The sequence below is a fragment of the Citrobacter freundii ATCC 8090 = MTCC 1658 = NBRC 12681 genome (genome assembly GCF_011064845.1).
GTDB classification, from domain to species: Bacteria; Pseudomonadota; Gammaproteobacteria; order Enterobacterales; family Enterobacteriaceae; genus Citrobacter; species Citrobacter freundii.
Map to the genome: position 1 here is coordinate 1,205,154 of NZ_CP049015.1, position 57,468 is coordinate 1,262,621.

A 57,468-nucleotide genomic window follows, 5' to 3' on the forward strand; every position below is an offset into this window, starting at 1 on the left:
TGACTGGAAAGGATATGACCATTTTGCCGCGCCTTAAAAAAGATGTCGCCAAAAGCCGCCTGAGTATGCGCAATCCGTGGCACCTGCTAGCCACCGGTTTTGGCAGCGGGTTGAGCCCAATTGTTCCTGGCACGATGGGATCGCTGGCGGCGATCCCTTTTTGGTATTTAATGACCTTTCTACCGTGGCAGCTGTATTCACTGGTGGTGATGTTATCTATCTGTATCGGCGTTTATCTGTGCCATCAAACGGCGAAAGATATGGGTGTGCACGATCACGGTAGCATTGTCTGGGACGAGTTTGTCGGGATGTGGATTACCCTGATGGCGCTGCCGACCAATGACTGGCAGTGGGTTGCCGCCGGATTTGTGATTTTCCGTATTCTGGATATGTGGAAGCCGTGGCCGATTCGTTGGTTCGATCGCAACGTGCATGGCGGGACGGGGATCATGATCGATGATATTGTGGCCGGAATACTCTCTGCCGGAATTTTGTATTTTATCGGTCATCACTGGCCGGTAGGTATCATTTAACCCTTTTGGGGGGCTGTTGTAGGCCCGATAAGCGTCGCGCCATCGGGCAATCAGTGCCGGATGCGCTATGCTTATCCGGCCTACAATTAGCCATCGCCAATACTTATTTAAATCCCACCACCGGATGCTGTTTGTACGGCGTTTCCAGCTCGGCAATCTGCTCCGGCTTCAGCGTTAAATCCACCGCATTGAGCAACTCATCCAGCTGTTCCTCGCGCGATGTGCCGATAATCGGCGCTGCCACCCCCGGTTTGCTCAGCAGCCAGGCCAGCGCAACCTGCGCCCGCGTAACACCCAACTCCTCACTGACACCGGTCAGTCGTGCGGCAATTTGCGCGTCGTTTTCATCGCTCTCGTTGTACAAATTTTTACCGACTTCATCGGAAACCAGACGTGCTGTCGTTTCTCCCCATGGGCGCGTCAGGCGTCCACGTGCCAGTGGACTCCAGGGGATCACTGCCACGCCTTCCTCGTAGCACAGTGGCAGCATTTCGCGTTCTTCTTCGCGGTAGATCAGATTGTAGTGATCCTGCATGCTAACGAACTGCGCCCAGCCGTGTTGCTTCTGTAAGGCCAGCGCCTGAGCAAATTGCGAAGCGTGCATGGAGGAGGCGCCGATATAGCGCGCTTTACCGGCTTTCACGACGTCGTTCAGCGCTTCCAGGGTTTCTTCAATAGGTGTGTTGTAATCCCAGCGGTGAATTTGCAGGATGTCGACATAGTCCATACCCAGACGTCGGAGGCTGTCGTCGATTGAGCGCAGGATTTGTGCGCGGGATAATCCTTCTGCTAAATCATCAACCTGGTGAAAAACCTTGGTAGCGACCACGACATCTTCGCGGCGGGCGAAATCACGCAGCGCGCGACCGACAATCTCTTCGCTACTGCCAGCGGAGTAGCTGTTGGCGGTATCGAAAAAGTTAATGCCGCCCTCAAGGGCGTGTTTGATTATCGGGCGGCTGCTTTCTTCAGGTAGCGTCCAGGCGTGATTGCCGCGATTAGGCTCGCCAAACGTCATGCAGCCCAGGCAAAGGCGGGAGACCCGTAGGTCGGTTTTTCCTAAGATGTTGTATTTCATCAATCCACTCCTGCTTAGCTCGTGATGAATTAAGCATAGCAGGAGCGGGGAGGGGTTTATGCCAGCCAGGCCTTGATTTTGGCCTCAATTCCGACGGCATTCAGACCCAGATCGGCGCGAGCTTCATCCTGAGTTCCCTGCGGGATGAAGAAGTCTGGTAGGCCAATGTTCAGCACCGGGACGGGCTTACGATGGGCCATCAGCACTTCGTTTACACCGCTGCCAGCACCACCCATAATGGCGTTCTCTTCAATGGTAACCAGCACCTCGTGTTGGGCAGCCATTTCAAGGATCAACGTTTCATCCAGGGGTTTCACAAAACGCATATCGACCAGCGTGGCGTTCATCGACTCTGCGACCTGAGCGGCTTCCGGCATCAGGGTACCGAAGTTGAGAATTGCCACTTTCTCCCCGTGACGTTTCACTATACCTTTCCCGATAGGCAGTTGTTCCAGCGGGGTCAACTCTACGCCCACCGCGTTACCGCGCGGGTAGCGCACGACCGTTGGACCGTCGTTGTAGTGATAGCCGGTGAACAGCATCTGGCGGCATTCGTTTTCATCACTCGGGGTCATAATGACCATTTCCGGGATGCAGCGCAGGAAGGAAAGATCGAACGCCCCTTGATGGGTTTGGCCATCTGCGCCAACAATTCCTGCCCGGTCAACGGCGAACAGAACTGGCAGTTTCTGGATGGCGACATCATGCAGCACCTGATCGTAGGCGCGCTGCAGGAAGGTCGAGTAAATAGCCACGACCGGCTTATGGCCGCCAATCGCCAGACCGGCAGCAAACGTCACCGCGTGCTGTTCGGCGATCGCCACATCGAAGTAGCGGTCCGGAAACTTACGTGAAAATTCCACCATACCGGAGCCTTCGCGCATCGCCGGGGTGATTGCCATCAGCTTATTGTCTTTCGCCGCGGTTTCGCACAGCCAGTCACCGAAGATTTTTGAATAGCTCGGCAGGCCGCCGCTGCTTTTCGGCAGGCATCCGCTGGATGGATCGAATTTTGGTACCGCGTGGAAGGTGATTGGATCTTTTTCTGCCGGCTCGTAACCACGACCTTTTTTGGTCATGATGTGCAGGAACTGCGGGCCTTTCAGATCGCGCATGTTCTTCAGTGTGGTGATAAGCCCCAGCACGTCGTGACCGTCCACCGGACCGATATAGTTAAATCCCAGTTCTTCAAACAGCGTACCCGGCACAACCATGCCTTTGATGTGTTCTTCGGTACGTTTGAGCAGCTCTTTAATCGGCGGTACGCCGGAGAAGACTTTTTTCCCTCCTTCGCGTAGCGAGGAGTAGAGTTTGCCAGAGAGTAGTTGCGCCAGATGATTGTTCAGCGCGCCAACGTTCTCTGAAATCGACATTTCATTGTCGTTGAGGATAACCAGCATGTCGGGCTTAATATCGCCTGCGTGGTTCATCGCTTCAAACGCCATCCCGGCGGTGATAGCGCCGTCGCCAATCACACATACGGTACGACGTTCTTTGCCTTCTTTCTCAGCGGCAACCGCAATACCGATACCTGCGCTGATGGAGGTTGAAGAGTGCCCAACGCTCAGTACGTCATACTCGCTCTCACCGCGCCACGGGAACGGATGCAAACCGCCTTTCTGACGAATGGTGCCGATTTTATCACGGCGGCCGGTCAGTATTTTGTGCGGGTAAGCCTGATGTCCTACATCCCAGATTAACTGGTCAAACGGGGTATTGTAGACATAGTGCAGCGCGACGGTGAGTTCCACCGTGCCCAGACCAGAGGCGAAGTGCCCGCTGGAACGGCTTACGCTGTCGAGCAAATAGCGGCGCAGTTCGTCGCAAAGCTTTGGCAGGCTCTCTTTTGGCAGCAGACGTAACTCCTGGGTGGAGTCGACCAGCGCCAGGGTCGGGTATTTGGCTATATCAAAACTCATCGCAAGCTCATGGGATATGTTGGTTTATTTATCACGCTGGATTATGTAGTCCGCTAGCGCTTCCAGTGCCGAGGTATCGAGTGACTGTGCGGCCAGCAAACTTAGCGACTGGCGGGCATCCTCGATTAAATCCCGGGCTTTATTCTGGGCTTGCTCAAGACCCAGAAGTGCAGGATAGGTACTTTTGCCAAGCTGCTGGTCAGCACCCTGACGTTTACCCAATGTTGCAGTATCGCCTACCACATCCAGGATGTCATCCTGAACCTGGAAGGCCAGACCGATGCTTTCTGCGTATTTGTCGAGTATTGCCAGGCATTCTCGCCCTTTATCGCCTGCGCTTAATGCTCCCAGACGTACGGCGGCGCGAATCAATGCCCCGGTTTTATGGCGGTGAATACGCTCCAGCGCATCCAGCTCAACCTGATGACCTTCAGCTTCCAGATCCAGCGCCTGACCGCCGCACATACCGGCGATACCGCTGGCCTGAGCCAGTTCAGAGATCATCGCGATGCGGTCACGGTCAGATACTTCCGGCATTGGAGCGTCGCTGATAATGGAGAATGCCAGCGTTTGCAGCGCATCTCCGGCCAGGATCGCGTTTGCCTCACCAAATTTTACGTGGCAAGTCGGCAGACCGCGGCGCAGGTCGTCGTCGTCCATCGCGGGTAAATCATCGTGCATCAGCGAATAGGCGTGAATGCATTCGACGGCGGCAGCGGGAGCATCAAGCGTACTCAGGCTGACACCAAACATCTGACCGGTCGCATACACCAGAAACGGGCGCAGGCGTTTACCGCCTAATAATGCGCCATATTGCATGGTTTCGACCACGGGAGTGTTCTGAAAGGGCAGTGGCGCGATAAAACGGCTCAGTGCCTGGTTGGCCTGCTCAACGCAAGCCTGTAACTGCTGCGTAAAATCCATTTACTCATTATCCGGTGTAAAAGGCGTAAGGGCCGCGTCTTCAGTATCTGACAGCAGGATTTGTACGCGCTGTTCAGCCTGTTGCAATTTGACCTGTCCCTGACGCGCCAACTGTACGCCACGTTCGAATTCGTTCAACGCTTCTTCTAACGGCAGGTCGCCGCCTTCCAGACGGGTAACAATTTGTTCCAGCTCGCTCAGCGCGGTTTCAAAACTGGCGGGCGCTTCATTTTTCTTCGGCATAATGAATGTCTGACTCTCTGTATTGGCAGCACAAGACTATGGTAACGGACTCGCACTGATAAGCAAATAACGCGCAATGTGCACAGTAGCCGCGTGATGGTGATATACTTGCGCGCCTGGATGCAGTCGCGGGTATGGGCTGCTGTATTTTTTTCCATTACAAGTCATTCAGACTTGCCTAAGAACCATTGCCGCCATGAAGTTTATCATTAAATTGTTCCCAGAAATCACCATCAAAAGCCAATCTGTGCGTTTGCGCTTTATAAAAATTCTGACAGGGAACATTCGTAACGTTTTAAAGCACTATGATGAAGACCTTGCCGTTGTCCGTCACTGGGATCACGTTGAGGTTCGCGCTAAAGATGAAAGCCAGCGCCTGGACATTCGCGACGCGCTGACCCGTATTCCGGGGATCCACCACATTCTTGAAGTAGAAGACGTGCCGTTTACCGATATGCACGATATTTTCGAGAAAGCACTGGTGCAGTATCGCGATCAACTGGAAGGTAAAACCTTCTGCGTACGCGTTAAGCGTCGTGGTAAGCATGAGTTTAGCTCCATTGAGGTGGAACGTTATGTTGGCGGTGGACTGAACCAGCATATTGAATCCGCGCGCGTGAAGCTGACGAAGCCGGACGTGACGGTTAATCTTGAAATCGAAAACGACCGTCTGTTGCTGGTTAAAGGCCGCTATGAAGGTATTGGCGGTTTCCCAATTGGTACGCAGGAAGACGTACTGTCGCTGATCTCCGGTGGTTTCGACTCCGGCGTGTCCAGCTACATGCTGATGCGTCGCGGCTGCCGCGTGCACTACTGCTTCTTCAACCTTGGCGGGGCAGCGCATGAAATCGGTGTTCGCCAGGTGGCGCATTACCTGTGGAATCGCTTCGGTAGTTCGCATCGCGTGCGTTTTGTTGCTATCAACTTTGAACCGGTGGTTGGTGAGATCCTGGAGAAAGTTGATGACGGCCAGATGGGCGTGGTTCTCAAGCGTATGATGGTTCGCGCGGCGTCGAAAGTCGCTGAGCGCTACGGCGTACAGGCGCTGGTAACCGGTGAAGCACTGGGCCAGGTGTCCAGTCAGACGCTGACCAACCTGCGTTTGATCGATAACGTATCAGACACCCTGATCCTGCGCCCACTTATCTCCCATGATAAAGAGCACATCATCAATCTGGCGCGTGAAATTGGCACCGAGGATTTTGCTCGTACCATGCCGGAATACTGCGGTGTAATTTCAAAAAGCCCGACGGTGAAAGCGATCAAATCGAAGATTGAGGCCGAAGAAGAAAACTTCGATTTCTCTATCCTCGATAAAGTGGTTGAAGAAGCGAATAATATTGATATTCGCGATATCGCCCAGCAGACGCAGCAAACCGTGGTAGAAGTGGAAACCGTGAGCGGTTTCGGCCCGAACGATGTGATCCTGGATATCCGTTCTGTGGATGAACAGGATGATAAACCGCTGAAGGTTGACGGCGTGGACGTCGTTTCTCTGCCGTTCTACAAGCTGAGCACCAAATTCGGCGATCTGGACCAGAGCAAAACCTGGTTGCTGTGGTGTGAACGCGGGGTGATGAGCCGCCTGCAGGCGCTTTATCTGCGCGAGCAGGGCTTTGAGAACGTGAAGGTGTATCGCCCGTAATTGAGTAAACACCGTGTTGTAGGCCGGATAAGGCGGTTACGCCGCCATCCGGCAATGCAACGATATTATTCAAAACGCACAGGAAGCGTCTTCCCGTTCGACTCCCAGACGCCTTGATAGACACCGTCTTTTAACTCCAGCGTTATCTTCTCTTGCGCTTGTTCAGCAGCAGATGTCTTCAGTTCATAATGTTGATTGTCGGCTGTATCGCATTTGCCGGTTAATTCAATCGGTGCGCCAAATTTCTGGTAAAAGTAAGCCCCTTCAAAAAAATCACCGTATTTGCAGTCCACCTTCAACACAATACGCATGCTTTTTCCCAGCGTGCCGTACATGACTTTGCCGTCAATGCCGGGCGCTGGCGAAACCTGTGTTGTACTCTTTGCTCCAGTCAGATACTGGCCGTACGGCGTGAGCCGATTTTGCAGTTCCGCGGTTGGGATTTTCGTGGTGAAATCACCCAACTCGTCGAGTGCGCGGCTGGCGTGGTTGCTACAGCGTCCGTTCAGGAAGGCCAGATGGTCTTTTTGCAGGGAGAATTTGTCGATGTAGTACAAACCGTCGGTGTAGGTTGCGCACGATGCGTAGAATTCGGCGTAGTTAAAAACTTCACCTTTCTCTTCTTTTATTTGTTCTGGTGTTTGCGATTTATGCGCATCAACAAATGTGTCGATTTGGCCACGGATATCTTTTCTGATGCGAGTATTTAATTCGGCCATCGTAGAACGGGAAAAGAGGTCGTTGAGGGTAATTGCCGCGCCGTTGGCTAAATCGAAGCTGAGCGGTACATTGTACGATTCGCAATACGCTCCGCAGCCTTCGACAAACATATTCATGGTCAGGATTTTTTCGTCGCGAAATTCAACCGTGTAGTTAAGGTTTGCGGTGGGATTCATGGCTGATTTCGCAAACTGGTTTACTGTGGCCTGCGGAGTATTACCCGGTAGCTGATTGATAAAGGTTGCGAAAATATAATCGTTAATACGTTTCGCAACCTTGGGGTTATCCGTCGAGGAAAACCATGGCACGCGATATTGCATTTCAGTGCTTCCGGGATAGCGATACTCAATACTCTTTATGTCGAGTTGCGTCGCTGTGGCATAACCGGAAAGGAGCAATAAAGCCACTCCACTCAGATATCCTTTCATTATGATTCCTTATAAGGGAGTGGCCTGAAGATTTACTCGTAGTAGTTATAGATTCCCGCTGCCATCACCAGTTGTGATGCAACTTCGTAAGCCTTTTCACGACTGACCAGAAGATCAATGATTTTCAAACCGAAATCGATTGAGGTTCCCGGTCCCTGGCTGGTTAACAGGTTGACGCGCGGATCCCATACGACGCGCTTGTCCTGCCATTGATCAGCGGGGATTTGGTCTTTCAGCGCCGGGTAGCCGGTCATGTTGCCGATGGGAAAAATGTCGTGTGGGACGAGGACGGTGGCAGCCGCGGCACAGATTGCCGCGACAATGCGTCCGGAGCGATGAAACTGCTTCACGGTTTCGACCAGCAGAGGGCTGTCGCGAAAACACTCGGCGCCTTTAATACCGCCCGGCAGTACGATAATGTCGAAATCGCCGTCAGCAACTTCGACTAATGGCGCATCCGCCAGCAGTTTCACACCGCGCGAGCACACGATCGTCAGGTTGCCATCGCTGGCGACGCTGGCGGTTGTGACCTTAATTCCGCCGCGAACCAGTAGATCGATAGTAGTAACCGCTTCGGTTTCTTCACTACCAGGGGCGAGACATACCAGTGCTTGAGCGCTCATACTCACTTTCCTTTCTTTTAACCATTTCAAACAGGCGGGCATTTTCCGGAACGGCGATGCCGTGCGCGCGTGCACGTTTTAACAAATAACCGGTAATGTAGTCGATCTCGGTATGACGCATGGCGCGAATGTCCTGCAGCATAGATGAGATATTTTCCGCCGTACTGTCAATCACTTGCTCGACATAATAGCGTAAATCATCCGCTGATGTGTGGTGGCCTTCGCGTTCGATCACCGCTGCTACTTCCTCACAGATGAGCGCTATTTTTTCAGGATGATGGCGTAGCTCACCGTTTGGGCAATCCCATAATGCGGTCAGCGGGTTAATGACGCAGTTGACGGCCAGCTTGCGCCACAGCTCGGCGCGAATGGTGTTGTGCCAGGCGACGTCCGGCAGCACCTCTTGCAGGGTTTCAGCCAGATAGCTGAAATCGCCGTCTTGCTCACGCGCCGGCCCAATACGCGTTGTTCCCTGAGCGACATGAATGATGACGTTCCCGTCACGGCGTGCTGCGTGGGTGGTGGTACCCATCAGCAAGGGTTGCTTAATGTTATGTAACTCTTCAATCGTCCCCATGCCGTTGTGAATAAGCAGAATGGGCGTGGTTTCAGGCAGAATTGCAGACAGGCCTTTTACCGCATCAGAAACCTGCCAGGCCTTCAGGGTGACCAGCAGCAGGTCACTTTTTGCCAAAAAGTCGGGGTCATTTGCCGTCAGGGATTCATTAAAAACTGAGCCATCCGTGTCGATCAGGTTTACGCTGCAGTAGGGTTGCGGTACGCGCAGCCACCCTTGCACCTCATGTCCATGTTTGCACAGCGCTGTAAGCCATAGCTGTCCTAACGCTCCACATCCCAGTACGGTAATTTTCATTCTTCCTCCTCACCTGCAACAGCACCAGGTGTTAATCCATATCGACCGCACCCTATTATTGTTCGCAGATGTCGCTACCACGTACAATGAAAGGATACAGCCTAGTATAGCGCTGTCTGTTGAGTAACTTTGCAGGTATTATGCTTCGCATCAAAAATGAAGGGAGAGGAAAAGATGCCATCTTTCGATATTGTCTCTGAAGTTGATCTTCAGGAAGCCCGTAACGCGGTGGATAACGCCAGCCGTGAAGTCGAGTCACGCTTTGATTTTCGTGGCGTTGAAGCCACTTTTGAGCTGAATGAGTCAAATAAGACGATTAAGGTGCTGAGCGAGTCTGATTTTCAGGTTAATCAGCTGCTGGATATTTTGCGTGCCAAGCTGATGAAACGCGGTATTGAAGGCACCTCGCTGGACGTACCAGAAACTTTCGTGCACAGCGGTAAAACCTGGTTTGTTGAAGCTAAGCTGAAGCAGGGCATTGAAAGCGCGGTGCAAAAGAAAATCGTTAAGCTGATCAAAGACAGCAAGCTGAAGGTGCAGGCGCAGATTCAGGGTGAAGAAATTCGTGTGACCGGTAAGGCGCGTGACGATCTGCAATCCGTCATGGCGCTGGTTCGCGGTGGCGATCTCGGCCAGCCGTTCCAGTTTAAAAACTTCCGTGATTAAGTCGTAATGCCTGATCCGGCCTACAGGTCGCACACGCTATTTGTAGGCCGGACGAGACGTTAGTTACCATCCGGTAATCATCACGTCTGGCTGATGGCCTGCTCAACCTCAAATCGATTGGTGACTTTGCTGTCGATTTTCACGTAGGCCGAATGCTCTTTCGCCACAATTAACACTTCGCTTATTCCTTCTTTTGCCAGCAGGCGCTGCTTTAACGTGTCATCTGCGGCAATTTCTGGTGGAATTTCCACACGCAGGCTGCTGACATACGGCGGCTCTTTCATTGTGCTTGCCACAATCAACCAAACTGCCGCCAGCAGCGCACTGGCCAGAAATACGGCCTGACCATCAAACATTTCAACCACCCAACCGCCGAGCGAACCGCCAATCGCCACGCCAAGAAACTGGCTGGTGGAGTAAACACCCATTGCCGTGCCTTTGTAACCCGCAGGCGATTCTTTGCTGATAAGCGAGGGGAGGAGAGCTTCCATCAGGTTGAAGGCGAGGAAGAAAATCTGCACCCCCGCAATCAGGCCCCAGAAACGCACGTTAGCGCTCCACAATACAATCTCTGCAATAAGGATCAGTAACACGCAGGCGAGGAACACGCGTTTCATCTTGCGCTTCACTTCGGCGTAAATGATGAACGGCACCACGGAAACAAAGGATAGCAGCATCGTCACCAGATAAATTTTCCAGTGTTCTGCGGCGGGGAAACCGGCTTTCGCCAGTTGTCCTGGTAACGCGACGAAAGTGGACATCAGCAAAATGTGCAGGCACATAATGCCGAAATTGAGCTTCAGCAGTTTGGGCTCCGCCAGCACTTTGCTGAAGCTATCTTTTACCATGCCCGATTCACGGTTTAGTACGTGGCTGGTGCTATTGGGAACGACCCAAATGGTCAGCACGATACCCGTGGTAGCAAGGGCGGCAATCATCCAGAACAGCGCGTGGAGCCCCAGCGCATGGGTAACGATTGGCCCCAGCACCATCGCAATGGCAAAGGTGATACCAAAGCTGACGCCGATAAACGCCATCGCTTTGGTGCGGTTTTGCTCGCGGGTTAAGTCGGAAAGCAGCGCCATCACGGCCGCGGCAATTGCTCCGGAACCTTGCAATGCGCGACCAAGAATAATGCCCCAGATTGAATCGGAGAGCGCGGCAATCACGCTGCCGAGAACGAATACCGCCAGTCCGCCGACAATAAGCGGCTTACGACCAATGCGGTCAGAGAGCAGACCAAAGGGGATCTGGAAGACGGCTTGCGCCAGGCCGTAAATGCCGATGGCAAGGCCAATCAACGCTTCGCTGGCGCCCTGTAGCGCCATACCGTACGTGGTCAGAACCGGTAGAACCATAAACATGCCAAGCATGCGCAACGAGAATACGGTCCCTAAACCCCAGGTGGCGCGCAACTCACCGGGCGTCATTTTGTAATCGTTCATTCCCACCTCTGTATTAATTTCGCGCCTAGTGTAAAGCGCTAAGCAGGCTGGGTAAATATGCGCTTTATTAACAAATGTTGGGGTTGTGAGGGGAGTCGGCTGGAAACGAAAATGCCGGATGACGATACTCACGTATCTTATCCGGCCTACAAGCAATGTGCTTTTTTGTAGGCCGGATAAGGCGTCAGCCGCCATCCGGCATAGAAGATGTGACGATTAACTTACCAGACGTAAGTCAGCAGGTTCTGCGAGTTTGGCACCATAAAGTCGACAGACATCATCACAGAAAGCGCGGTAATGGCGATGATGGAGAAACCGAACAGCTTGCGCGCCCAGACTTTGTCATCTTCCACTTTATAACCGCGCAGCGCCATGCCCAACCACCAGACGCTCACCGCCGCAGCAACAATCAGGTATTTATAACCTGCATAGCCGCCCAGGGTTAGCATCAGCGTGGCGATAGCAAATGCGATGATATACAGCGTGATATGGTTTTTCGCGACTGAAATGCCTTTCACCACCGGCAGTACTGGGATGTTGGCAGCCTGATAATCCTTAAAGCGGAAAATCGCAATCGCGTAAGAGTGCGGCATCTGCCACAGGCTGAAAATAGCCAGCAGAATCAGCGCACCGCTATCGAACTCACCGGTTACGGCGCAGTAGCCAATCACCGGCGGCGCAGCGCCGGAGAGTGAGCCAATCAGCGTGCCATAAACGGAATGGCGCTTCATGTACAGGCTATAGACGCCCACATAGACCACGAAGCCCATTACCCCCAGCCAGCAGGCCAGAGGGTTCGCGCCAAACCACAGCAGCATAAAGCCAGCAATACCCAGCAGGGTGGCGTATACCAGTGAGACCGCAGGGGAAATCAGACCTTTAACCAGCACGCGGTTTTTGGTCCTCTCCATCTTCCTGTCGATATCCCTGTCGATGTAGTTGTTAAATACACAACCCGACGCCACAACCAGTGACACCCCAACCAGCGTGTAGATAAACAGGGGATAATCAATGCTGCCTTTCGAGGCCAGCAGGAACCCCCCAATCACCGAGATCAGGTTGCCAAAGATGATGCCTGGTTTCGTTACTTGCAGGTATTGCTTAAACATCATAATCGCCGCTCTTAGTGCATCATCATGTTGTAGTTAAGGTTCCACATAATCCAGATGGAGCCCACAACCAGGATGGCGATGATTAGCACAGTAAAGACAAAGGCCGTCATGTTCCAACCTTCATCAGATTTGCTATTCATGTGCAGGAAGCACACCAGGTGCACCAGAATCTGTACCACTGCCATTGCCAGAATAGTTCCCAGAATGACGGCCGGAGAGGCAGAACCTGTCATCACCATCCAGAACGGAATGACCGTCAGGATGATCGACAGGATAAAACCTGTCATGTAGGTTTTTACGCTGCCATGGGATGCGCCGCCGCTCTCGTTAGCATGACTCATTACATCGCCCCCATCAGATAAACAACAGTGAACACACAGATCCATACCACATCCAGGAAGTGCCAGAACAGGCTCAGGCACATGATGCGGGTACGGTTAGTACTGGTCAGGCCGCGACGAGCGACTTGCACCATCAGAACCGCCATCCAGATAAGACCGGAGGTGACGTGCAGACCGTGCGTGCCGACCAGCGCGAAGAACGCAGACAGGAAACCGCTACGATCCGGGCCCATGCCGTTAACAATCAGGTGATGGAATTCATAGAGTTCCATCCCGATGAATCCGGCACCGAACAAGAAGGTCAACGCCAGCCAGGAGATAACCTGGCTCTTGTTGTTCTTGTACATGGCAATCGCTGCCATGCCGTAAGTAATGGAGCTGAATAACAGCAGGAATGTTTCAACCAGAACGAACGGCAGTTCAAAAATGTCTTTACCTGTTGGGCCACCTGCGGTGCCGTTCACCAGAACGGCATAGGTTGCAAACAGAATAGAGAACAGAATGCAGTCGCTCATCAGGTAGACCCAGAATCCGAAGATCTTGGTCTGGCCTGCATCGTGGTGCCCGTGTTCGTGCGCGTGGGCAGTCGCGTGCGTTAAAGTATCAGTTGCCATTTTTCAGCCCTGCCTTAGTAATCTCATCGAAATGCTGGTTTTCCAGTTTTTCGACTTCCGGGACCGGCACGTAGTAATCCACGTCTTCATCAAAGCTTTTCACAATCCAGCTGATGATCATGCCTGCGAAGCTTGCAATCGCCAGCCACCAGATATGCCAGATCATGGCGAAACCAAACAGTGTTGCGAAGGCGGTAATGACGATACCGGCACCGCTGTTCTTCGGCATATGAATTTCTTCATAGTGCGCAGGCTGCTTGTACGCTTCACCTTTTTCTTTCATTTCCCAGAAGGCATCACGCTCGTGAACGTGCGGCACAACGGCAAAGTTATAGAACGGAGGCGGGGAAGAGGTTGCCCATTCCAGCGTACGACCACCCCATGGGTCACCGGTCAGGTCACGGTTCTGCTCGCGGTCGCGAATAGAAACGTAGATCTGAATCAGCTGGCACAGGATACCCAATGCAATCAGCGCGGCACCGCAGGCGGCAACGACCAGCATCGGATGGAACTGTGGGTCAATCTGCTGGCTGAGACGACGGGTCATACCCATGAAGCCCAGCACGTACAGCGGCATAAATGCCACGAAGAAGCCGATGATCCAGAACCAGAATGCGCGTTTACCCCAGGTTTCGTTCAGCGTGAAGCCAAACGCTTTTGGCCACCAGTAGGTCATACCTGCGAAGCAGCCAAATACGACGCCGCCGATAATAACGTTATGGAAGTGCGCAATCAGGAACAGACTGTTGTGCAGTACGAAGTCTGCGCCCGGAACCGCCAACAGTACGCCGGTCATGCCGCCGACTGAGAAGGTCACGATAAAGCCAATCGTCCACAGCATCGCTGAGTGGAATACGATACGGCCCTGATACATGGTGAACAGCCAGTTGAAGATCTTCACCCCGGTCGGGATGGCGATAATCATGGTGGTAATACCGAAGAAGGCGTTTACGTTAGCGCCTGCACCCATGGTGAAGAAGTGGTGCAGCCAAACAACGAACGACAGAACGGTGATACACACGGTTGCCCACACCAGCGAGGTGTAACCAAACAGACGTTTACGTGAGAAGGTTGCTGCGATTTCGGAGAACACCCCGAAGACCGGCAGAACCAGGATATACACTTCCGGATGGCCCCAGGCCCAAATCAGGTTGATGTACATCATCATGTTGCCGCCCATATCGTTGGTAAAGAAATGGGTACCCAGATAGCGATCCAGGGTCAGCAACGCGACGGTAACCGTCAGGATTGGGAAAGAGGCGATAATCAGGATGTTCGCGCACAGAGACGCCCAGCTGAATACCGGCATCTTGAACATGGTCATTCCTGGTGCACGCATCTTAATGATGGTCACAAAGAAGTTGATACCGGTCAGGGTTGTACCAATACCGGACAACTGGACTGCCCATATCCAATAATCGACCCCGACGCTTGGACTGTACTCTATTCCCGAGAGCGGCGGATACGCCAGCCAACCGGTCTGCGCGAATTCACCCACGCCCAGAGACAGGTTAACCAGGATTACGCCGACAACGGTGAACCAGAAGCTCAGGTTGTTCAGGAACGGGAATGCAACGTCACGTGCACCGATCTGCAGTGGAACCACCAGGTTCATCAGACCGATAACAAATGGCATTGCCACGAAGAAGATCATAATCACGCCGTGAGCCGTGAAGATCTGATCGTAGTGGTGAGGAGGCAGGAAGCCCGCTTCACCCGCAGAAGCCAGCGCTTGCTGACTACGCATCATGATGGCGTCGGCAAAGCCACGAATCAACATGACGATTGCAACAATGACATACATGATGCCAAGGCGTTTGTGGTCAACCGAAGTCAGCCACTCTTTCCACAGGTAGGTCCACTTACCGAAGTAAGTGATTAGGCCCAGTAAGGCCGCACCACCGATGATAATGGCAGCGATCGTAACCATGACAATGGGTTCATGGAACGGCACTGCATCCAGCGTCAATTTTCCGAACATCGTATTCTTCCTCGGCCCCTTAGTGAGCGGATTCCGCGTGGCTCATGTCCATGCCTTCCATGCCTTCGTGTGCGTTGTGCTCACCTTCGGGTTGGGTCATGTCCATGCTCTTACCGTGAGCCATAAATTTGTTAATAACATCTTTAAACAAATCGGGTTTCACGTTGGAGAAGTATTCCACCTGGTTGTATTCGCTTGGCACAGCCACTTTCTCGAACGCAGCCATGTCGCTCATGGTGTTCGTGGACTGTTTAGCTTTAGCAACCCATTGGTCGAATTCGGCGCGGTCCTTTGTTGCGATAGCCTTGAACTTCATACCGGAGAAGCCTGGTCCGCTATAGCTTGCGGAGATACCATCATAAGTACCGACTTCGTTGGCGATCAGATGCAGTCGAGTCTGCATACCGGCCATGGCATAAATCTGGCTACCCAGACGCGGGATAAAGAAGGAGTTCATCACGGAGTTGGATGTCACTTTGAACTCAACCGGAGTATTCGCCGGGAAGGCGATTTCATTCACGGTAGCGATACCCTGTTCCGGATAGATGAAGAACCATTTCCAGTCCATGGAAACCACTTCGATGGTAATGGGCTTCTCGTCATGCGCCAGCGGTTTGCTTGGCTCAAGAGCGTGAGTGGTTTTCCAGGTCAGAACGGCAAGGAAAATGATGATTAAGATCGGCACCGTCCAGACCACAGCTTCCACTTTATTGGAGTGTGACCAGTTCGGGCTGTACTTCGCATCTTTATTGCTTGCACGATACTTCCAGGCAAAACCAACAGCCATCAAGATGGCAGGAATAACGACAATCAACATCAGGCCAAATGCCGTCAGTATCAGTGAACGTTGTTCCAGTCCAATCTGTCCTTTAGGGTCAAGCAGCGCAGAATTACAGCCACTGAGTAACGCAGTGCCTGCAATTAATGACAACCATCCCAAACTTTTATTGTATTTCCTGAGTCTCATTTAACGACCTCAATTCCACGGGACCGGGTGGCGTTTAAAGTGTGAGGGCATTTTACGGGAAGGTTACATTACTGTAAACATCCTTGGATCTGTGTTACTGGGTTCTGCCGTGCATGTCACATATGTTGCAATATATGTCGCTTTGACTTTAAGAACCTGTTGCAACATCACGTTATAACGAAAGCAGGCAGGTGGGGGGCAGGCTGAGGGCAATTGGTATAACCAATACGAAAATAAAACAATTGTTTAACAATTGATTATCAATAAAAAGACAAATTGGGAACAAAAAATAAATCTGTAGTGGCTGAATCGAGTAAGGAAAATAAAATATATAAAAGGCGTCAATAATTTCCAAATTCTTTGGCGCACAAAATAACAAATATTATTTTTATCAATTGTTGTTTATTTAGCCGTTATAATTACGCAAGGTGATTACAACGGCTTATTAATACGGTTTTTTACGCCAGACGGTTTTTGCGCAGAGCCAGATAATCCAGCAATCCACCAAAAATCACCCCGCAGACCGCGACCGCCACCGAGACTTCAAGCAGTTCCGGCAGGAAGGAGAAGTTGGTGTAATCCAGCGCGTTCATGGTTAACAGTAGCAGCCAAACCAGCAGCAGGCAGCAGCCCACTACCAATGTCATTAATGCCAGACTGTACGCTCCACGAAATTCCGTACGCGGAATAAAGCTTTCATTTTGCCAGCTATGTTCCAGGGTCTGGCGACATACCAGCAGCAGTATGAGGCCGGGGATCGCGGCAAACACGGAGAACAGATAAAACGTCGGCCAGCCGTGTGCTTCGACAAACCAACCCGCTACCGGGCCAACGTAAACGCGACCAACGGCTGAAAGCGCGGAGAGCAGGGCGAACTGGGTCGCTGAGAAGGACTTATTGCACAGCGTCATTAATAAAGCGACAAACGCCGCAGTGCCCATTCCGCCACACAGGTTTTCAAAGAAGACGGCGGCCGCCATACTGAACATGTGTTTGTCAGTGATGGACAATAGCCAGTAGCCTGCATTTGACGCCCCTTGCAGAATGCCAAATATCAGCAATGCGCGGAACAGCGAAAGGCGCTGCATCAGGATCCCGCCGTACAATGCACCAACGATGGTTGCCAGAAGCCCGAGCGTTTTATTCACCACACCAACCTCACCCGCATCAAATCCAACGCCGCGGATCAAAAAGGTGGTGGTCAGGCTCATGGCGAAGGCATCCCCGAGCTTATACAGCACAATAAGCAGCAGGATAAGCCAGGCGTTGTTACGACCAAAGAAGTCGCGCAGCGGAGCCGCAACCGCCTGTTCCAGCGTTTTAGGTACCGGAATGGTATCAGTCGGTTCAGGTGCTAACAGGGTGGCGATGATACAAGGAATCAACAGCGCTGCCATCAGCCAGTACATCCCTTGCCAGCCCAGCCAGCGATCGGCCATCCACAGGGCCAGTCCGCCTGAAACCAGCATCCCTAATCGATAGCCCAGCACGCTGATAGCCGCGCCGGTGCCGCGCTCTTCTGCGGGCAACACGTCGGTTTTCCAGGCATCAAAGACGATATCCTGCGAGGCCGAGCAAAAAGCGATCACTACTGCGAGTGCGGCCATCCAGCGTAACTGTGTGCCAGGCTCCAGAAAGCCCATCGCGGCGATAGAAATTAACAACAGCACCTGGGTCGCCAGCAGCCAGCCGCGACGTCGACCTAAAAACGGTGGCGTGTAACGGTCCATCAACGGGGACCAGAGAAACTTAAATACGTAGGCCTGACCTACCAGGGAAAAGAAACCGATGGTTTTAAGATCGATATTCTCGACCGTCATCCACGCCTGAAGCGTACCGGAGGTGAGTGCGAGCGGTAAACCGGAGGCGAACCCCAGAATAAGCAGGATAGCTGAGCGTGGTTGCTGAAAAATACGTAAGTAATGACTGGACATGGGCTTCTATAGGCCCGACGAACGCCGGGCCATATGGGCAGAAATTAACGAGCGTTCTGCTTGATGAAATCGTGAACGCTGGTGTCCTGAGACATATCAGCGATGGTGTCGGTCAGCACGCTGTTAACGGCGTCAGCGATATTTTTGTTAGAGGCCTGCAGTGCGCCTTCAACAGAATAGCTTGCGCGGTAGTTTTTGGTCATCTTGTTGCCGTTAGCAGCGGTCGCAATGATGGCGATATCTGCTTTGGTGGCAATGTTATAGCGCACGCTACCCTGAGACAAGTCAGCGTACAGCTGGCTAACAATGATTTGCAGGTTTACAGCGCCGTTTGGTCCAATCATATAACCGCGTGCGGTCATCTGTTTTTCCAGTACTTCTTGCAGCAGGAAGCGCAGATCGCGGGACGCAGTCAGCGTAACCAGCTGGTTGTCGCGGGTGACTTTTGCCAGCGCTTGATCCTGACGCTGGTCGGCACCGTTGATGCTAACGGTCACGCCCATCAGGCTTGGGTCCTGCTGTGGCAGGGTAATTTTCGGGGAGACTTCAATAGTGGTCGGCGGCGTTGCGCATCCAGCTAACATGAACATCGCGACTAACGGGAATAGGATTTTTTTAAACATGCCAGGGCTCTCAGCGAATCTAAATTGTATGGTTAGAGAAAATTCCCGCCATCATAACATCGCCAACGATGAGGGGAAGTGGGTAACGCATGTAAATTCATTGTGTTGTCCGTTTTATGACTTTGTGGAGACCATAAACGGACTTTTTGCAATAAAACGAAGTGAGGATTCAGTGAACTTCATCCGTTTGGCTGAGAAAATCAGACAAGCGCTAATTTTTTGTTGCTAAGGTGTAATGAAAACGGTAAAAGCGGCTAGTATTTAAAGGGATGGGTGACATCTCAGCGTTGTCGGAGGAAAATTTCATGATGATTCGTGAGCAAATAGAAGAAAAATTAAGGGCAGCGTTCGAACCCGTGTTCCTCGAAGTTGTGGATGAAAGCTATCGTCACAATGTCCCGGCTGGTTCTGAAAGCCACTTTAAGGTTGTGCTGGTTAGCGATCGCTTTACAGGTGAACGTTTTCTTAATCGTCATCGGATGATTTACAGCACGTTAACGGCGGAGCTTTCCACAACCGTTCACGCACTTGCCCTGCATACCTACACCATTAAGGAGTGGGAAGCGTTGCAGGATACGATTTTTGCATCGCCTCCGTGTCGTGGGGCGGGAAGCATCGCGTAAAACGGATTTGCAACAACCGACGCTTTTCCAGTATGTTGCTACAGATTATGTGAAAACGGCCTGCGGGCCGTTTTGTTTTGTCTGAATTCTGGGGCAGTCGTACAGTATTCAGACAAAAATTAGCCGGGAATTGTGAAAAAAGCCGCAGCAACGCGCGATAACCGTTCTCGACTCATAAAAGTGATGCCGCTATAATGCGCGTCTTATTTTTCGGAATGTCTTCGGGATGATTCTGACGACAGGGAATGTGATTGCTTATGAGAACATCCCAGTTCCGCGAAGCCAACAACCTGTGCTTGCGGAGAAGAGTTGACCGAGCACTGTGATTTTTTGAGGTAACAAGATGCAAGTTTCAGTTGAAACCACTCAAGGCCTTGGCCGCCGTGTAACGATTACTATCGCTGCTGACAGCATCGAGACCGCTGTGAAAAGCGAGCTGGTCAACGTAGCGAAGAAAGTGCGTATTGACGGTTTCCGCAAAGGAAAAGTACCGATGAATGTTGTTGCTCAGCGTTATGGCGCATCTGTTCGCCAGGACGTTCTGGGCGACCTGATGAGCCGCAACTTCGTTGACGCGATCATCAAAGAAAAAATCAATCCGGCTGGCGCACCGAACTACGTTCCGGGCGAATACAAACTGGGTGAAGATTTTACTTACGCGGTAGAGTTCGAAGTTTACCCGGAAGTTGAGCTGACTGGTCTGGAAGCAATCGAAGTTGAAAAACCGGTTGTTGAAGTCACCGACGCTGACGTTGACGTGATGCTGGATACCCTGCGTAAGCAGCAGGCTACCTGGAAAGACAAAGACGGCGCTGCTGATGCAGAAGACCGTGTAACCATCGACTTCACCGGTTCTGTAGACGGCGAAGAGTTCGAAGGCGGCAAAGCGTCTGACTTCGTACTGGCGATGGGTCAGGGTCGTATGATCCCAGGCTTTGAAGAAGGCGTTAAAGGCCACAAAGCTGGCGAAGAGTTCACTATCGACGTGACTTTCCCGGAAGAGTACCACGCTGAAAACCTGAAAGGTAAAGCAGCTAAGTTCGTTATCAACCTGAAGAAAGTTGAAGAACGCGAACTGCCGGAACTGACTGAAGAATTCATCAAACGTTTCGGCGTTGAAGATGGTTCCGTAGCAGGTCTGCGCGCTGAAGTACGCAAAAACATGGAACGCGAGCTGAAAGGCGCTGTGCGTAACCGCGTTAAGTCTCAGGCGATCGAAGGTCTGGTAAAAGCTAACGACATCGACGTTCCGGCTGCGCTGATCGACAGCGAAATCGACGTTCTGCGTCGTCAGGCTGCACAGCGTTTCGGCGGCAACGAGAAACAAGCTCTGGAACTGCCGCGTGAACTGTTCGAAGAACAGGCTAAGCGTCGCGTAGTTGTTGGTCTGCTGCTGGGCGAAGTGATTCGCACCAACGAACTGAAAGCTGACGAAGATCGCGTTAAAGGCCTGATCGAAGAGATGGCTTCTGCTTACGAAGATCCGAAAGAAGTGGTTGAGTTCTACAGCAAAAATAAAGAGCTGATGGACAACATGCGTAACGTCGCTCTGGAAGAGCAGGCTGTTGAAGCCGTTCTGGCGAAAGCGAAAGTGACTGAAAAAGCCACTTCCTTCAACGAGCTGATGAACCAGCAGGCGTAATTCGTCGCTTTTTTAGCACGAATTTCGTACGCAAGCCCGTCACCTTTTGGTGGCGGGTTTTTTTTTGTCACGCATTTTGCATGGGAAGAGTGCGAAAACAGCGTTTCAGTGTTAGCGTTACAACAAAAGATTGTTATGCTTGAATTATGGCGATGTCGTACCCATTACTGAGGGACTAGCTGATAATCCGTCCATAAGGTTACAATCAGCACAGCAGGTTTTTTCAAATTTAATCCAGGAGACGGAAATGTCATACAGCGGCGAACGAGATAACTTTGCACCCCATATGGCGCTGGTGCCGATGGTCATTGAACAGACCTCACGTGGTGAGCGCTCTTTTGATATCTATTCTCGTCTACTTAAGGAACGCGTCATTTTTCTGACCGGCCAGGTCGAAGACCATATGGCTAACCTGATCGTGGCGCAGATGCTGTTCCTGGAAGCAGAAAACCCAGAAAAAGATATCTACCTGTACATCAACTCCCCTGGTGGAGTGATCACTGCCGGGATGTCTATCTATGACACCATGCAGTTTATTAAGCCGGACGTCAGCACCATTTGTATGGGCCAGGCGGCCTCAATGGGGGCGTTCCTGCTGACCGCCGGGGCGAAAGGCAAACGTTTTTGCCTGCCTAACTCTCGCGTCATGATCCACCAGCCTCTGGGCGGTTACCAGGGCCAGGCAACGGATATTGAAATTCATGCCCGTGAAATCCTGAAGGTAAAAGGGCGCATGAACGAACTTATGGCGCATCATACGGGTCAATCTCTTGAGCAGATTGAACGTGATACCGAGCGCGATCGCTTCCTCTCCGCTTCTGAAGCGGTAGAGTACGGTCTGGTCGACTCGATTTTGACCCATCGTAATTAATGCCCAGTGCGCAGGTGTGCCGCTATAATTACCTGGAGCGGCACAACGCTGACTAGCGTCTTGCGCCTGAGAATGGCATTTGCGTCGTCGTGTGCGGCACAAAGAACAAAGAAGAGGTTTTGACCCATGACAGATAAACGCAAAGATGGCTCGGGCAAATTGTTGTACTGCTCTTTTTGCGGCAAAAGCCAGCATGAAGTGCGTAAGCTGATTGCCGGTCCATCCGTGTATATCTGCGACGAATGTGTTGATTTATGCAACGACATCATTCGCGAAGAGATTAAGGAAGTAGCACCGCACCGTGAACGCAGTGCGCTGCCGACGCCACATGAAATTCGCAACCACCTGGACGATTACGTTATCGGTCAGGAGCAGGCGAAGAAAGTGCTGGCGGTCGCGGTATACAACCATTACAAACGTCTGCGCAACGGCGACACCAGCAATGGGGTTGAGTTGGGCAAAAGTAACATCCTGCTGATTGGTCCGACGGGTTCCGGTAAAACGCTTCTGGCTGAAACGCTGGCGCGCCTGCTGGACGTTCCGTTCACTATGGCCGACGCCACCACGCTGACCGAAGCCGGTTATGTGGGTGAAGATGTTGAAAATATTATTCAGAAACTGTTGCAGAAGTGCGATTACGACGTGCAGAAAGCACAGCGTGGGATCGTCTATATCGATGAAATCGACAAGATTTCTCGTAAGTCTGATAACCCGTCCATTACCCGTGACGTTTCTGGCGAAGGCGTACAGCAGGCGCTGTTGAAACTGATCGAAGGTACGGTTGCTGCCGTTCCGCCGCAGGGTGGTCGTAAACATCCTCAGCAGGAATTCCTGCAGGTTGATACCTCCAAGATCCTGTTTATCTGCGGTGGTGCCTTTGCCGGTCTGGATAAAGTGATTGCTAACCGTGTTGAAACTGGCTCCGGCATTGGTTTTGGCGCAACGGTAAAAGCACAGTCTGATAAAGCCAGCGAAGGTGAACTGCTGTCGCAGGTCGAACCGGAAGATCTGATCAAATTTGGTCTGATCCCTGAGTTCATCGGTCGTCTGCCGGTTGTGGCAACCCTGAGCGAACTGAGTGAAGAAGCGCTGATTCAGATCCTCAAAGAGCCGAAAAATGCCCTGACCAAGCAGTACCAGGCGTTGTTCAATCTTGAAGGTGTTGATCTGGAGTTCCGTGAGGAAGCGCTGGATGCGATCGCCAAGAAAGCGATGGCGCGTAAAACCGGTGCCCGTGGTCTGCGTTCTATCGTCGAAGCCGCGCTGCTCGACACCATGTACGATCTGCCTTCTATGGAAGACGTCGAAAAAGTGGTGATCGACGAGTCGGTGATTGGCGGCCAGAGCAAGCCATTGCTGATTTACGGTAAGCCGGAAGCACAGCAGGCATCTGGCGAATAATTCATCAATTCATACAGACATTTAATTAAAAAGGGGGGATTTTATCTCCCCTTTTATTTTTCCGTAAACATGGCGTTGAATGTGTGGGAAACATCCCCATATACTGACATACATGTTAAAGGTGGTGTGAAGCACAGTCGTACCACCTGATTACCTGGCGGAAACTAAACTAAGAGAGAGCTCTATGAATCCTGAGCGTTCTGAACGCATTGAAATCCCCGTATTGCCGTTGCGCGATGTGGTGGTTTATCCGCACATGGTCATACCCTTATTTGTAGGGCGGGAAAAATCTATCCGTTGTCTGGAAGCGGCTATGGACCATGATAAAAAAATCATGCTGGTCGCACAGAAAGAAGCGTCAACGGATGAGCCGGGTGTAAACGATCTTTTCACCGTCGGGACCGTGGCCTCTATTCTGCAGATGCTGAAACTGCCTGACGGCACCGTAAAAGTGCTGGTCGAGGGGTTACAGCGCGCGCGTATTTCAGCGCTGTCTGACAACGGCGAGCATTTCTCTGCGAAAGCAGAGTACCTTGACTCGCCTGCTATTGATGAGCGCGAACAGGAAGTGCTGGTGCGTACTGCTATCAGCCAGTTCGAAGGTTACATCAAGCTGAACAAGAAAATCCCACCAGAAGTGCTGACGTCGCTGAACAGCATCGACGATCCTGCACGTCTGGCGGACACCATCGCTGCGCACATGCCGCTGAAGCTGGCTGACAAACAGTCCGTGCTGGAGATGTCCGACGTTAACGAACGTCTGGAATATCTGATGGCGATGATGGAGTCTGAAATCGATCTGCTGCAGGTTGAGAAACGCATTCGCAACCGCGTGAAAAAGCAGATGGAAAAATCCCAGCGTGAGTACTATCTGAACGAGCAGATGAAAGCTATTCAGAAAGAGCTCGGCGAGATGGACGATGCGCCGGACGAAAACGAAGCGCTAAAGCGTAAGATCGACGCGGCGAAAATGCCGAAAGAGGCAAAAGAGAAAGCGGAAGCGGAACTGCAGAAGCTGAAAATGATGTCTCCGATGTCGGCGGAAGCGACCGTAGTGCGTGGCTACATCGACTGGATGGTTCAGGTACCGTGGAATGCGCGTAGCAAGGTCAAAAAAGACCTGCGTCAGGCGCAGGAAATCCTCGATACCGACCATTACGGTCTGGAACGCGTCAAAGATCGTATCCTTGAGTATCTCGCGGTTCAAAGCCGTGTGAACAAAATCAAGGGACCGATCCTGTGTCTGGTTGGGCCGCCGGGGGTAGGTAAAACTTCTCTGGGGCAGTCCATCGCCAAGGCGACCGGGCGTAAATACATCCGTATGGCGCTGGGCGGCGTGCGTGATGAGGCTGAAATTCGCGGTCACCGCCGGACCTATATCGGTTCTATGCCGGGTAAACTGATCCAGAAAATGGCTAAAGTGGGTGTTAAAAACCCGCTGTTCCTGCTTGATGAGATCGACAAAATGTCTTCCGACATGCGTGGCGATCCGGCTTCCGCACTGCTTGAGGTGCTGGATCCAGAGCAGAACGTGGCGTTCAGCGATCACTACCTGGAAGTGGACTACGATCTCAGCGACGTGATGTTCGTTGCGACCTCTAACTCCATGAATATTCCGGCGCCGTTGCTGGATCGTATGGAAGTGATCCGTCTGTCCGGTTATACCGAAGACGAGAAGCTGAATATTGCAAAACGTCACCTGTTGCCGAAACAGATTGAGCGTAACGCGCTGAAAAAAGGTGAGCTGACGGTCGACGATAGCGCCATTGTAGGCATTATTCGTTACTACACCCGTGAAGCGGGCGTGCGTAGTCTGGAGCGCGAAATCTCCAAACTGTGCCGTAAAGCGGTGAAACAGCTGTTGCTCGACAAGTCGCTGAAACATATCGAGATCAATGGCGATAATCTGCACGACTATCTGGGCGTACAGCGCTTTGATTATGGCCGCGCGGACAACGAAAACCGCGTTGGTCAGGTAACCGGCCTGGCGTGGACGGAAGTGGGCGGCGATCTGTTGACCATCGAAACCGCCTGCGTACCGGGTAAAGGTAAACTGACCTACACCGGTTCTCTGGGTGAAGTCATGCAGGAATCTATTCAGGCTGCACTGACCGTGGTACGTGCGCGTGCGGAAAAACTGGGTATTAATCCGGACTTTTACGAAAAACGCGACATTCACGTTCACGTACCTGAAGGAGCGACGCCGAAAGATGGCCCAAGTGCGGGTATTGCCATGTGTACCGCGCTGGTTTCTTGTCTTACCGGTAACCCGGTTCGCGCCGACGTGGCGATGACCGGCGAGATCACCCTGCGTGGTCAGGTTCTGCCAATCGGTGGTTTGAAAGAAAAACTGCTGGCGGCACACCGTGGCGGTATTAAAACGGTCTTAATTCCTGATGAGAACAAACGTGACCTGGAAGAGATTCCGGATAACGTAATTGCCGATCTGGACATCCATCCGGTGAAACGCATTGAGGAAGTTCTGGCTCTTGCGTTGCAAAATGAACCCTCTGGAATGCAGGTTGTGACGGCAAAATAGTGACCTCGCGCAAAGAGCATTAATAAAAACAGGGCTGGCAGGCCATTTCGGGCTTGCCAGCCTTTTTTTGTATAGCTAATTTAGATGACGGATTAGGCTTGCCATCATTAACGGGTGTTGTAAGGGCATGGCAGGCCTGATATAACTGCTGCGCGGTCGCACTTTGAAGGATTCAGGTGCGATATAAATTATAAAGAGGAAGAGAAGAGTGAATAAATCTCAACTGATCGACAAAATTGCTGCAGGGGCTGATATCTCTAAAGCTGCGGCTGGACGTGCGTTAGATGCAATTATTGCTTCTGTTACCGAATCTCTGAAAGAAGGTGATGACGTAGCGCTGGTAGGTTTTGGTACTTTTGCCGTTAAAGAGCGTGCTGCCCGTACTGGTCGCAACCCGCAAACAGGTAAAGAGATCACCATTGCCGCGGCTAAAGTACCGGGCTTCCGTGCAGGTAAAGCACTGAAAGACGCGGTAAACTAAGTGATTTCCCCTTTGGGGATGTGACGAAGTACAAGGGCGCATCGACTGATGTGCCTTTTTTATTTGTAATTCCGGTACTTTCTACGTGTTGTGGGCTGACAATTACCCCTGTTTCTTGTCACAATAGGCCTTTGTGCGCAGCGTTCAGGAAACGCTATGCTGCGTGAAGCATATATACTCATAATCCTTGCCGCCGTTGTTGTGTCAACGCGCAGGCGGCTTTTAGAGATAACGCGTATAGTCATCTACAGCGGAGTGTGGTTACACCATGATGGACAGCTTACGCACGGCTGCTAACAGTCTCGTGCTCAAGATTATTTTCGGTATCATTATCGTGTCGTTCATTTTGACCGGCGTGAGTGGTTACCTGATTGGCGGGGGCAATAACTTCGCCGCCAAAGTGAATGGCCAGGAGATCAGCCGCGGGCAGTTCGAGAATGCGTTCAACAGCGAACGTAACCGCATGCAGCAACAGCTGGGCGATCAATACTCCGAGCTGGCCGCGAACGAAGGTTACATGAAAACGCTGCGTCAGCAGGTGCTGAATCGTCTTGTTGACGAAGCGCTGCTGGATCAGTATTCCCGCGAGCTTAAGCTCAACATCAGCGACGATCAGATTAAACAGGCTATTTTTGCCACGCCTGCTTTCCAGGTCGACGGTAAATTTGATAACAACCGCTATAACGCAATTGTTAATCAGATGGGCATGACCGCAGACCAGTACGCTCAGGCATTACGTAATCAGCTTACTACCCAGCAGCTGATTAACGGCGTTGCCGGTACGGACTTTATGCTGAAAGGCGAAACGGACGAACTGGCGGCGCTGGTCGCACAGCAGCGGATCGTGCGCGAGGCGACGATTGACGTTAACGCACTGGCCGCGAAGCAGTCTGTTACCGAGCAGGAAGTTGCCAGCTACTACGAGCAGAATAAAAACAACTTTATGACGCCGGAACAGTTCCGCGTGAGCTACATCAAGCTGGATGCTGCTGCTATGCAGGAGACGGCCAGCGATGCTGATATTCAGTCTTACTATGACCAGCATCAGGATCAGTTCACTCAGCCGCAGCGTAACCGCTATAGCATCATTCAGACCAAAACTGAAGATGAAGCCAAAGCGGTACTGGACGAGCTGAATAAAGGCGGTGACTTTGCTGCGCTGGCGAAAGAAAAATCTGCCGATATCATCTCTGCCCGTAAAGGCGGCGATATGGGATGGCTGGAAGATTCAACCACCCCGGATGAGCTGAAAAATGCCGGTCTGAAAGAAAAAGGCCAACTGTCTGGCGTAATTAAGTCTTCCGTTGGTTTCCTCGTTGCGCGTCTTGACGACGTACAGCCTGCACAGGTTAAACCGCTGAGCGAAGCCCGTGACGACATTGCGGCAAAAGTGAAGCAGGAAAAAGCGCTGGATGCCTACTATGCGCTGCAACAGAAAGTCAGCGATGCGGCCAGCAACGATAACGAATCTCTGGCGGGTGCAGAGCAGGCAGCAGGTATGAAAGCGGTTGAAACGGGCTGGTTTAGCCGTGACAGCCTGCCGGAAGAACTGAATTTCAAACCAGTCGCTGACATCATTTTCAATGGTGGTCTGGTTGGCGAGAACGGTACACCTGGCAGTAACTCCGATATCATCACCGTGGATGGCGATCGCGCGTTCGTGCTGCGTATTGCAGAGCACAAAGCTGAAGCCGTGAAGCCACTGGCTGAAGTGAAAGAGCAGGTAACTGCGCTCGTTAAGCACAATAAAGCAGAGCAGCAGGCGAAGCTTGATGCCGATAAACTGCTGGCGGATTTGAAAGCCGGTAAAGGTGATGAAGCGATGAAAGCTGCGGGTCTGAGCTTTGGCGAGGCAAAAACGCTGAGCCGTACGGATCAGGATCCGTTGAGCCAGGCTGCCTTTGGTCTGAGCCTGCCGGCGAAAGACAAGCCGAGCTACGGCGTAGCGAACGACATGCAGGGTAACGTTGTTCTGTTGGCGCTGGACGAGGTGAAAGCCGGTTCTATGCCTGAAGCGCAGAAGAAAGCGATGGTTCAGGGGATCACTCAGAACAACGCGCAGATTGTCTTCGAAGCGCTGATGAGCAACCTGCGTAAAGCCGCAAAAATTAAAATCGGTGATGCACTGGAACAGCAGCAATAACCGAGGCAGTTCGCAAAAAATTGCAAAAAGTTGTATCTACCAAAGGCCGCTTTCGCGGCCTTTTCCATTTCTGATATTTGCCATTTGTCTGCCGTTCTGCACCTCGCTATCGTGATTCCACTGTTAACAAACAAGGAGAAAACAGTATGAAACATGGAATCAAAGCCCTGCTTATCACTCTTTCATTGACCTGCGCTGGTATGGCCCAAACTGCATTGGCGGCTGAGCCTGTCGCCAAAAGCCAGGCGACTCAAACCAAAGCGGAAAACTCAGGGGCGGCACAAAGCAAAGCCACACTGCCCGCTAAAGCAAGCGACGATGAAGGCACCAGGGTAAGCATCAACAGCGCTTCTGCGGAGGATTTAGCGCGAGTCATGAATGGCGTCGGTCTGAAGAAAGCGCAGGCGATTGTGAGCTATCGTGAGGAGTACGGACCGTTTAAAACGGTGGAGGACTTAAAGCAGGTGCCGGGTATGGGCAGTTCGCTGGTGGAGCGTAATTTGGCATTTTTAACACTTTAATAACTTGCACAGCGCTGAAAATTTGCCAGACTAGAGAGGTCATACCAGTTATGACCTCACTACCCTGAATATATTCTTATAAAAACGTAAGGTTCCTGCGCTATGCAAACACAAATCAAAGTCCGTGGTTTTCATCTTGATGTCTATCAGCACGTCAACAACGCCCGCTATCTCGAGTTTTTGGAAGAAGCCCGCTGGGATGGTCTGGAAAACAGCGACAGCTTTCAATGGATGACTGCACACAACATCGCTTTTGTGGTCGTGAATATAAATATTAACTACCGTCGTCCAGCGGTGCTAAGCGACCTGCTGACCATCACTAGTCAGGTGCAACAGCTAAATGGCAAAAGCGGGGTGTTAAACCAGACAATTACTCTGGAGCCGGAAGGGCAGGTAGTGGCCGACGCGTTGATTACCTTCGTCTGTATTGATTTGAAAACGCAAAAAGCGCTGCCGCTGGAAGGGGAGTTACGCGAAAAACTGGAGCAGATGGTGCAGTAGCTCAACGTTGCCTGATGGCGCTTCGCTTATCAGGCCTACGGGCGATATTGTGTACGATGAATGCTGTCGGTAGGCCGGATAAGGCGTTTACGCCGCCATCCGGCACTATTCGCTCAATTATTTCAGGCCGGTTTTCTGCTTCATTGCCGCCATCACTCCCGGTTTATCCGCCAGATAATGGTTCAGGCCGTTGGCACGCAGATTACACGCCGCACAGTGACCGCAACCGTCACCTTTGATGCCGTTATAGCAAGTTAGTGTTTCTTCGCGTACCAGGTCCAGCTTGCCCCAGTAATCAGCCAGCGCCCAGGTTTCGGCTTTATCGATCCACATCAGTGGGGTTTCAAAGCGAATATCTTTCGCCATCCCCAGGCTTACGGCATGGTTCAGGGCTTTGACGAACTCATCGCGACAGTCCGGGTATCCAGAGAAATCCGTTTCACAAACGCCGGTAATGACTGCCTCTGCCTGCACCTGGTACGCGTAAATCGCTGCCAGCGTTAAGAACAGAATATTGCGTCCTGGCACAAAGGTATTGGGAATGCCGTTCGCATCCGGTTCGTAATCGGGTACCGGAATATTATCGCGGGTCAGGCTGCTGACAGCCAGTTCACTGAGCAGCGTGACATCAAGCACTTTGTGCGCGCGTGCGCCAAGTTTTAAGGCCAGGTCACGTGCGACATCAATCTCAGCGCGATGGCGCTGACCATAATCAAAGGTCACGCAGTGCACTTCATCATACTGATGCAGCGCTTGCGCCAGACAAGTCGTGGAGTCCTGACCTCCACTGAATACAACAACGGCACGTTTCATGGCTTTTCCTGACAAAATAACGAAGCCCTTATGGTAGCGCCTGGGCGTGTCGCCGACCAGCTTCTTCACGCTGAAGGAGGTGGCAACCAGGCTTCGGTAAATTCGAACCAGCCACGAGGATTCAGGCGTACGCCGTTCACCCCTGGTGGCGCGCTGATGCGATAGTGATAATTGAACAGTGGCGTCAGGGTAGCGTCATGCATTAGCGTGGCGAAAACTTGTTGTAAAGCCGCGTGGCGATCGTCCTCATCGGCCTGGATTTGTAGGGCATCCAGGGTCGTTTGCAAATGTGTGTATGCTGGCGCATTCAATACATGTGACCAGAGCTGATCGCAGCGCAACCACTGTTCGAGAGTATATTCAGGTGCTTCACCAATCAGCCTGTCGCCCATCATCAGGTCGGCCTGGGCTAGGGGATGATTGCCATCCCAGTTTTTAGCATTATGAAAAATAAGCGTTAATTCACAGCCGAGCAGAGCCAACGCATGGCAAAGCTGTTCAGCCATAGCGTGAAGTTCTACCGGCAGATGATAAGCCAGCGTCAGCTTTTCCGGTAATGCTACCTCGTCGAGTTCATCCCATTGCGGGATACTCCATCCGGGCAGCAGTGCATTGCTTGGCGTGATCAGATTTTCATCCACTTCAAGCGTTTGTAGCAGGGAAGAACGGTGGATAATATCGACCAGTCGACGAGCCTGCTGCGTATTCAGGCGCGCGCTTTTTCTTAGCGTGAGATAGCAAAAACCAAGGCTGATCCCGCTGCTTACCTGGCTTAGCATAGGTAACTCTTCGGGTTTACCAATCGCAATTTGCACCGGATGGCGGCAGCTGGTGCCCAAATCCTGGGAGAAGAGCTGCGGGGTTATCCAGTATTCAATGGCTTTTAGCAGCGGATGACTCAGATGGTAGTGATCGTGACTCTCGATACGCACCAGCTCAGGAGTAAACAGTGTCAACCGGAACGGGCCGGTACCCACAAACGGGTGCTCAGGATGCGCCAGGTGACTGCTGTAGCTCGCCAGACGGTGCGCCAGCCAGAAGTCGGGACGATGCAGAATAAAGGTCAGACACTGGGGATGCGTAACCTCAATGCGCTTTACGCTGATAAATAGCTTATTCAGCGCAGGTAACTCTAACAGCTTCAGCAACTGTTGATGTAGCTGCGTGCTGCTTACCGTATCGCCGTTATGCCAATGCAGGGTGGAGCGAATATAGAAATCCCAGCGCAGGCCGTCAGCGGAGATATTCCAGTGGTGGGCTAAGTCTCCACAGGGACGTTGCGTAGTGCTGTCAAATCGGGTCAGGCCAGAGAAAACTTGTCCAGCGAGGTGTTGCTCCGCGCGACCGGGGAGAAATCCAGGGTGCAAAGGGTCAAGCGGGCGGTAATAGGGGATACGCAGGGTTGGCGTGTCATTTTGCCATTGGCCGCCCATAAACGGTTGTAGCAACGTTCTTAATTCTCCCGGTGCTAACTGAGCGAGTTCCAGCACGCTAAGCTGTTCTCCCTTTTGCAGCGCCTGTTCCATCATGGTGTTGCGTAGGGAATCCGGCGTCACCAAAAAGCGTAATTGCCCGCGTTTCCCACGCCCAGACTGGGCGTGCCACTCCAGCCAGCCAGCATCCTGCGCTTGCTTCAGCAGGGTACGCACGTGGCGCTCACTGCAAAAACAGCGTTCGGCCAGTTCCCCGACGGTCACCGACTGCGGTTCGCCATTCGAAGGCAGCCACAGGCGTTGGTACTGGTTCAGGCGATTCAACAATCTCATATAAACCCGGAACAATTCATTTTATCTATTCACTATTACTTCCGTATATCTCAGGTGATACTGAATCACAAGTTAACCGCGTCACAGTGTGGAGAAAGAAATGGCTCGTCTGGCTGCATTTGATATGGATGGCACCCTTTTGATGCCGAATCACCATTTAGGTGACGAAACGCTTTCAACGCTGGCGCGCCTGCGTGAACGCGATATCACCCTGACATTTGCCACTGGCCGCCATGTGCTGGAAATGCGCCACATTTTGGGTTCTATTTCACTGGACGCCTTTTTGATCACCGGTAACGGCACGCGCATTCACTCTCTTGAGGGCGATGTGTTGCACCGTCAGGATCTGGATCCGAATGTTGCGGATATCGTGTTACATCAGAAATGGGATACCACCGCCAGCATGCATGTCTTTAATGACAACGGTTGGTTTACCGGACAAGAGATCCCCTCGCTGCTACAGGCGCATGTGTATAGCGGATTTCGCTACCAGATCGTCGATGTGAAACGTATTCCGGCTCATCAGGTAACGAAGATCTGTTTCTGCGGCGATCATGAGTCTCTGATCCAGTTGCGCATTCAACTGAATGAAGCGCTGGGAGAACAGGCGAATCTCTGTTTCTCCGCGGTTGATTGCCTTGAGGTACTACCGCTGGGCTGTAACAAAGGATCCGCGCTGGCGGTATTGAGTGACCACTTAGGATATTCAATGTCCGAGTGTATGGCGTTTGGCGATGCTATGAACGATCGCGAAATGTTAGGCAGCGTTGGGCGCGGCCTGATTATGGGTAACGCAATGCCGCAACTGATGGCTGAACTGCCTCATTTATCGGTGATTGGACATTGCCGTAATCAGGCGGTGTCACACTTTTTGACGCATTGGCTGGATAATCCGCATCTACCTTATTCCCCCGAATGAGAGATCCCTTCCAGCAAGCCAGACTTCGCGTCTGGCTTTTTTTTGTCTGCTTAATGTGTATTCAGCAACTGGGCAAGTTCCACTTTCCACGGCGTTAAATCACCGATGTGCGCGTCAACCCATTGCGGGTTGTAGTAGGTTTCCAGATAGCGTTCACCGCTGTCGCAGAGCAGCGTCACCAGTGAACCGGTTTCTCCGGCGTTGCGCATGCGCGCGGCAAGTTGCAGCGTTCCCCACATGTTAGTGCCGGTTGAGGCACCGACTTTACGACCCAACTGCGTTTCCAGCCAGTGCGCGGTAGCCACGCTGGCGGCATCCGGCACGCGCAGCATTTCATCGACCACGTCAGGAATGAAAGAGGGTTCTACGCGCGGACGCCCGATACCTTCAATTTTGCTTCCTACCGGGCTGCGCAATGTCGCATCGCGATCCTGCCAGAAGGGCAGAAAAACCGAATTCTCCGGATCCACTACCATCAGGCGAGTATCGTAGCCCTGACAGCGGATATAGCGGCCAATGGTTGCTGAGGTGCCGCCGGTGCCAGCGCTCATCACGATATGGCGGGGAACGGGATTGGGCTCGCACTGCATCTGACGAAAGATGCTGTCGGCAATATTATTATTGCCACGCCAGTCGGTGGCGCGCTCAGCATAAGTGAACTGGTCCATGTAATGACCGTTCAGTTCACGCGCCAATTGTTCAGAGGCCGCGTAGATTTCGCAGGCGCTTTGCACGAAATGACAGCGACCGCCGTAAAATTCAATCTGTTCAACTTTACGTTTCGCCGTACAGGAAGGCATGACGGCAATAAACGGCAGCCCTAACAGTCGAGCGAAATAAGCCTCAGATACCGCCGTTGAACCGGACGATGATTCAATGATGGTGGTGCCTTCTTTGATCCAGCCATTGCACAATCCGTACAGAAACAGTGAGCGCGCCAGACGATGCTTCAGGCTCCCGGTCGGATGCGTGCTCTCATCTTTTAAATAGATCTGAATGCCCGGAAACGCCGGTAGCGACAGACGAATGAGATGTGTATCTGCAGAACGCTGATAATCCGCGTTGATTTCATTGATGGCGTTTTTAACCCAGGAGCTATTCATCATTAATAAATATCCATTTGTCATTTTGTGCCCAGAATAGCGAAAAGCACGGAAAAAATTGTTGCCATTTAGCCTTTAAAATAGAATGTAAGTAGAAAATTCTTCTCTGTGGAGTGGATATGCTAGACAAAATTGACCGTAAGCTGCTTGGCTTACTGCAACAGGACTGCACCCTTTCTTTGCAGGCGTTAGCAGATGCCGTTAATCTGACTACCACTCCCTGTTGGAAACGCCTCAAACGGCTCGAGGATGATGGTGTTCTGCTGGGCAGAGTCGCCTTGCTGGATCCGGAAAAACTGGGGCTGGGCTTAACCGCGTTTGTGCTGATCAAAACTCAGCATCACAGCAGCGAATGGTATTGCCGCTTTGTCACTGAAGTGACCGGAATGCCCGAGGTTCTGGGGTTCTGGCGTATGGCAGGGGAGTATGATTACCTGATGCGAGTGCAGGTCGCTGATATGAAAAGCTACGATGAATTTTATAAGCGCCTGGTGAACAGCGTACCGGGCCTGTCTGACGTCACCTCCAGCTTTGCCATGGAACAGATTAAATACACAACTGCTCTCCCTATTGAATAATTCTCCCGGCGCTTATTGCCGGAAATTTTGTCAGGACATAACGCGTGCGATTATTTGCTCAATTAAGCTGGTACTTCCGCCGGGAGTGGCGTCGCTACCTCGGGGCGGTGGCCCTGCTTATCATCATCGCTATCCTTCAGCTTATTCCGCCGAAAGTGGTGGGGATCATTGTGGATGGCGTAACGACACAACGCTTCACCACCGAGCGGCTGCTGATGTGGGTGGGAACCATTGCTCTGATCGCCGTGGTAGTTTATTTACTGCGCTATGTCTGGCGCGTGCTGCTGTTTGGCGCATCCTACCAACTGGCAGTTGAGCTGCGGGAAGATTATTACCGTCAGTTGAGTCGTCAGCATCCAGAGTTTTATCTGCGTCACCGCACGGGCGATCTGATGGCGCGTGCAACTAACGATGTTGACCGCGTGGTATTCGCCGCTGGGGAAGGCGTACTGACGCTGGTAGATTCGCTGGTCATGGGATGTGCGGTGCTGATCGTGATGTCAACGCAGATAAGCTGGCAACTTACGTTGATTGCGCTGCTGCCGATGCCGGTGATGGCGATAATGATCAAACGTTACGGTGATCGACTCCATAACCGCTTTAAGCTGGCGCAGGCGGCGTTTTCCAGCCTCAACGATCGTACTCAGGAAAGCCTGACCAGTATTCGTATGATCAAGGCCTTTGGTCTGGAGGATCGGCAGTCGGCATTATTTGCCGCTGATGCTGAAGATACAGGTAAGAAAAACCTGCGCGTGGCGCGCATTGACGCTCGCTTTGATCCCACGATTTATATCGCCATTGGGATGGCTAACCTGCTGGCGATTGCCGGGGGAAGCTGGATGGTGGTGCACGGTTCGCTGACGCTCGGCCAGCTCACCAGCTTTATGATGTATCTCGGTCTGATGATTTGGCCGATGCTGGCGCTGGCATGGATGTTTAACATCGTCGAGCGTGGCAGCGCCGCGTATAGCCGAATTCGCGCCATGCTGGCAGAAGCGCCGGTAGTGGATGACGGTACTGAACTGGTGCCGGAAGGACGCGGCGAGCTGGCGGTGGCGATTCGCGAATTTTGTTACCCACAAACCACCCACCCGGCGCTGGAAAATGTGAATTTTCGGCTTAAACCAGGGCAGATGCTGGGCATCTGTGGCCCAACCGGCGCGGGGAAAAGTACGGTGCTGTCGCTGATCCAACGTCATTTTGATATCACCGAGGGCGATGTGCGCTTTCATGATATCCCGTTAACGCGCTTGCAGCTGGATAGCTGGCGTAGCCGTCTGGCAGTGGTCAGCCAGACACCTTTCTTGTTCTCGGATACGGTCGGCAATAACATCGCCTTAGGACGCCCGCAGGCCACCCAGGCAGAGATCGAGCATGTGGCGCGCCTTGCCAGCGTTCATGAAGATATTCTACGTCTTCCTCAGGGCTATGACACCGAAGTGGGCGAACGTGGGGTGATGCTGTCTGGTGGACAAAAACAGCGTATTTCTATCGCCCGAGCGCTACTGCTGAATGCTGAAATCCTGATTCTGGATGATGCGTTATCGGCGGTAGATGGTCGTACCGAGCATCAGATCCTGCATAACCTGCGTCAGTGGGGCGAAGGCAGAACCGTGATTATCAGCGCCCACCGTTTATCGGCTCTGACGGAAGCCAACGAGATTATCGTGATGCAGCATGGGCATATTGCCCAGCGCGGTGAGCATGAATCTTTAGTGCAACAGCCCGGCTGGTATCGCGATATGTACCGCTATCAGCAACTGGAAGCGGCACTGTCTGATGCGCCAGAAATAAACGAGGAGGCGGCTAATGCGTAGTTTTGGGCAACTATGGCCGACCCTGAAAAGATTGCTGGCGTATGGTTCACCATGGCGAAAACAGTTGGTGATTGCGGTAGTTATGCTGTGGGTGGCGGCTGCGGCGGAAGTCAGCGGTCCGCTGTTGATTAGCTATTTTATCGATAACATGGTGGCGAAGAACAATCTGCCGTTGGCGATGGTTGTCGGGCTGGTTGCGGCCTATGTCGGTCTGCAACTGCTGGCGGCAGGCCTGCATTACGCGCAGTCGTTGTTGTTTAACCAGGCGGCGGTTGGCGTCGTACAACAGTTACGCACTGACGTAATGGACGCTGCGCTGCGCCAGCCGCTCAGCGCCTTTGATACTCAGCCCGTCGGGCAGCTTATCTCACGTGTGACCAATGACACCGAAGTTATTCGCGACCTGTACGTGACGGTGGTCGCAACGGTTCTGCGCAGCGCGGCCTTAATCGGTGCCATGCTGGTGGCGATGTTCAGCCTCGAGTGGCGTATGGCGCTGGTGGCGATGGCTATTTTCCCGGCGGTGATGGTGGTGATGGTGATTTATCAACGCTACAGCACCCCGATTGTGCGTCGGGTGCGCGCTTATCTGGCGGATATTAACGATGGCTTTAACGAAGTCATCAACGGCATGAGCGTTATCCAGCAGTTCCGCCAGCAGGCGCGATTTGGCGAGAGAATGGGGGAGGCCAGCCGCTCGCACTATATGGCGCGTATGCAAACCCTGCGACTGGATGGCTTTTTGCTGCGCCCACTGCTGAGCCTTTTCTCGGCGCTGATCCTCTGCGGTTTGCTGATGCTGTTCAGCTTTACCTCTGGCAGCTCCATTGAGGTTGGCGTGCTGTACGCGTTTATCAGCTACCTCGGCCGTTTGAACGAGCCGCTGATCGAGCTGACCACCCAGCAATCAATGCTGCAGCAGGCGGTTGTCGCCGGTGAGCGAGTGTTCGAGCTGATGGACGGACCACGTCAGCGCTATGGTGACGATGATCGACCGCTGAAGAGTGGGGATATTGAGGTGGATAACGTTTCATTTGCCTATCGTGACGACAATCTGGTGCTGCAAAATATCTGTCTGTCCGTGCCTTCGCGCAGCTTTGTAGCCTTGGTCGGACACACCGGTAGCGGCAAAAGTACGCTGGCCAGTCTGCTGATGGGTTACTACCCGTTGACGCAGGGCGAAATCCGCCTTGACGGACGTCCGCTGTCTTCTCTGAGCCACAGTGCGTTACGTCAGGGCATCGCGATGGTGCAGCAGGATCCGGTGGTGATGGCGGATACCTTCCTGGCAAACGTCACGCTGGGTCGTGATATCTCAGAAGAGCGGGTATGGCAGGCTCTGGAGACTGTGCAACTGGCAGCACTGGCGCGGGGGCTGAGCGAGGGGATCCATACCCGGCTGGGCGAGCAGGGCAATAATCTCTCCGTTGGGCAGAAACAGCTGCTGGCGCTGGCGCGGGTATTGGTGGAAACGCCGCAGGTACTGATCCTCGATGAAGCCACGGCCAGTATTGATTCCGGTACTGAACAGGCCATTCAGCACGCGCTGGCGGCGGTACGTGAACACACCACGTTGGTAGTGATTGCACATCGGTTATCGACGATTGTCGATGCGGATACCATTCTGGTGCTGCATCGCGGGCAGGCGGTTGAGCGTGGTACGCACCAGCAACTACTGGCGGCGCAAGGCCGTTACTGGCAGATGTATCAGCTTCAACTGGCGGGTGAAGAGCTGGCGGCCAGCGCACATGAGGATTCGGTTATCGCCTGATGGTGCTGCGCTTATCAGGCCTACGGTCAACGCGGTTTTGTAGGCCGGATAAGGCGTTTACACCGCCATCCGGCAATCAACAATCTGGTGCAAAAATGTAACGCACTATGCACCGTCATAGTGCGTTTTTTCTTTTTCTCCCCCAGCAATACCCTGCAAGCCTGAATTATTCCGCGTTTTTCATTCCTGGCACACCCCTTGCAATATTCCTCTCGTGTATCTGCAGCCACTACTGAATTCTGACTGGAGGGGATCTATGAAGCTGGTTACCGTGGTAATCAAACCGTTCAAACTGGAAGACGTCCGTGAAGCACTGTCGTCTATTGGTATTCAGGGGCTGACCGTCACCGAAGTGAAGGGCTTTGGCCGACAGAAAGGTCATGCTGAGCTGTACCGTGGGGCTGAATATAGCGTCAATTTTCTGCCAAAGGTGAAGATTGATGTGGCGATTGCCGACGACCAACTGGATGGCGTGATTGATGTCATCAGTAAAGCGGCATACACCGGAAAAATTGGCGACGGCAAAATCTTCGTCGCCGAGCTGCAACGTGTGATTCGTATTCGTACCGGCGAAGCCGACGAAGCCGCACTGTAACTTCTGGCACACAGTGATAGGAAACCAAAAAATGAAGATAGCAACGATGAAAACAGGTATTGCTTCACTGGCGCTACTGCCGGGACTGGCAATGGCGGCACCGGCGGTTGCGGATAAAGCAGATAACGCTTTTATGATGATCTGTACCGCGCTGGTGCTGTTTATGACTATCCCTGGCATTGCGTTGTTCTACGGCGGTTTGATTCGCGGTAAGAACGTGCTGTCGATGCTGACTCAGGTGACGGTGACATTCGCTCTGGTTTGTATTCTATGGGTGGTTTATGGCTACTCACTGGCATTTGGCGAAGGGAATAATTTCTTCGGCAACTTCAACTGGGTATTGTTGAAGAACATCGCGCTGACGGCGGTCACGGGGAGCTTCTACCAGTACATTCACGTTGCTTTTCAGGGTTCTTTCGCCTGCATCACCGTTGGGCTGATTGTCGGGGCGCTGGCTGAACGTATTCGCTTCTCTGCGGTGCTGATTTTTGTAGTGGTATGGTTAACGTTGTCGTACATCCCCATTGCCCATATGGTCTGGGGCGGCGGCTTGCTGGCTTCCCACGGTGCGTTGGATTTTGCCGGCGGAACAGTCGTGCATATCAACGCGGCGATTGCCGGTCTGGTTGGTGCGTATCTGATTGGCAAACGCGTCGGTTTTGGCAAAGAAGCCTTTAAACCGCATAACCTGCCGATGGTCTTCACCGGTACCGCTATTCTCTATATTGGTTGGTTTGGCTTTAACGCCGGTTCAGCGGGAACGGCGAATGAGATTGCCGCACTGGCCTTCGTCAATACCGTGGTCGCCACCGCCGCAGCCATCCTCGGATGGATCTTCGGTGAATGGGCGCTGCGTGGCAAACCGTCCCTGCTGGGCGCGTGTTCTGGTGCTATTGCGGGTCTGGTGGGGGTAACACCGGCATGTGGCTATATTGGTGTCGGCGGCGCGCTGATTATTGGTGTCGTTGCGGGACTGGCTGGCCTGTGGGGTGTGACCATCCTGAAGCGTATTCTGCGCGTGGACGATCCGTGTGATGTGTTTGGCGTGCACGGCGTGTGCGGCATTGTCGGCTGCATCCTGACCGGGGTGTTCGCTGCCAGCTCTCTGGGCGGCGTGGGCTTTGCCGAGGGCGTGACCATGGGGCATCAGCTGCTGGTGCAACTGGAAAGCGTGGCGATTACCATCGTCTGGTCCGGTGTGGTGGCTTTCATTGGCTATAAGCTGGCGGATATGACGGTGGGTCTGCGTGTACCGGAAGAGCAGGAACGCGAAGGTCTGGATGTGAACAGCCACGGCGAGAACGCTTACAACGCTTGATGTTTCAATCTGCCGGATGGCAACGCTTTTGCGCCGCCATCCGGTAATTCTCAATTACGATTACGCATTACCCCTTCCTGCACGGTAGAGGCGACCAGCACGCCGTCCTGCGTATAAAACTCCCCGCGTACAAAACCCCGGGCACCGGAGGCCGAAGTACTCTCGACGTTATACAACAACCACTCATTGATATTGAACGGACGATGGAACCACATGGAGTGGTCAATGGTGGCGATCTGAATCCCTTTTTCCAGGAAACCAATTCCGTACGGCTGCAGCGCAACAGGCAGGAAGTTCAGGTCTGAAGCATAACCCAGCAGATATTGATGGACGCGCAGATCGTCCTGCAGCTCGCCGTTTGCGCGGATCCAAACCTGGCGCGCCGGAGGTGCGACGTGACCTTTTAAGGGGTTATGAAATTCAACCGGACGCACTTCCAATGGACGATCGTTGATAAATTTTTCTTTCAACAGCGGCGGCAGCAAATGCGCCACTGAGCGGGCAATTTCTGTTTCTGATTTAAGCTCATCGGGACTCGGCGCATCCGGCATGGTTTTCTGATGTTCAAATCCGTCTTCCGGCGCCTGGAAAGAGGCTGTCATGTAAAAAATAGGTTTACCATTCTGGATTGCGGCAACGCGGCGCGCGCTGAAGCTATTACCATCACGCAGGACTTCTACATCATAGATGATGGGCTTTTGGCTATCGCCGGGGCGTAAAAAGTAGCTGTGAAAGGAGTGGACCAGACGCTCTTCTGGTACGGTTTCCTTTGCGGCATATAGCGCCTGACCGACAACCTGTCCCCCAAAAACCTGACGTAACCCTAAGTCTTCACTTTGGCCCCGAAAGAGTCCTTCTTCAATTTTTTCCAGATTTAACAATGTCAGCAAATTTTTCAGCGCCAGACTCATACGTGCTCTCCAGGTTATATCGTTCTCGCAGCGAGGTAGGCAGAGTATAACGCAATTTTGAAAGTGGTCCGATGGGTGCAATTGTCTGAATTAAAGGCCTATTACAGGCAAAAACAGCTATCTTGTGCCACACTTAGTCACGTTATGTTTTTGTTAACCACTCTTCTGGCGAGGAAAGTTCTCGCTGGTGCATAGATGAAAAGGAGAATTTAATGAAACTCGTGCACATGGTAAGTGGTTTAGCGGTTGCGGTCGCTCTGGCAGCTTGCGCCGATAAAAGCGCGGATATTCAGACACCTGCGCCAAGCCCTAATACGTCAATTGCTGACACACAGTCTAAAATTCAGCAGCCTAATGTCTCCGGTACAGTATGGATCCGCCAGAAAGTGGCCTTGCCACCTGATGCGGTGCTGACCGTAACGCTGTCAGATGCTTCACTGGCCGATGCGCCGTCAAAAGTGCTGTCGCAAAAAGCGGTCCGTACTGAAGGTAAACAAGCGCCATTCAGCTTTGTATTACCGTTTAACCCGGCTGATATTCAACCTAACGCCCGTATTCTGCTAAGTGCGGCAATTACGGTTAATGACAAACTGGTCTTCATTACTGATACCGTGCAGACGGTCATCAATCAGGGGGGGACAAAAGCTGACCTGACGCTGGTCCCTGTACAGCAAACGGCAGTACCGGTTCAGGCGAGCGGTGGGGCTGCCACCACGGTGCCGTCAACGTCACCAACCCAGGTGAATCCGTCTTCTGCCGTCCCTGCTCCCACACAGTACTAAGGCAGTCGTAACCCTCTCCGCCCAGAGAGGGTTAGTACACCCAGCGATAGCGCTGTAAATCGATCTGTCCGCTTCCTGAAACCACTATTCCTTCAGCCAGCAACGCCTGGCGCTGCCGTTGCAGGTCGGGGCCTGTCAGCGAAATGGCACCATGACGATTAACCACCCGATGCCAGGGCAAAGTGCTGCCTTCGGGGAGACGCTTAAGCACGCCGCCTACCTGGCGCGCAGCACGCGGCGAACCGGCAAGCCTGGCAACATCGCCATAGGTGGTGACGAAACCTTCGGGGATTGACGCGACGATTTGCCAGACGCGTTGGGGGAAAGTGTCTTGTATATCCATCATTTATTCCTGCGCTAATCCTCCAGCATAATGCTGAACGGCGAAGGAGTGAAGCCGCATTGCACAAGAAAACAGCATCCGATGCTGGATGGGTTGCAATTACAGGGTGCAGCAGTGATAATGCGCCTGCGCGTTGGTTAACAACGCTCTCAATGGGGGCTCTGTTGGTTCTCCCGCAACACTACTCTGTTTACCAGGTCAGGTCCGGAAGGAAGCAGCCAAGGCAGATGACGTGTGTGCCGGGATGTAGCTGGCAGGGCCCCCACCCAATTCTGCCGTCCGGCAATTTTCCTTCTGCTTATCTTCTTTTCTTTGTCATCGTATTGTCATTTTAATGTCATCAAATGCTGTCAATGTGTTTCGGGGATGTTATTTGATGCTTTTGCCGCCGCCATCGCACTGTAACGACAGGGGTCTTACATTCGGTGTGTTTTGGCTGACCACAAGGATTTTCTACGATGTCGACCGCTGTATTGAATGTCAAAATTGATGAGGCGCTAAAAGAAAAGCTTCGCCATTACGCTGAAGTGCATAGTGAAAATTTAAGTATCGCGACGGAAAAACTACTGCTGATCGCGTTTTCCGCCGTTGAAGAGGCGGGAGTCTCCGCTGAGGATATCGATAGCCAGCATACGGAAGAATCCGTGGTTGAAGCACTGACTCCTAAAGAAATCAAAGCATTGCGAAGACTACTGAAGAAGAAAAAATGAAACAACAACCGCTCTCAACCGCCTGTAATTATGGCGAAGCCTGTGAAATGCTGCGTTCCGGTTATGTGAAACATGTTCGTCTGAGCTGGAACGTCGGCAGCGATGAGTTCTTCCGTATTGCCTCCGACTGGTGTGATGCCGGGGCAAAAATTAAGAAAGACGGTGAGAATTTCGTGATTTCTCTGAAGGGGTTTCCGGTTCCTCCTCAGCGTTAATATTGCCGGGACATCCTCGTCCATCACGGCATTCAAGGACGAGTCCTTTGACTCGTCGTTTAGATTATTTTACGTATTTTCCCGCTGCTGGCCTGCAAACGCAGGTTATCCCAAATGGGTTGCAACACCCGGAAGGCGGCACGCGTTGTGTCATCCGGTAATGTGAAGGGCATACGCAAAAAGCGGTCAAATGCACCATCAAGACCGAAACGCGTACCGGTTCCCAACTGAATGCCTGCGATTTCGGCGCGCGTAGCGAATAGCGTTGCTAGCGTATCGGGCAGTTCAACCCAAAAAGAGAGTCCTCCCTGTGGCTGGGTAAACTGCCACTCCGGGAAATGTGCGTTCATCAGGTCCGAGCACAGATCTCGCTGCGATGTGAGTAGCCGTCTTCTGTCAGGAAGAAAGTCGGCGGCATTATCCAGCAGCCAGCTGGTGGCGAGTTGTTCAAGCACCGGGGAGCCTAAATCGAAGGTGTCGCGAGTTTGTACCAGCGCCGCGATGGTTCGCGCCGACGCCCGAATCCAGCCCAGACGCAATCCTCCCCAAAAGCTTTTCCCGGCAGATCCCAGCAGGATGATCGGTGCATTGCGGTTGAATGCGGCAAGCGGCGGTGGTGGCGGGGTGTCATACCACAGGTTCACCATGGTCTCATCAATCACCAACGTGGTGCGGGTCCTTTCAGCAATATCTGCCACGACCTGGCGAGTTGCAGCGTCCATGCAACGCCCGGTCGGATTGTGAAAGTCCGGCATCAGATAGGCCATTCTCGGTGCGGTTTGCGCGATGGTGGCGACCAGACCTGCCGTATCCCAACCGTGTTCGGGCAGCGACACACCGACGGGACGACATGATGCACCTTGAATCGCGGCAATCGCCAGCGGATACGTGGGATGATCGACCACCACGCGATCGCCAGGGCCGGTGAGTAAACGCAGGATCAGCGCCAGGCCACTGACCGCGCCGTTCACGACCATAATCTCATCGGGCTGCGTCGGGAGTCCGCGTTCGCAATAATGCCGGGCGATGGATTCACGCAAAACCGCCAGTCCCTGTGGTAGATACCCGGAACTCAGCAAATGCTGCGGCATCGCAAACAGCGCTTGTTGGTAAGCATGGTGAATTTCGGGACCGGCACTCAGCGCCGCCGTGGACAAATCCAGCGCTGTACCGGTACTGGTTCGTGTAGGCACATGACGAATGTGTTCCGGCAGGATCACCCGTGAGCCGCTCCCATGACGGCTTTCCAGATATCCCTCTTCACGCAGTTGCGCCATGGCGCTGGCGACGGTGGTTCGGCTCACTTGCAGAACGGCAGCGAGCTCGCGTTCGCCGGGTAAGCGACTATCCAGCGCCAGTCGACCATCAAGGATCAGCAGACGTAACGCTTCTGCCAGCTGTCGCCAGATGGGCGTTCGTGAGGGGTTTTCCTGCCAGTGTCCGAGCAGGCGCTGCAAAGACTGGCTTCCGTAACGGCGTGATGACATAGCAGTCCACTTTTTGAAAACTGGACATTAATCATAGTGCCAATTGCGGTGATGATGAAAGTTATCTGAGAGTGAGAGGGGAAAAGCATGCTGCGTCGTTTACTTCAGCTGTTCATCGGGCTGACGCTGTACGGTGTGTCGACGGCGATGTTTGTCCGTGCCGATTTAGGAGCCGATCCGTGGAACGTGTTTCACCTGGGCGTGGCCAATTTATTGTCGATGAATATTGGCGTGGTGATCATTGCCGTGGGTGTGTTGGTACTGCTGGCGTGGATACCGCTGCGCCAGCGTCCAGGGTTTGGCACGTTGAGCAACGTGATTATGATCGGGCTGGCGGCAGATGCCGCGCTGCTGGTGATTCCGGGATTTGAATCCCTGCTGGCGCGCAGCGGGCTGTTGGTGTCAGCGGTGATCCTGAATGCGTTAGCAACCAGCCTGTACATTGGTGCCGGTTTTGGCGCCGGTCCGCGTGATGGTCTGATGACCGGTATCCACGCACGTACCGGCTGGCCAGTACGACGAATTCGAACCGCAATTGAAGTGTCGGTGCTGCTTATCGGTTGGTTGCTGGGAGGAACCGTGGGGGTTGGTACGGTGCTGTATGCCTTGGCTATCGGACCACTCATTCAGCTTTGCCTGCCGTGGTTTCGCCATCAGCCGCAGGCACGTATTCGCATCAAGAATACGCCTGGGGCACGATCGCCTGCTGGCGACTAAACTTAACCTCGACTGACGCGGCCGGAATCGGCTTGCCGCGCAGTACACTTCGGAGGTTTTTCTCATGAAGTATGTTGATGGCTTTGTGGTTGCCGTACCCGCTGAAAACAAGGAGGCGTACATTGCGATGGCGGCAAAAGCAGCTCCGCTTTTCAAGGAGTTCGGTGCATTGCGCGTGGTGGAGTGCTGGGCAGATGATGTCCCTGACGGCAAATTGACCGATTTTCGCATGGCTGTGAAAGCGCAGGATCATGAAGAAGTGGTATTCAGTTGGATTGAATACCCTTCCAAAGAGGTCCGCGACGCGGCGAATCAGAAGATGATGTCCGATCCCCGTATGAAGGAATTCGGTGAATCTATGCCATTTGATGGCAAGCGAATGATCTACGGTGGATTTGCGCCCATTATGGAAGAGTGATGTGACTGGCTGTGCGGCGTGCCGCCAGCCATCTCAACATCAACAGCCATGTTAAAGCCGTTTTTCTGCCCACAGTATAAATTCCGTTTTCGGCAGCGCTTTGCTGTAAAGCCAGCCTTGACCGTACTGCACTCCGTGCTTGCGTAGCCAGGTTTCCTGATTCTCGGTTTCGATACCTTCCGCCACCATCTCAAGTTTCAGCGCTTTTGCTATCTCGATGATATGTGGCGTGACGTTGTTGTACTCCAGTGCATCGACGAACGATTTGTCTATCTTCAGAATGTCTACATCCAGATCCTGCAAATAACTCAGGCTGGAATAGCCTGTACCAAAGTCATCAATATAGATTGAATGACCCGCCTGACGGTATTTGGCAATAAACGGCGCGCTGTTTTTTGGGTCAGCAAATTCGCGTTCAGTTAGCTCCAGCGCGATTTGCGCAGGCTTAAGTTGCCAGTGGTTCACCTTCTGGCTTAACAGGGCAGGAAGCGTTTCGGAGGACAGATCGGCTGACTCAAGGTTGATTGATATATGCTGCTCAGGATGCTGACGCAGCCATTTGCCTAAATCTTCAAATACGCTTTCAATAATCAACCGGGTGAGGGACTCTGTCAGCCCGGTTTCATGCGCCAGCGCGACGAAAATTTCAGGTGACAGATAACTCCCATCGGCCTGCTGCCAGCGAGCCAGCGCCTCTGCCCCAACCACTTTCCCCGTTTTGAGCGAGATAATTGGTTGATAGTGGACTTTGATGTCCCGATGCTGGATAGCGTCCTGCAACTGATGATGGGGCGACTGTAAGCGGCGCAAAATACGCAAAACAAAGGCGGCGGTGAGCAAGCCGATAAGAATGCCTGCCGGGAGCCAGATCAGCGCCTGGCGGTGCCAGGTTTTTTGCAATGGCAGGGTAGACGCCCAGGTTACGATCGTGATGCCCAACTCAGGAAAGGGGCGGGCGTTATAAATGCTGCCATCTTTGTTAAAATGGGTAATCGATCGTTCTTGCTGTATATGCTGCAAAACGTCCGATGGCAGATCGGCGCTACTGGCAACCACGACGTTGCGCATGGTGCCAATGATAGTCACTTCAATCGGCCATGAGCCAAACGGGATGACGTCAATGAAAGAACCCGGATCGACCATCACAATATAATGTTCGCTCCCTAATGCTGCCATAAAGCGCTTGATGCCCAAATCATTTTGCGTGGTAAGCCATGCGCGATATCCATCAGGAGTGACTTTCATTGCGGGTGGAAATGCGTCTGCCTGGCTTCTTTTTTCCAGAGATGAGCATTGCGGAACGTTATCTTTGAGGTACAGCACTTCCTGAATATAGCGATAGCTATATGACAAACGACGCATTTCCAGCAGATGCTCATCACTACAAGGCACCCCCTGAAATGCTTCAATATGGCGTAATGCTTTTTTCGCCTGCTCGCCTACGCGTTCCGTACGTAATGCGACTCGTGTTGAGAACATGTCGAGTTCATCGATAAATTTCGTTTCGACCTGACGATGTGCAAGCCACAGGCTTAAACCTACAGGCGCGAGGATGGAAAGGAACAGTACCCCAGTCACCAGGCTTATCAGATGTCGTGTTGTCACAGTGATATCCTTATTTACACAGCGTAGGGAAAGTATATCTGAAACCCCGAAAAGCTATTCGATTGACATCATATATTTACGGCCACTTATCATCCCGTTTAACTCCCTGTAGCGTAAATCAGGTTGTGGTTTGTACAAGAGTGGTGTATTTTGTCGGTTATGTTATAACGTAACAAATCGAGGTTGCCATGAAACCGGATATCCATCCTTTTTACCGTACCGTGGTGTTTCACGATACCAGTGCCAATGAATTCTTTAAGGTCGGTTCGACCATTAAGACTGAGCGTGAAATTGAGTTTGAGGGGGAAATGTACCCGTACGTGACTCTCGATATCTCTTCTAAATCGCATCCGTATTATACCGGGAAACAAAAAACCTTTGATAATGAAGGTAGTGCAGCACGTTTCCAAAAACGTTTTGGTCATTTTATTGGCGTTAAGCGGAGTTAAAATGCAGGTACTCAATTCACTTCGCAGCGCAAAACAGCGCCATCCTGACTGCCAGATAGTAAAACGCAAAGGGCGTTTGTACGTTATCTGCAAAACGAATCCGCGCTTTAAAGCAGTACAGGGGCGTAAAAAGAGACGTTAGTTTCTTTGCCAGCATTTCAGGGATTAAAGTGCGTTGCCTGGGCAGGAACGCACTTTTTTTATCTGCGCTGAGATGCCGTTACTGGGTGGTCTGGGCGCGGGTAAGCGTAAAGACATCGTAAAACGAGAGTTCGCCTTTGCGCGATATCATCTTTTGCAGCTGTGCTTTATGTTCGCTATCCACGGACGGTGAGTGCAGGATAGTATCGATGAGCGAGGAGGGGACAAAGCGCGTGTTGTACCATTCTCCGTTATAGCAAACTCTAAAATCCAGAACGTCGATATCTTCAAAGCGGTACCGTGGCGCAACGTCGAAAAAGAAAAAGCCGTTGAGTACAACGAACAGTACCACCAGCAGCCATACTGAATCGACTAACGTTTCTGACTGTAGCATCACCGCCAGCGTGGCAAACCAGGCAACATACATGCCGATAAACAGCCCAGGGTGTTTGCGAATAAAGCTGATGCTAAAGCGCGGTTTGTTGTCGCGCTTCTCGCGAATATTTAAGTCGTCGATTGTTTCAGTAAGCAGGCGCTGTATTTCTGTCATCTCTTGCCTTCGTGATATCTGCAAAATTCAGGAGGGATAGCCCTATTTTAAAAGGGGATACCCTTTGAAGAAAGTAACAGATTAACCGTAATTTAGCATAACAGTTACATTTAAGATCACAGCGTTTTGATGATCCTTGCGGGATTGCCCCCAACCACGGTGTTTGCTGGAACGCTTTTAGTGACTACTGCGCCTGATGCCACAACCACGTTATCGCCCAGCGTGACGCCAGGATTGATCACTGCACGGCCACCTATCCAGACATTATTGCCGATAGTCACGGGCTTTCCGAACTCAAGGCCACTGTTGCGCTCGGTAGCATCCAGCGGATGGGTCGCGGTATAGATATGAACGCCAGGTGCCAGCATGCAGTTGTCGCCAATATGAATTGGACAGACGTCGAGCATAACGCAGTCGAAATTAGCGTAAAAGTCTTTACCAAGATAGATGTTATAACCGTAATCACACCGGAAAGAGGGTTCAATATAGGCACCCTCACTCTGACCTAACAGATCATGCAGGATTGCCTGACGCTCATTTTTTTCATCGGGAGCGGTGAGATTGTAGCGATGGATCAACTGACGAGCGCGTAGTCGGTCACTGCGCAGCGTTTCATCTGCCGGGCGATAGTATTCGCCGGCGATCATTTTTTGCTTTTCATTACGCATTACGATTTCCCTGTGTACTGAAGGTTATTTCAGCACAGTAAAACGTAATGCAAGCAAGGGGAACGTTCCCGCTTCTTTGCTGTGATCATAGTCACGTGATTTGAATTAAATAACCATTGTAAATACGAAAATGGTTAGCCAGACAACTGTGCCGCTATACCTGACTTAACCTTGAGTGCAATTAGCGAATGAATTTCCAAACAGAAGTTGGAATCTTGTCGTAAAGCTTATTCATGGTCAATTCAGCAAGGCGATGATCTGCTGCTGAGTAAAATACAGCCAGTTCGTTGTCGGACAATTCATATTTATTTTTTTCAATAACGCGCTCTAGCGTATCAATAGTCTGGCAACGTCGCAGGCGCATCAAATAATCTGTTTTAGTTAATGGTTTATCGGACATAACTCTTACCTATGATTGTAATAATTTTTAACAAGACAAACTAACAGGATTAGCCCTGGTGGCATTGACAAAACAGCGAAACAGTCGATTACCTGACTTCCGCCATTTCTGCAGATCCTGCGTATTAATACCATAACTGCTGAACAACATAAAAGTGTCATCCAGGTATTCATCTATCTGCGCGATCAGCTTATTGTCCTCATTGTACTTAATTTTATAATTAAGTGCGAAGGTTGCAATATGCTCTATCAGTTCATTGAGCTGCAAGCTGGTTGCAGAGGTAGGGTCATTAACCCAGCCATGGTTACTTTGTTCAAGGTTTGCAAGACAGTCATGATACAGAGTTTCGCAGAGAAATTTAAGCTGCGCGATATCATGTCTTTTGGGTGAGTATTCATCCATAACGCATCCCCTTCTTAGTGGCTTAAACTAACCGAACACCTTTCGGGATGGATACAACAACTACCTGGAACTTGCCCGCGACTCCTGATGATTTAACTATAATCTACTCTAAAAAAGATTTCATCGTCATATCACGAAAAATTACAATTATGTAAAATTATGATGCTACGTCATTTTTACATTTTAACAGATAAATGCCGCAATTCGAAATGGGACAATTTCTTTATTCTTCGGGCAATCATCGGGTTATCTTGTTTAGGTTTAGCAACGAAAGGCAACAACCGACAATGAAAACCAGTGGATAGGATTAATCTTAATATTTATTAAAGTAAATAAGAACTCTCGCTGTTTTTTTAAGAATACCCTTTAAGGCTGCAAGGATTATATCGCTTATTTACCCGATAGAAAATAAACGGAATGGCAATAAGTGATTTTTATGATTTTTCCAGAAAAAAGGCCGCTTGCGCGGCCTTATCTTTAGAGATGTATCAATGATGCTCTACTGAGTGGCTATGCTCAATATCTTCATTTTTGCGGCTAAAGCGGCGGCGTACCACCACAAAGAACACCGGAACAAAGAAGATCGCCAACACGGTTGCCGTCACCATCCCACCCATTACGCCAGTACCAACGGCGTTCTGCGCACCGGAGCCTGCGCCGGAGCTGATGACCAGCGGCATTACGCCCAGAATAAAGGCCAGTGACGTCATCAGGATTGGACGTAAACGCATGCGTACTGCGTCCAGCGTCGCCTCTATCAGACCTTTACCCTCTTTATCCATCAAGTCTTTGGCGAATTCGACGATAAGTATCGCGTTCTTCGCCGACAACCCAATGGTTGTGAGCAGGCCTACCTGGAAGTAAACGTCGTTGGTCAGGCCGCGGAACGTTGCTGCCAGCAATGCACCGATAACACCCAGTGGTACAACCAGCATTACGGAGAACGGAATTGACCAGCTCTCGTACAACGCTGCCAGACACAAGAATACGACGATCAGTGAAATGGCATACAGGGCAGGAGCCTGGTTGCCGGACAGTCGTTCCTGGTAGGACATACCGGTCCAGTCATAACCGATACCGGATGGCAGTTTGCTGGCCAGTTGCTCCATCATCGCCATGGCTTCACCGGTACTTTTACCCGGAGCGGCCTGGCCTAAGATTTCCATGGAAGGCAAACCGTTATAGCGTTCCAGACGCGGCGAACCGTATTCCCAACGTGAGGTAGAGAAGGCGGAGAACGGTACCATCTGTCCATCGCTACCGCGGACATACCAGTTTCCAATATCTTCCGGCAACATACGGTATTTCGCTTCAGACATGACGTAAACTTTCTTCACACGACCACGGTCGATGAAGTCATTCACGTAGCTTCCGCCCCATGCTGCACCCAGCGTTGTATTAATATCACTAATGGAAACGCCCAGAGCCTGCGCTTTTTCCTGATCGATATCGATCTTGAACTGCGGCGTATCTTCCAGACCGTTAGGACGAACACCGACCAACAGATCAGGATGCTTCGCGACTTCACCAAACAGTTGGTTACGCGCCTGAGTCAGCTTCTCATGGCCCAGACCCGCCTGGTCAATCAACTGGAAGTCAAAACCGGTTGCGGTCCCTAACTCCACAATCGCTGGCAGGTTAAAGGCAAAGACCATCGCGTCTTTAATCTGCGAGAATGCGCCCATTGCACGCTGAGTAATCGCTTCAACCTTGTTCTCTTCGCCAGGACGTTCACTCCAGTCTTTCAGAGAAACGAACGCGATGCCGGTGTTCTGACCACGACCAGCAAAACCGAAACCGTTAACGGCAAACACCGATTCAACGTTCGCTTTTTCCTTGGTCAGGTAGTAATCCGTCATTTCGTCCAGTACCTTCTGGGTACGCTCTTGCGTCGCACCCGCTGGCAGCTGAGCCATAGACAGGAATACCCCCTGGTCTTCATCTGGCAGGAACGAACTTGGCAGACGAACGAACAGATAGGCCATGCCCACAACGATAATCAGATACAGCGCCAGATAACGACCGGTGCTGCGCAGAATACCGCCCACGCTATCGGTATAATGATGCGTGCTCTTATCGAACATGCGGTTAAACCAGCCGAAGAAGCCTTTTTTGCCTTCTCCGTGATCGCCTTTAGCAATCGGTTTGAGCATGGTCGCACACAGGGCAGGGGTCAGAATCAATGCCACCAGTACAGACAGCGCCATCGCGGAAACAATGGTGATGGAGAACTGACGGTAAATTGCACCGGTCGACCCCCCGAAGAACGCCATTGGGATAAATACCGCTGACAGCACCATCGCGATACCCACCAATGCGCCCTGAATCTGGCCCATCGATTTTCGCGTTGCTTCCTTCGGCGGTAGTCCTTCCTCAGCCATTACACGTTCAACGTTCTCGACCACCACGATGGCGTCATCCACCAGCAGGCCGATGGCGAGCACCATCCCGAACATCGTCAGGGTATTTATTGAGAAGCCGAAAATCGCCAGGACGGCAAATGTACCCAAGAGTACCACCGGCACGGCGATAGTCGGAATCAGCGTCGCGCGGAAGTTCTGCAGGAACAGATACATTACCAGGAACACGAGGATGATTGCTTCTGCCAGCGTTTTCACTACTTCGTGAATAGAAATTTTCACGAACGGCGTGGTGTCATACGGGTAAACGATCTTCAGACCTGACGGGAAGAACGGCTCCATCTTCTTCAGTTCTTCGCGGATAGCGTTTGCGGTGTCCAGGGCGTTAGCACCTGTTGCCAGCTTGATACCCAGACCGGATGCCGGTTTACCGTTGAACTTCGCAATGATGTCGTAGTTCTCACCGCCCAGTTCCACTTTCGCTACGTCACGCAGACGAACCTGGGAACCATCCTGATTCACTTTCAGCAGGATTTTGCCGAACTCATCAGCGGAGGTCAGACGGGTTTGCGCAATGATCGATGCGTTAAGCTGCTGACCTTTCACCGGCGGCGTACCACCTAACTGACCGGCTGCAACCTGGGCGTTCTGCGCTTTGATGGCGCTGATTACATCAACCGGTGTCAGCTGGAAGTTGTTCAGTTTGTTCGGATCCATCCAGATACGCATCGCATACTGAGAACCAAACAGCTGAACGTCGCCCACGCCTGAAGTACGGCTAATGGCATCCTTCATGTTGGCGCCAACGTAGTCGGAAATATCCTCCTGCGTCATGGTGCCGTTGGTGTTGATAACACCGACAACCATCAGGAAGCTGCTGGATGACTTCTCAACGCTAACCCCTTGCTGCTGTACTTCCTGAGGCAGCAACGGCATGGCCAGCTGCAGTTTGTTCTGCACCTGTACCTGTGCGATATCCGCATCAGTACCAGACTGGAAGGTCAGGGTGATCTGCACGGTACCCGTGGAGTCACTGTTTGAGGACATGTACATCAGGTTATCGATACCGTTCATATTCTGTTCGATAACCTGCGTAACAGTATCCTGTACTGTTTTGGCATCAGCGCCAGGATAGGTCGCGGAGATCGTCACTGCTGGCGGTGCAATAGTCGGATATTGCGCTACCGGCAATTTGAGGATCGCGAGCCCCCCTGCCAACATGATAATAATGGCGATCACCCACGCAAATATTGGGCGATCGATAAAGAAATTAGGCATGTCTTAACGGCTCCTGTTTAAGTTAAGACTTGGACTGTTCAGGCTGGCTACCGCTTTGGCCTTGCTGGTTGTTATCAGCGGTGATTTCCTGCGCTTTTACCTGCGCGCCAGGACGTACTTTCTGCAGCCCAGTAACAATCACGCGGTCGCCCGGCTTAAGTCCATCAGTGACTAACCATTTGTCGCCAATCGCTTGTGCGGCGACAATTTGACGAGTTTCAACTTTGTTGTCTGCACCGATAACCAATGCACTGGCATCGCCACGCGGTGTGCGGGTAACGCCTTGCTGTGGAACCAGTAATGCTGTTGGGTTAATCCCTTCTTCCAGACGTGCGCGGACGAACATACCCGGCAGTAAGGTATGATCCGGGTTCGGGAAAATTGCGCGTAACGTAATCGACCCAGTGGTTTGATCTACCGTCACATCAGAAAATTCCAGCGTACCGGACTGCGGGTATTTAATGCCGTCATTGGTCACCAGTTCGACTTTCGCTTTACCGTTTTCTTGCTTCAGCGTGCCGTTGGCCAGCTCTTGTTTCAGGCGCAGGAAGTCGTTGCTTGACTGCGTCACGTCTACATAGATGGGATCCAACTGCTGAACGGTCGCCAGTGCGGTCGCCTGACCGTTTTGCACCAGAGCGCCTTCCGTAACGGATGATTTACCAATGCGACCGCTGATCGGTGACGTCACTTTGGTGTAAGCCAGATTGATGCGTGCAGTTTCTACCGCGGCTTTCGCGGCAACAACGGCGGCGTTTGCCTGCTGTGCGTCAGCCAACGCGCTATCGTAGTCCTGTTGGCTGATGTACTTAGTACCCAACAGTTTCTGATAACGTTTCACCGTCAGTTGAGCAATGTTTGCTGCGGCTTGTGCTTTAGCCAGATCGCCTTTTGCACTTTCATAAGCGGCCTGGTAAGTAGCAGGATCAATCTGATAGAGAGATACACCCGCTTCGATGTCACCACCTTCCGTGAAATTACGTTTCAGGATAATCCCGCTAACCTGAGGACGAACTTCAGCAATACGAAACGCACTGGTGCGACCCGGAAGTTCGGTTGTGATCTGTAGAGGTTCAGTTTTGAGCGTAACAACTCCAACCTCTGGCATTTGCTGGCCCCCTTGTTGGGCCTGTTTGTCGTCACATCCTGTTAGCGCTAAGCTGCCTGAGAGCATCAGAACGACTGCCAGAGGCGTTAACCCTCTGTTTTTGTTCATATGTAAACCTCGAGTGTCCGATTTCAAATTGATCAATGGCTTAAAGCCCATAAACCCATTGCTGCGTTTATATTATCGTCGTGCTATGGTACATACATTCACAAATGTATGTAAATCTAACGCCTGTAAATTCACTGACCTATGGCACGAAAAACCAAACAACAAGCACAGGAAACACGACAACACATTCTTGATGTCGCTCTGCGTATGTTTTCGCAACAAGGGGTCTCATCCACCTCGCTGGCTGAGATCGCAAAAGCCGCTGGTGTGACGCGCGGTGCAATCTATTGGCATTTCAAAAACAAATCGGATTTATTCAGTGAAATCTGGGAGCTAGCAAAACCTAACATTGATGAGTTAGAGACTGAGTATCAGGCAAAATTCCCTGACGATCCACTATCAGTATTAAGAGAAATTTTAATTTACGTTCTTGAAACTACCGTGACAGAAGAACGCCGACGTTTATTGATGGAGATTATATTCCACAAATGCGAATTTGTCGGGGAAATAGCATCAGTTCAGTTAGTCGAACGTAGCCTGTGTCTGGAAAACTATGACCGTATAGAAAAAACGTTACGCCACTGTATGGATGTCAACATGTTGCCGGAAAACCTGAACACACGTCGTGTAGCGGTGTTAATGCGTAGCTATATTTCCGGGATCATGGAGAACTGGTTATTTGCTCCCGAATCGTTTGATCTGAAGAATGAGGCTCGTCAGTACGTGGCGGTGCTGCTGGAGATGTGTCTGCTTTGCCCAAGCTTGCGCCTGCAGGCAGGAGAGACAAGCTAGTTTGCCATTCTGCACCAGGAATTCTCCTGGTCGTTTTGCCTGCTGCTATTCTGCCGGTCACAGCCGTGATATTCTTGCCGCTTGACTATTTCCGGTCACTTTCCCGGTTCAGAAACATTCATTCTCATGACTATGTTGCAGCTCTATAAACGTTCACAGCATGTAATTGCTATTAGCATACTTTTCTTCATTCTATTGTTATCCTGCCAGTCATCTGCATTTGCGCGGGCGCAACAGAGTGGTGAACTGCCGACGAAAGCAGATATTCAGAGCCAACTGGACGCACTGAGTAAACAAAAAGATCTCTCCGCGCAGGATAAGCTGGTCCAACAGGATCTCATCGATACTATCGCCACGCTGGATAAAATCGATCGCGTGAAAGATGAGACCGTACAGCTTCGCCAGAAAGTGGCCCAGGCGCCGGAGAAAATGCGCCAGGCGACGGATGCGCTAAATTCGCTCAGCGATGTCGACAATGACGACGAAACGCGAAAAACGCTGAGCACGCTTTCCTTACGACAGCTTGAGTCACGCGTCGCGCAGGTGCTCGATGACCTGCAAAGCTCGCAAAACGATCTGGCCACGTATAACAGCCAGCTGGTGTCGCTCCAGACTCAGCCAGAGCGCGTACAAAATGCGATGTACACCGCGTCGCAGCAGATGCAGCAAATCCGCAACCGACTTGATGGCACTAATGTAGGCGAAGGTGCTTTACGCCCCAGCCAGCAGGTGCTGTTACAGGCGCAGCAGGCGCTGCTGAATGCGCAGATCGACCAACAGCGTAAGAGCCTTGAAGGTAATACGATTTTGCAAGATACCTTGCAAAAACAACGTGATTACGTGACGGCGAACAGTAACCGCCTTGAGCATCAGCTCCAGCTCCTGCAGGAAGCGGTGAACAGCAAGCGACTGACGTTAACCGAAAAAACGGCGCAGGAAGCAGTCACGCCGGATGAAGCCGAGCGTATTCAGTCCAATCCGTTAGTGAAGCAGGAGCTTGATGTTAACCATCAGCTCAGCCAGCGTCTGATTGCCGCGACCGAAAACGGCAACAGCCTGATGCAGCAAAATATCAAAGTCAAAAACTGGCTTGACCGCGCGCTGCAATCCGAACGCAACATTAAAGAACAGATCGCCGTTCTGAAAGGCAGTCTGCTGCTGTCGCGTATTCTGTATCAGCAACAACAAACGCTGCCGTCGGCGGATGAACTTGCCGATATGACCAACCGGATCGCCGACTTGCGTCTGGAGCAGTTCGAGGTCAACCAGCAGCGCGACGCGCTGTTCCAGAATGATGCGTTTGTCGCCAAACTGGAAGAAGGGCACAGCAACGAAGTTAACGGCGAAGTCCATGATGCCTTACTGCAGGTTGTGGATATGCGTCGTGAACTGTTGGATCAGCTCAATAAGCAACTGGGCAACCAGCTGATGATGGCGATTAATCTGCAAATTAACCAGCAGCAGTTAATGAGCGTGTCGAAAAACCTGAAAGGGATCCTCACGCAGCAGATTTTCTGGGTTAACAGTAACCGTCCGATGGACTGGGACTGGATCAAAGCTTTCCCGCAAACGCTTAAAGACCAGTTTAAGTCGATGAAAATCACGGTGAACTGGGAAAAAGCGTGGCCCGCAGTATTTATTGCGTTCCTGGCGGGATTGCCGCTGCTGCTCATTGCCGGGTTAATCCGCTGGCGTCTGAAATGGTTGAAAGAGTATCAGGCGAAATTAGCCGCTGCGGTGGGTAACCTGCGTAATGACAGTCAGCTCAACACGCCAAAAGCGATTCTGATCGATCTCATCAGAGCCTTGCCGGCGTGCCTGATTATCCTTGCGGTAGGTCTGATTCTGCTTACCATGCAGTTGAATATCAGCGACCTACTGTGGGCGTTCAGTAAGAAGATGACAGTCTTCTGGCTGGTGTTTGGTTTGTGCTGGAAGGTGCTGGAAAAAGA

General features: G+C 52.0%; 55 protein-coding genes, 1 other RNA gene and 1 pseudogene (2 of these 57 running past the window's edge). 29 read left to right on the top strand and 28 right to left on the bottom strand.

All coding sequences use genetic code 11. The annotated features are described in order from the left end of the window. Together thiL and pgpA are read left to right on the top strand one after the other, a co-directional pair. Positions 1–37: the 3' portion of a thiamine-phosphate kinase gene (gene thiL / locus G4551_RS05735; RefSeq protein ID WP_003835968.1), read on the top strand. 941 nt of this gene lie to the left of the window's left edge; only the last 37 of its 978 coding nucleotides appear in the window; its start codon lies beyond the left edge, outside the window; its stop codon occupies positions 35–37. Next, positions 15–533, top strand: a complete 519-nt coding sequence (gene pgpA, locus G4551_RS05740; protein WP_003021578.1) for a phosphatidylglycerophosphatase A — start codon at positions 15–17, stop codon at positions 531–533. Before thiL ends, pgpA begins: the two co-directional genes overlap by 23 nt. Positions 534–636: 103 nt before the next feature. Here the strand turns inward: pgpA and yajO are convergent, their stop codons facing one another. From yajO to xseB, 4 genes are read right to left on the bottom strand one after another with little or no spacing between them, the layout of a single operon-like run. Then, a complete protein-coding gene (gene yajO, locus G4551_RS05745; protein WP_003835964.1) occupies positions 637–1,611 on the bottom strand; it encodes a 1-deoxyxylulose-5-phosphate synthase YajO in 975 nt (324 codons plus the stop codon). 56 nt (positions 1,612–1,667) lie between these two features. Beyond that, positions 1,668–3,530 (bottom strand): 1-deoxy-D-xylulose-5-phosphate synthase, encoded by a 1,863-nt coding sequence (gene dxs / locus G4551_RS05750; RefSeq protein WP_003835962.1) that lies wholly within the window; start codon positions 3,528–3,530, stop codon positions 1,668–1,670. A 24-nt stretch (positions 3,531–3,554) separates the two neighbouring features. Further along, positions 3,555–4,454 (bottom strand): (2E,6E)-farnesyl diphosphate synthase, encoded by a 900-nt coding sequence (gene ispA / locus G4551_RS05755; RefSeq protein ID WP_003021584.1) that lies wholly within the window; start codon positions 4,452–4,454, stop codon positions 3,555–3,557. After that, positions 4,455–4,697 carry an exodeoxyribonuclease VII small subunit gene (xseB, locus tag G4551_RS05760; protein WP_003021586.1) on the bottom strand — a complete coding sequence of 81 codons (243 nt, stop codon included), beginning with the start codon at positions 4,695–4,697 and terminating at the stop codon, positions 4,455–4,457. Positions 4,698–4,893: 196 nt separating this feature from the next. Between xseB and thiI the strand changes: the two genes are divergently transcribed. Further along, entirely contained in the window at positions 4,894–6,342 is a 1,449-nt protein-coding gene (thiI, locus tag G4551_RS05765) for a tRNA uracil 4-sulfurtransferase ThiI (protein ID WP_003835961.1), read from the top strand. A gap of 65 nt (positions 6,343–6,407) precedes the next feature. Here the strand turns inward: thiI and G4551_RS05770 are convergent, their stop codons facing one another. Genes G4551_RS05770 through panE form a run of 3 tightly spaced genes read right to left on the bottom strand, consistent with a single transcriptional unit; the run spans position 6,408 to position 8,987 of the window. Beyond that, complete coding sequence (locus G4551_RS05770) at positions 6,408–7,490, bottom strand: hypothetical protein (RefSeq protein ID WP_032941217.1); 1,083 nt, start codon at positions 7,488–7,490, stop codon at positions 6,408–6,410. A gap of 32 nt (positions 7,491–7,522) precedes the next feature. Further along, on the bottom strand, positions 7,523–8,113 hold the full coding sequence (gene yajL / locus G4551_RS05775) for a protein deglycase YajL (protein WP_003835959.1): 591 nt from the start codon (positions 8,111–8,113) through the stop codon (positions 7,523–7,525). Further along, positions 8,076–8,987, bottom strand: coding sequence for a 2-dehydropantoate 2-reductase (gene panE / locus G4551_RS05780; protein ID WP_003021593.1), 912 nt, complete (start codon positions 8,985–8,987; stop codon positions 8,076–8,078). Before panE ends, yajL begins: the two co-directional genes overlap by 38 nt. A gap of 174 nt (positions 8,988–9,161) precedes the next feature. Between panE and G4551_RS05785 the strand changes: the two genes are divergently transcribed. After that, positions 9,162–9,653, top strand: coding sequence for a YajQ family cyclic di-GMP-binding protein (locus tag G4551_RS05785; protein WP_003835958.1), 492 nt, complete (start codon positions 9,162–9,164; stop codon positions 9,651–9,653). A gap of 80 nt (positions 9,654–9,733) precedes the next feature. Here the strand turns inward: G4551_RS05785 and G4551_RS05790 are convergent, their stop codons facing one another. From G4551_RS05790 to G4551_RS05825, 8 genes are all read right to left on the bottom strand, one after another. Then, a complete protein-coding gene (locus G4551_RS05790) occupies positions 9,734–11,098 on the bottom strand; it encodes an MFS transporter (RefSeq protein ID WP_003835957.1) in 1,365 nt (454 codons plus the stop codon). Between the two features lie 221 nt (positions 11,099–11,319). Next, positions 11,320–12,210 (bottom strand): heme o synthase, encoded by an 891-nt coding sequence (cyoE, locus tag G4551_RS05795; RefSeq protein WP_003835956.1) that lies wholly within the window; start codon positions 12,208–12,210, stop codon positions 11,320–11,322. 11 nt (positions 12,211–12,221) lie between these two features. Then, positions 12,222–12,551, bottom strand: a complete 330-nt coding sequence (locus G4551_RS05800; protein WP_003021607.1) for a cytochrome o ubiquinol oxidase subunit IV — start codon at positions 12,549–12,551, stop codon at positions 12,222–12,224. Further along, the gene (locus tag G4551_RS05805; RefSeq protein ID WP_003831007.1) at positions 12,551–13,165 is read right to left on the bottom strand and encodes a cytochrome o ubiquinol oxidase subunit III; all 615 of its coding nucleotides are present in this window, start codon (positions 13,163–13,165) and stop codon (positions 12,551–12,553) included. Before G4551_RS05805 ends, G4551_RS05800 begins: the two co-directional genes overlap by 1 nt. Then, entirely contained in the window at positions 13,155–15,146 is a 1,992-nt protein-coding gene (gene cyoB / locus G4551_RS05810) for a cytochrome o ubiquinol oxidase subunit I (RefSeq protein WP_003021610.1), read from the bottom strand. The genes G4551_RS05805 and cyoB overlap by 11 nt, the downstream gene beginning before the upstream one ends. Before the next feature lie 19 nt (positions 15,147–15,165). Continuing rightward, a complete protein-coding gene (gene cyoA / locus G4551_RS05815; RefSeq protein ID WP_003021613.1) occupies positions 15,166–16,113 on the bottom strand; it encodes a cytochrome o ubiquinol oxidase subunit II in 948 nt (315 codons plus the stop codon). 458 nt (positions 16,114–16,571) lie between these two features. Next, positions 16,572–18,047: a muropeptide MFS transporter AmpG gene (gene ampG, locus G4551_RS05820; RefSeq protein WP_003021615.1), complete on the bottom strand. Its 1,476-nt coding sequence runs from the start codon at positions 18,045–18,047 to the stop codon at positions 16,572–16,574. Positions 18,048–18,091: 44 nt separating this feature from the next. Beyond that, complete coding sequence (locus G4551_RS05825; protein WP_003835955.1) at positions 18,092–18,670, bottom strand: lipoprotein; 579 nt, start codon at positions 18,668–18,670, stop codon at positions 18,092–18,094. A gap of 305 nt (positions 18,671–18,975) precedes the next feature. Here G4551_RS05825 and bolA point away from each other — a divergent pair, with 305 nt between their 5' ends. The 9 genes from bolA to fadM all read left to right on the top strand — a co-directional run bounded on the left by bolA (position 18,976) and on the right by fadM (position 29,392). Next, the gene (gene bolA, locus G4551_RS05830; protein WP_003021619.1) at positions 18,976–19,293 is read left to right on the top strand and encodes a transcriptional regulator BolA; all 318 of its coding nucleotides are present in this window, start codon (positions 18,976–18,978) and stop codon (positions 19,291–19,293) included. A gap of 343 nt (positions 19,294–19,636) precedes the next feature. After that, positions 19,637–20,935 (top strand): trigger factor, encoded by a 1,299-nt coding sequence (tig, locus tag G4551_RS05835; RefSeq protein ID WP_003021622.1) that lies wholly within the window; start codon positions 19,637–19,639, stop codon positions 20,933–20,935. A gap of 247 nt (positions 20,936–21,182) precedes the next feature. Then, on the top strand, positions 21,183–21,806 hold the full coding sequence (gene clpP / locus G4551_RS05840; protein ID WP_003021624.1) for an ATP-dependent Clp endopeptidase proteolytic subunit ClpP: 624 nt from the start codon (positions 21,183–21,185) through the stop codon (positions 21,804–21,806). Between the two features lie 126 nt (positions 21,807–21,932). Then, the gene (gene clpX / locus G4551_RS05845; RefSeq protein WP_003831013.1) at positions 21,933–23,207 is read left to right on the top strand and encodes an ATP-dependent protease ATP-binding subunit ClpX; all 1,275 of its coding nucleotides are present in this window, start codon (positions 21,933–21,935) and stop codon (positions 23,205–23,207) included. A 184-nt stretch (positions 23,208–23,391) separates the two neighbouring features. Continuing rightward, complete coding sequence (gene lon, locus G4551_RS05850; RefSeq protein ID WP_003021627.1) at positions 23,392–25,746, top strand: endopeptidase La; 2,355 nt, start codon at positions 23,392–23,394, stop codon at positions 25,744–25,746. 190 nt (positions 25,747–25,936) lie between these two features. After that, the gene (hupB, locus tag G4551_RS05855) at positions 25,937–26,227 is read left to right on the top strand and encodes a nucleoid-associated protein HU-beta (protein WP_219352570.1); all 291 of its coding nucleotides are present in this window, start codon (positions 25,937–25,939) and stop codon (positions 26,225–26,227) included. Between the two features lie 268 nt (positions 26,228–26,495). Continuing rightward, entirely contained in the window at positions 26,496–28,370 is a 1,875-nt protein-coding gene (ppiD, locus tag G4551_RS05860; protein ID WP_003835953.1) for a peptidylprolyl isomerase, read from the top strand. A gap of 146 nt (positions 28,371–28,516) precedes the next feature. Next, entirely contained in the window at positions 28,517–28,891 is a 375-nt protein-coding gene (locus tag G4551_RS05865; RefSeq protein WP_003835951.1) for a helix-hairpin-helix domain-containing protein, read from the top strand. 102 nt (positions 28,892–28,993) lie between these two features. Then, on the top strand, positions 28,994–29,392 hold the full coding sequence (fadM, locus tag G4551_RS05870; protein WP_003021636.1) for a long-chain acyl-CoA thioesterase FadM: 399 nt from the start codon (positions 28,994–28,996) through the stop codon (positions 29,390–29,392). A gap of 117 nt (positions 29,393–29,509) precedes the next feature. On the opposite strand, the gene queC is transcribed toward fadM, so the two are convergent. Beyond that, positions 29,510–30,205, bottom strand: coding sequence for a 7-cyano-7-deazaguanine synthase QueC (gene queC / locus G4551_RS05875; RefSeq protein ID WP_003835948.1), 696 nt, complete (start codon positions 30,203–30,205; stop codon positions 29,510–29,512). A gap of 65 nt (positions 30,206–30,270) precedes the next feature. After that, positions 30,271–31,971 (bottom strand): SgrR family transcriptional regulator, encoded by a 1,701-nt coding sequence (locus G4551_RS05880; RefSeq protein ID WP_003835947.1) that lies wholly within the window; start codon positions 31,969–31,971, stop codon positions 30,271–30,273. 100 nt (positions 31,972–32,071) lie between these two features. On the opposite strand from G4551_RS05880, the gene cof reads away from it, so the two are divergent. After that, positions 32,072–32,890: an HMP-PP phosphatase gene (cof, locus tag G4551_RS05885; protein WP_003021643.1), complete on the top strand. Its 819-nt coding sequence runs from the start codon at positions 32,072–32,074 to the stop codon at positions 32,888–32,890. Between the two features lie 50 nt (positions 32,891–32,940). Here cof and G4551_RS05890 read toward each other — a convergent pair whose 3' ends face one another. Beyond that, complete coding sequence (locus G4551_RS05890) at positions 32,941–33,996, bottom strand: PLP-dependent cysteine synthase family protein (protein WP_220128868.1); 1,056 nt, start codon at positions 33,994–33,996, stop codon at positions 32,941–32,943. 116 nt (positions 33,997–34,112) lie between these two features. Here G4551_RS05890 and G4551_RS05895 point away from each other — a divergent pair, with 116 nt between their 5' ends. From G4551_RS05895 to amtB, 5 genes are all read left to right on the top strand, one after another. Next, positions 34,113–34,571 carry an Lrp/AsnC family transcriptional regulator gene (locus tag G4551_RS05895; RefSeq protein WP_003021649.1) on the top strand — a complete coding sequence of 153 codons (459 nt, stop codon included), beginning with the start codon at positions 34,113–34,115 and terminating at the stop codon, positions 34,569–34,571. Between the two features lie 44 nt (positions 34,572–34,615). After that, positions 34,616–36,388: a SmdA family multidrug ABC transporter permease/ATP-binding protein gene (locus G4551_RS05900; RefSeq protein WP_003835940.1), complete on the top strand. Its 1,773-nt coding sequence runs from the start codon at positions 34,616–34,618 to the stop codon at positions 36,386–36,388. Further along, complete coding sequence (locus G4551_RS05905) at positions 36,381–38,159, top strand: SmdB family multidrug efflux ABC transporter permease/ATP-binding protein (protein ID WP_003835938.1); 1,779 nt, start codon at positions 36,381–36,383, stop codon at positions 38,157–38,159. The genes G4551_RS05900 and G4551_RS05905 overlap by 8 nt, the downstream gene beginning before the upstream one ends. A gap of 256 nt (positions 38,160–38,415) precedes the next feature. Then, the gene (gene glnK / locus G4551_RS05910) at positions 38,416–38,754 is read left to right on the top strand and encodes a P-II family nitrogen regulator (protein ID WP_003021657.1); all 339 of its coding nucleotides are present in this window, start codon (positions 38,416–38,418) and stop codon (positions 38,752–38,754) included. A 31-nt stretch (positions 38,755–38,785) separates the two neighbouring features. Next, on the top strand, positions 38,786–40,072 hold the full coding sequence (amtB, locus tag G4551_RS05915; protein ID WP_003835936.1) for an ammonium transporter AmtB: 1,287 nt from the start codon (positions 38,786–38,788) through the stop codon (positions 40,070–40,072). 50 nt (positions 40,073–40,122) lie between these two features. Here amtB and tesB read toward each other — a convergent pair whose 3' ends face one another. After that, complete coding sequence (gene tesB, locus G4551_RS05920; RefSeq protein ID WP_003835934.1) at positions 40,123–40,983, bottom strand: acyl-CoA thioesterase II; 861 nt, start codon at positions 40,981–40,983, stop codon at positions 40,123–40,125. A 212-nt stretch (positions 40,984–41,195) separates the two neighbouring features. Here tesB and G4551_RS05925 point away from each other — a divergent pair, with 212 nt between their 5' ends. Further along, entirely contained in the window at positions 41,196–41,765 is a 570-nt protein-coding gene (locus G4551_RS05925) for a YbaY family lipoprotein (protein WP_003021666.1), read from the top strand. A 31-nt stretch (positions 41,766–41,796) separates the two neighbouring features. Here the strand turns inward: G4551_RS05925 and G4551_RS05930 are convergent. Then, positions 41,797–42,186 (bottom strand): annotated as a pseudogene (locus tag G4551_RS05930) (MGMT family protein). 84 nt (positions 42,187–42,270) lie between these two features. Here G4551_RS05930 and ffs point away from each other — a divergent pair. The 3 genes from ffs (at position 42,271) to G4551_RS05945 (ending at position 43,033) form a co-directional block, all read left to right on the top strand. Then, positions 42,271–42,367, top strand: an RNA gene (gene ffs, locus G4551_RS05935) — signal recognition particle sRNA small type. A gap of 199 nt (positions 42,368–42,566) precedes the next feature. Further along, the gene (locus tag G4551_RS05940) at positions 42,567–42,818 is read left to right on the top strand and encodes a hypothetical protein (RefSeq protein WP_003021699.1); all 252 of its coding nucleotides are present in this window, start codon (positions 42,567–42,569) and stop codon (positions 42,816–42,818) included. After that, on the top strand, positions 42,815–43,033 hold the full coding sequence (locus G4551_RS05945; protein ID WP_003021701.1) for a hypothetical protein: 219 nt from the start codon (positions 42,815–42,817) through the stop codon (positions 43,031–43,033). Before G4551_RS05940 ends, G4551_RS05945 begins: the two co-directional genes overlap by 4 nt. 59 nt (positions 43,034–43,092) lie before the next feature. Here G4551_RS05945 and yczR read toward each other — a convergent pair whose 3' ends face one another. Continuing rightward, on the bottom strand, positions 43,093–44,520 hold the full coding sequence (yczR, locus tag G4551_RS05950) for a MocR-like transcription factor YczR (protein ID WP_003835931.1): 1,428 nt from the start codon (positions 44,518–44,520) through the stop codon (positions 43,093–43,095). 87 nt (positions 44,521–44,607) lie between these two features. Here yczR and yczE point away from each other — a divergent pair, with 87 nt between their 5' ends. Together yczE and G4551_RS05960 are read left to right on the top strand one after the other, a co-directional pair. Further along, on the top strand, positions 44,608–45,237 hold the full coding sequence (yczE, locus tag G4551_RS05955; protein ID WP_003835929.1) for a membrane protein YczE: 630 nt from the start codon (positions 44,608–44,610) through the stop codon (positions 45,235–45,237). 64 nt (positions 45,238–45,301) lie between these two features. After that, positions 45,302–45,655, top strand: a complete 354-nt coding sequence (locus G4551_RS05960) for a DUF1428 domain-containing protein (RefSeq protein WP_003831033.1) — start codon at positions 45,302–45,304, stop codon at positions 45,653–45,655. 51 nt (positions 45,656–45,706) lie between these two features. Here the strand turns inward: G4551_RS05960 and G4551_RS05965 are convergent, their stop codons facing one another. Further along, complete coding sequence (locus G4551_RS05965; protein WP_003835927.1) at positions 45,707–47,260, bottom strand: EAL domain-containing protein; 1,554 nt, start codon at positions 47,258–47,260, stop codon at positions 45,707–45,709. A 188-nt stretch (positions 47,261–47,448) separates the two neighbouring features. On the opposite strand from G4551_RS05965, the gene G4551_RS05970 reads away from it, so the two are divergent. Continuing rightward, a complete protein-coding gene (locus G4551_RS05970; RefSeq protein ID WP_003835926.1) occupies positions 47,449–47,709 on the top strand; it encodes a type B 50S ribosomal protein L31 in 261 nt (86 codons plus the stop codon). Between the two features lies 1 nt (position 47,710). Further along, entirely contained in the window at positions 47,711–47,851 is a 141-nt protein-coding gene (gene ykgO, locus G4551_RS05975; protein WP_005125190.1) for a type B 50S ribosomal protein L36, read from the top strand. A 78-nt stretch (positions 47,852–47,929) separates the two neighbouring features. On the opposite strand, the gene G4551_RS05980 is transcribed toward ykgO, so the two are convergent. From G4551_RS05980 to acrA, 6 genes are all read right to left on the bottom strand, one after another. After that, complete coding sequence (locus tag G4551_RS05980) at positions 47,930–48,400, bottom strand: YlaC family protein (protein WP_003021724.1); 471 nt, start codon at positions 48,398–48,400, stop codon at positions 47,930–47,932. Between the two features lie 116 nt (positions 48,401–48,516). Next, a complete protein-coding gene (maa, locus tag G4551_RS05985) occupies positions 48,517–49,068 on the bottom strand; it encodes a maltose O-acetyltransferase (RefSeq protein WP_003835924.1) in 552 nt (183 codons plus the stop codon). Between the two features lie 181 nt (positions 49,069–49,249). Further along, a complete protein-coding gene (locus G4551_RS05990; RefSeq protein WP_002892050.1) occupies positions 49,250–49,468 on the bottom strand; it encodes an HHA domain-containing protein in 219 nt (72 codons plus the stop codon). Positions 49,469–49,495: 27 nt separating this feature from the next. After that, complete coding sequence (gene tomB / locus G4551_RS05995; protein WP_003021733.1) at positions 49,496–49,870, bottom strand: Hha toxicity modulator TomB; 375 nt, start codon at positions 49,868–49,870, stop codon at positions 49,496–49,498. A 488-nt stretch (positions 49,871–50,358) separates the two neighbouring features. Further along, positions 50,359–53,508 carry an efflux RND transporter permease AcrB gene (gene acrB / locus G4551_RS06000; protein WP_003021736.1) on the bottom strand — a complete coding sequence of 1,050 codons (3,150 nt, stop codon included), beginning with the start codon at positions 53,506–53,508 and terminating at the stop codon, positions 50,359–50,361. Positions 53,509–53,530: 22 nt separating this feature from the next. Further along, the gene (gene acrA, locus G4551_RS06005; RefSeq protein ID WP_003835922.1) at positions 53,531–54,724 is read right to left on the bottom strand and encodes a multidrug efflux RND transporter periplasmic adaptor subunit AcrA; all 1,194 of its coding nucleotides are present in this window, start codon (positions 54,722–54,724) and stop codon (positions 53,531–53,533) included. A gap of 141 nt (positions 54,725–54,865) precedes the next feature. On the opposite strand from acrA, the gene acrR reads away from it, so the two are divergent. Together acrR and mscK are read left to right on the top strand one after the other, a co-directional pair. After that, positions 54,866–55,516: a multidrug efflux transporter transcriptional repressor AcrR gene (gene acrR, locus G4551_RS06010; protein WP_003021744.1), complete on the top strand. Its 651-nt coding sequence runs from the start codon at positions 54,866–54,868 to the stop codon at positions 55,514–55,516. Between the two features lie 126 nt (positions 55,517–55,642). Continuing rightward, positions 55,643–57,468 carry the 5' portion of a mechanosensitive channel MscK gene (gene mscK, locus G4551_RS06015; RefSeq protein WP_003835917.1) on the top strand. The gene runs 1,540 nt beyond the window's last position, so only the first 1,826 of its 3,366 coding nucleotides appear in the window; the start codon lies at positions 55,643–55,645; its stop codon lies beyond the right edge, outside the window.

Bases quoted from the DNA above. Each gene is read 5' to 3' on its own strand.
- pgpA (WP_003021578.1), top strand. From the start codon at position 15: ATGACCATTTTGCCGCGCCTTAAAAAAGATGTCGCCAAAAGCCGCCTG.
- yajO (WP_003835964.1), bottom strand. From the start codon at position 1,611: ATGAAATACAACATCTTAGGAAAAACCGACCTACGGGTCTCCCGCCTT.
- dxs (WP_003835962.1), bottom strand. From the start codon at position 3,530: ATGAGTTTTGATATAGCCAAATACCCGACCCTGGCGCTGGTCGACTCC.
- ispA (WP_003021584.1), bottom strand. From the start codon at position 4,454: ATGGATTTTACGCAGCAGTTACAGGCTTGCGTTGAGCAGGCCAACCAG.
- xseB (WP_003021586.1), bottom strand. From the start codon at position 4,697: ATGCCGAAGAAAAATGAAGCGCCCGCCAGTTTTGAAACCGCGCTGAGC.
- thiI (WP_003835961.1), top strand. From the start codon at position 4,894: ATGAAGTTTATCATTAAATTGTTCCCAGAAATCACCATCAAAAGCCAA.
- G4551_RS05770 (WP_032941217.1), bottom strand. From the start codon at position 7,490: ATGAAAGGATATCTGAGTGGAGTGGCTTTATTGCTCCTTTCCGGTTAT.
- yajL (WP_003835959.1), bottom strand. From the start codon at position 8,113: ATGAGCGCTCAAGCACTGGTATGTCTCGCCCCTGGTAGTGAAGAAACC.
- panE (WP_003021593.1), bottom strand. From the start codon at position 8,987: ATGAAAATTACCGTACTGGGATGTGGAGCGTTAGGACAGCTATGGCTT.
- G4551_RS05785 (WP_003835958.1), top strand. From the start codon at position 9,162: ATGCCATCTTTCGATATTGTCTCTGAAGTTGATCTTCAGGAAGCCCGT.
- G4551_RS05790 (WP_003835957.1), bottom strand. From the start codon at position 11,098: ATGAACGATTACAAAATGACGCCCGGTGAGTTGCGCGCCACCTGGGGT.
- cyoE (WP_003835956.1), bottom strand. From the start codon at position 12,210: ATGATGTTTAAGCAATACCTGCAAGTAACGAAACCAGGCATCATCTTT.
- G4551_RS05800 (WP_003021607.1), bottom strand. From the start codon at position 12,551: ATGAGTCATGCTAACGAGAGCGGCGGCGCATCCCATGGCAGCGTAAAA.
- G4551_RS05805 (WP_003831007.1), bottom strand. From the start codon at position 13,165: ATGGCAACTGATACTTTAACGCACGCGACTGCCCACGCGCACGAACAC.
- cyoB (WP_003021610.1), bottom strand. From the start codon at position 15,146: ATGTTCGGAAAATTGACGCTGGATGCAGTGCCGTTCCATGAACCCATT.
- cyoA (WP_003021613.1), bottom strand. From the start codon at position 16,113: ATGAGACTCAGGAAATACAATAAAAGTTTGGGATGGTTGTCATTAATT.
- ampG (WP_003021615.1), bottom strand. From the start codon at position 18,047: ATGTCCAGTCATTACTTACGTATTTTTCAGCAACCACGCTCAGCTATC.
- G4551_RS05825 (WP_003835955.1), bottom strand. From the start codon at position 18,670: ATGTTTAAAAAAATCCTATTCCCGTTAGTCGCGATGTTCATGTTAGCT.
- bolA (WP_003021619.1), top strand. From the start codon at position 18,976: ATGATGATTCGTGAGCAAATAGAAGAAAAATTAAGGGCAGCGTTCGAA.
- tig (WP_003021622.1), top strand. From the start codon at position 19,637: ATGCAAGTTTCAGTTGAAACCACTCAAGGCCTTGGCCGCCGTGTAACG.
- clpP (WP_003021624.1), top strand. From the start codon at position 21,183: ATGTCATACAGCGGCGAACGAGATAACTTTGCACCCCATATGGCGCTG.
- clpX (WP_003831013.1), top strand. From the start codon at position 21,933: ATGACAGATAAACGCAAAGATGGCTCGGGCAAATTGTTGTACTGCTCT.
- lon (WP_003021627.1), top strand. From the start codon at position 23,392: ATGAATCCTGAGCGTTCTGAACGCATTGAAATCCCCGTATTGCCGTTG.
- ppiD (WP_003835953.1), top strand. From the start codon at position 26,496: ATGATGGACAGCTTACGCACGGCTGCTAACAGTCTCGTGCTCAAGATT.
- G4551_RS05865 (WP_003835951.1), top strand. From the start codon at position 28,517: ATGAAACATGGAATCAAAGCCCTGCTTATCACTCTTTCATTGACCTGC.
- fadM (WP_003021636.1), top strand. From the start codon at position 28,994: ATGCAAACACAAATCAAAGTCCGTGGTTTTCATCTTGATGTCTATCAG.
- queC (WP_003835948.1), bottom strand. From the start codon at position 30,205: ATGAAACGTGCCGTTGTTGTATTCAGTGGAGGTCAGGACTCCACGACT.
- G4551_RS05880 (WP_003835947.1), bottom strand. From the start codon at position 31,971: ATGAGATTGTTGAATCGCCTGAACCAGTACCAACGCCTGTGGCTGCCT.
- cof (WP_003021643.1), top strand. From the start codon at position 32,072: ATGGCTCGTCTGGCTGCATTTGATATGGATGGCACCCTTTTGATGCCG.
- G4551_RS05890 (WP_220128868.1), bottom strand. From the start codon at position 33,996: ATGATGAATAGCTCCTGGGTTAAAAACGCCATCAATGAAATCAACGCG.
- G4551_RS05895 (WP_003021649.1), top strand. From the start codon at position 34,113: ATGCTAGACAAAATTGACCGTAAGCTGCTTGGCTTACTGCAACAGGAC.
- G4551_RS05905 (WP_003835938.1), top strand. From the start codon at position 36,381: ATGCGTAGTTTTGGGCAACTATGGCCGACCCTGAAAAGATTGCTGGCG.
- glnK (WP_003021657.1), top strand. From the start codon at position 38,416: ATGAAGCTGGTTACCGTGGTAATCAAACCGTTCAAACTGGAAGACGTC.
- amtB (WP_003835936.1), top strand. From the start codon at position 38,786: ATGAAGATAGCAACGATGAAAACAGGTATTGCTTCACTGGCGCTACTG.
- tesB (WP_003835934.1), bottom strand. From the start codon at position 40,983: ATGAGTCTGGCGCTGAAAAATTTGCTGACATTGTTAAATCTGGAAAAA.
- G4551_RS05925 (WP_003021666.1), top strand. From the start codon at position 41,196: ATGAAACTCGTGCACATGGTAAGTGGTTTAGCGGTTGCGGTCGCTCTG.
- G4551_RS05940 (WP_003021699.1), top strand. From the start codon at position 42,567: ATGTCGACCGCTGTATTGAATGTCAAAATTGATGAGGCGCTAAAAGAA.
- G4551_RS05945 (WP_003021701.1), top strand. From the start codon at position 42,815: ATGAAACAACAACCGCTCTCAACCGCCTGTAATTATGGCGAAGCCTGT.
- yczR (WP_003835931.1), bottom strand. From the start codon at position 44,520: ATGTCATCACGCCGTTACGGAAGCCAGTCTTTGCAGCGCCTGCTCGGA.
- yczE (WP_003835929.1), top strand. From the start codon at position 44,608: ATGCTGCGTCGTTTACTTCAGCTGTTCATCGGGCTGACGCTGTACGGT.
- G4551_RS05960 (WP_003831033.1), top strand. From the start codon at position 45,302: ATGAAGTATGTTGATGGCTTTGTGGTTGCCGTACCCGCTGAAAACAAG.
- G4551_RS05970 (WP_003835926.1), top strand. From the start codon at position 47,449: ATGAAACCGGATATCCATCCTTTTTACCGTACCGTGGTGTTTCACGAT.
- ykgO (WP_005125190.1), top strand. From the start codon at position 47,711: ATGCAGGTACTCAATTCACTTCGCAGCGCAAAACAGCGCCATCCTGAC.
- G4551_RS05980 (WP_003021724.1), bottom strand. From the start codon at position 48,400: ATGACAGAAATACAGCGCCTGCTTACTGAAACAATCGACGACTTAAAT.
- maa (WP_003835924.1), bottom strand. From the start codon at position 49,068: ATGCGTAATGAAAAGCAAAAAATGATCGCCGGCGAATACTATCGCCCG.
- G4551_RS05990 (WP_002892050.1), bottom strand. From the start codon at position 49,468: ATGTCCGATAAACCATTAACTAAAACAGATTATTTGATGCGCCTGCGA.
- tomB (WP_003021733.1), bottom strand. From the start codon at position 49,870: ATGGATGAATACTCACCCAAAAGACATGATATCGCGCAGCTTAAATTT.
- acrB (WP_003021736.1), bottom strand. From the start codon at position 53,508: ATGCCTAATTTCTTTATCGATCGCCCAATATTTGCGTGGGTGATCGCC.
- acrA (WP_003835922.1), bottom strand. From the start codon at position 54,724: ATGAACAAAAACAGAGGGTTAACGCCTCTGGCAGTCGTTCTGATGCTC.
- acrR (WP_003021744.1), top strand. From the start codon at position 54,866: ATGGCACGAAAAACCAAACAACAAGCACAGGAAACACGACAACACATT.